This is a genomic window from Pseudanabaena sp. lw0831, from assembly GCF_016584665.1.
GTDB lineage: Bacteria > Cyanobacteriota > Cyanobacteriia > Pseudanabaenales > Pseudanabaenaceae > Pseudanabaena.
This window is the reverse complement of the sequence record NZ_BBJB01000007.1, coordinates 1-42,866: the sequence shown is the minus strand read 5'-3', so window position 1 is coordinate 42,866 and position 42,866 is coordinate 1. Positions and strand designations below refer to the sequence as shown.

General features: G+C 43.3%; 39 protein-coding genes, 1 tRNA gene and 2 pseudogenes. 16 read left to right on the top strand and 26 right to left on the bottom strand.

Annotated elements, in window-relative coordinates; genetic code table 11:
• Positions 1-289 precede the first annotated feature (289 nt).
• The 3 genes from modB to APA_RS01960 all read right to left on the bottom strand — a co-directional run bounded on the left by modB (position 290) and on the right by APA_RS01960 (position 3,210).
• A complete protein-coding gene (gene modB, locus APA_RS01970) occupies positions 290-2,104 on the bottom strand; it encodes a molybdate ABC transporter permease subunit (protein WP_201320650.1) in 1,815 nt (604 codons plus the stop codon).
• On the bottom strand, positions 2,085-2,921 hold the full coding sequence (modA, locus tag APA_RS01965; RefSeq protein ID WP_201320649.1) for a molybdate ABC transporter substrate-binding protein: 837 nt from the start codon (positions 2,919-2,921) through the stop codon (positions 2,085-2,087). Before modA ends, modB begins: the two co-directional genes overlap by 20 nt.
• Positions 2,922-3,000: 79 nt before the next feature.
• Positions 3,001-3,210, bottom strand: a complete 210-nt coding sequence (locus tag APA_RS01960; RefSeq protein WP_201320648.1) for a molybdopterin-binding protein — start codon at positions 3,208-3,210, stop codon at positions 3,001-3,003.
• 896 nt (positions 3,211-4,106) lie between these two features.
• Here APA_RS01960 and APA_RS01955 point away from each other — a divergent pair.
• The 3 genes from APA_RS01955 to APA_RS01945 all read left to right on the top strand — a co-directional run bounded on the left by APA_RS01955 (position 4,107) and on the right by APA_RS01945 (position 12,695).
• The gene (locus APA_RS01955; protein ID WP_201320647.1) at positions 4,107-8,081 is read left to right on the top strand and encodes a filamentous hemagglutinin N-terminal domain-containing protein; all 3,975 of its coding nucleotides are present in this window, start codon (positions 4,107-4,109) and stop codon (positions 8,079-8,081) included.
• Between the two features lie 155 nt (positions 8,082-8,236).
• Entirely contained in the window at positions 8,237-9,904 is a 1,668-nt protein-coding gene (locus APA_RS01950; RefSeq protein ID WP_201320646.1) for a ShlB/FhaC/HecB family hemolysin secretion/activation protein, read from the top strand.
• Positions 9,905-10,070: 166 nt separating this feature from the next.
• Positions 10,071-12,695 (top strand): RNA helicase, encoded by a 2,625-nt coding sequence (locus APA_RS01945; protein ID WP_201320645.1) that lies wholly within the window; start codon positions 10,071-10,073, stop codon positions 12,693-12,695.
• 36 nt (positions 12,696-12,731) lie between these two features.
• Here APA_RS01945 and APA_RS01940 read toward each other — a convergent pair whose 3' ends face one another.
• From APA_RS01940 to APA_RS01900, 9 genes are all read right to left on the bottom strand, one after another.
• Positions 12,732-13,415 (bottom strand): hypothetical protein, encoded by a 684-nt coding sequence (locus tag APA_RS01940; protein ID WP_201320644.1) that lies wholly within the window; start codon positions 13,413-13,415, stop codon positions 12,732-12,734.
• Positions 13,412-13,882: a phycocyanin gene (locus APA_RS01935; protein ID WP_201320643.1), complete on the bottom strand. Its 471-nt coding sequence runs from the start codon at positions 13,880-13,882 to the stop codon at positions 13,412-13,414. Before APA_RS01935 ends, APA_RS01940 begins: the two co-directional genes overlap by 4 nt.
• A gap of 66 nt (positions 13,883-13,948) precedes the next feature.
• Complete coding sequence (locus APA_RS01930) at positions 13,949-14,350, bottom strand: hypothetical protein (protein ID WP_201320642.1); 402 nt, start codon at positions 14,348-14,350, stop codon at positions 13,949-13,951.
• A 1-nt stretch (position 14,351) separates the two neighbouring features.
• Positions 14,352-15,083, bottom strand: a complete 732-nt coding sequence (locus APA_RS01925; RefSeq protein ID WP_201320641.1) for a V4R domain-containing protein — start codon at positions 15,081-15,083, stop codon at positions 14,352-14,354.
• Positions 15,084-15,162: 79 nt separating this feature from the next.
• Positions 15,163-15,678 carry a 2Fe-2S iron-sulfur cluster-binding protein gene (locus tag APA_RS01920; RefSeq protein ID WP_201320640.1) on the bottom strand — a complete coding sequence of 172 codons (516 nt, stop codon included), beginning with the start codon at positions 15,676-15,678 and terminating at the stop codon, positions 15,163-15,165.
• A gap of 7 nt (positions 15,679-15,685) precedes the next feature.
• Complete coding sequence (locus APA_RS01915) at positions 15,686-16,540, bottom strand: hypothetical protein (RefSeq protein ID WP_236579365.1); 855 nt, start codon at positions 16,538-16,540, stop codon at positions 15,686-15,688.
• A 462-nt stretch (positions 16,541-17,002) separates the two neighbouring features.
• Positions 17,003-17,443: a 2Fe-2S iron-sulfur cluster-binding protein gene (locus tag APA_RS01910; RefSeq protein WP_201320638.1), complete on the bottom strand. Its 441-nt coding sequence runs from the start codon at positions 17,441-17,443 to the stop codon at positions 17,003-17,005.
• 112 nt (positions 17,444-17,555) lie between these two features.
• A complete protein-coding gene (locus APA_RS01905; RefSeq protein WP_201320637.1) occupies positions 17,556-20,759 on the bottom strand; it encodes an efflux RND transporter permease subunit in 3,204 nt (1,067 codons plus the stop codon).
• Positions 20,760-20,820: 61 nt separating this feature from the next.
• Positions 20,821-22,158: an efflux RND transporter periplasmic adaptor subunit gene (locus tag APA_RS01900; RefSeq protein WP_201320636.1), complete on the bottom strand. Its 1,338-nt coding sequence runs from the start codon at positions 22,156-22,158 to the stop codon at positions 20,821-20,823.
• 288 nt (positions 22,159-22,446) lie between these two features.
• On the opposite strand from APA_RS01900, the gene APA_RS01895 reads away from it, so the two are divergent.
• Positions 22,447-23,286, top strand: a complete 840-nt coding sequence (locus tag APA_RS01895; protein ID WP_201320635.1) for a zinc-dependent peptidase — start codon at positions 22,447-22,449, stop codon at positions 23,284-23,286.
• A 183-nt stretch (positions 23,287-23,469) separates the two neighbouring features.
• Here APA_RS01895 and APA_RS01890 read toward each other — a convergent pair whose 3' ends face one another.
• Positions 23,470-24,042, bottom strand: coding sequence for a Uma2 family endonuclease (locus APA_RS01890; protein ID WP_201320634.1), 573 nt, complete (start codon positions 24,040-24,042; stop codon positions 23,470-23,472).
• Positions 24,033-24,194 carry a hypothetical protein gene (locus tag APA_RS01885; RefSeq protein WP_201320633.1) on the bottom strand — a complete coding sequence of 54 codons (162 nt, stop codon included), beginning with the start codon at positions 24,192-24,194 and terminating at the stop codon, positions 24,033-24,035. The genes APA_RS01890 and APA_RS01885 overlap by 10 nt, the downstream gene beginning before the upstream one ends.
• Positions 24,195-24,268: 74 nt before the next feature.
• Here APA_RS01885 and APA_RS01880 point away from each other — a divergent pair, with 74 nt between their 5' ends.
• The 5 genes from APA_RS01880 (at position 24,269) to mnmA (ending at position 28,981) form a co-directional block, all read left to right on the top strand.
• On the top strand, positions 24,269-25,369 hold the full coding sequence (locus tag APA_RS01880) for a pentapeptide repeat-containing protein (protein ID WP_201320632.1): 1,101 nt from the start codon (positions 24,269-24,271) through the stop codon (positions 25,367-25,369).
• Entirely contained in the window at positions 25,344-25,742 is a 399-nt protein-coding gene (locus APA_RS01875) for a hypothetical protein (protein WP_201320631.1), read from the top strand. Before APA_RS01880 ends, APA_RS01875 begins: the two co-directional genes overlap by 26 nt.
• Positions 25,743-25,871: 129 nt before the next feature.
• Positions 25,872-26,249, top strand: coding sequence for a hypothetical protein (locus tag APA_RS01870; RefSeq protein ID WP_201320630.1), 378 nt, complete (start codon positions 25,872-25,874; stop codon positions 26,247-26,249).
• 54 nt (positions 26,250-26,303) lie between these two features.
• Positions 26,304-27,713, top strand: coding sequence for a cobyrinate a,c-diamide synthase (locus APA_RS01865; protein WP_201320629.1), 1,410 nt, complete (start codon positions 26,304-26,306; stop codon positions 27,711-27,713).
• A 161-nt stretch (positions 27,714-27,874) separates the two neighbouring features.
• Positions 27,875-28,981 (top strand): tRNA 2-thiouridine(34) synthase MnmA, encoded by a 1,107-nt coding sequence (gene mnmA, locus APA_RS01860; RefSeq protein WP_201320628.1) that lies wholly within the window; start codon positions 27,875-27,877, stop codon positions 28,979-28,981.
• A gap of 27 nt (positions 28,982-29,008) precedes the next feature.
• Here mnmA and APA_RS01855 read toward each other — a convergent pair whose 3' ends face one another.
• A complete protein-coding gene (locus tag APA_RS01855) occupies positions 29,009-29,527 on the bottom strand; it encodes a tetratricopeptide repeat protein (RefSeq protein ID WP_201320627.1) in 519 nt (172 codons plus the stop codon).
• Positions 29,528-29,732: 205 nt separating this feature from the next.
• Here APA_RS01855 and APA_RS01850 point away from each other — a divergent pair.
• Positions 29,733-29,806: transfer RNA gene (locus APA_RS01850), tRNA-Arg, on the top strand.
• A gap of 543 nt (positions 29,807-30,349) precedes the next feature.
• Here APA_RS01850 and APA_RS01845 read toward each other — a convergent pair.
• The 4 genes from APA_RS01845 to APA_RS01830 all read right to left on the bottom strand — a co-directional run bounded on the left by APA_RS01845 (position 30,350) and on the right by APA_RS01830 (position 32,311).
• Entirely contained in the window at positions 30,350-30,730 is a 381-nt protein-coding gene (locus tag APA_RS01845) for a hypothetical protein (RefSeq protein ID WP_201320626.1), read from the bottom strand.
• Positions 30,727-31,548 carry a CPBP family intramembrane glutamic endopeptidase gene (locus tag APA_RS01840; RefSeq protein WP_201320625.1) on the bottom strand — a complete coding sequence of 274 codons (822 nt, stop codon included), beginning with the start codon at positions 31,546-31,548 and terminating at the stop codon, positions 30,727-30,729. Before APA_RS01840 ends, APA_RS01845 begins: the two co-directional genes overlap by 4 nt.
• A gap of 15 nt (positions 31,549-31,563) precedes the next feature.
• On the bottom strand, positions 31,564-31,809 hold the full coding sequence (locus APA_RS01835) for a hypothetical protein (protein WP_201320624.1): 246 nt from the start codon (positions 31,807-31,809) through the stop codon (positions 31,564-31,566).
• A gap of 163 nt (positions 31,810-31,972) precedes the next feature.
• Positions 31,973-32,311: a DUF1016 N-terminal domain-containing protein gene (locus APA_RS01830; RefSeq protein WP_201320623.1), complete on the bottom strand. Its 339-nt coding sequence runs from the start codon at positions 32,309-32,311 to the stop codon at positions 31,973-31,975.
• Positions 32,312-32,413: 102 nt separating this feature from the next.
• Between APA_RS01830 and APA_RS01825 the strand changes: the two genes are divergently transcribed.
• A complete protein-coding gene (locus APA_RS01825; RefSeq protein WP_201320622.1) occupies positions 32,414-32,632 on the top strand; it encodes a hypothetical protein in 219 nt (72 codons plus the stop codon).
• Between the two features lie 79 nt (positions 32,633-32,711).
• On the opposite strand, the gene APA_RS01820 is transcribed toward APA_RS01825, so the two are convergent.
• The 5 genes from APA_RS01820 to APA_RS01800 form a co-directional block, all read right to left on the bottom strand.
• The gene (locus APA_RS01820) at positions 32,712-32,984 is read right to left on the bottom strand and encodes a hypothetical protein (RefSeq protein ID WP_201320621.1); all 273 of its coding nucleotides are present in this window, start codon (positions 32,982-32,984) and stop codon (positions 32,712-32,714) included.
• Between the two features lie 102 nt (positions 32,985-33,086).
• On the bottom strand, positions 33,087-33,683 hold the full coding sequence (locus APA_RS01815) for a hypothetical protein (protein ID WP_201320620.1): 597 nt from the start codon (positions 33,681-33,683) through the stop codon (positions 33,087-33,089).
• Between the two features lie 375 nt (positions 33,684-34,058).
• Positions 34,059-34,547 carry an AAC(3)-I family aminoglycoside N-acetyltransferase gene (locus APA_RS01810; RefSeq protein ID WP_201320619.1) on the bottom strand — a complete coding sequence of 163 codons (489 nt, stop codon included), beginning with the start codon at positions 34,545-34,547 and terminating at the stop codon, positions 34,059-34,061.
• 250 nt (positions 34,548-34,797) lie between these two features.
• Positions 34,798-35,844 (bottom strand): AI-2E family transporter, encoded by a 1,047-nt coding sequence (locus tag APA_RS01805; RefSeq protein WP_201320618.1) that lies wholly within the window; start codon positions 35,842-35,844, stop codon positions 34,798-34,800.
• A 408-nt stretch (positions 35,845-36,252) separates the two neighbouring features.
• Entirely contained in the window at positions 36,253-36,429 is a 177-nt protein-coding gene (locus APA_RS01800) for a hypothetical protein (RefSeq protein WP_201320617.1), read from the bottom strand.
• 177 nt (positions 36,430-36,606) lie between these two features.
• Between APA_RS01800 and APA_RS25645 the strand changes: the two are divergent.
• The 5 genes and pseudogenes from APA_RS25645 to APA_RS01780 form a co-directional block, all read left to right on the top strand.
• Positions 36,607-36,807, top strand: a pseudogene (locus APA_RS25645) (PRC-barrel domain-containing protein); the annotation flags it as partial.
• A 6-nt stretch (positions 36,808-36,813) separates the two neighbouring features.
• Positions 36,814-37,065, top strand: a pseudogene (locus APA_RS25640) (hypothetical protein); the annotation flags it as partial.
• Complete coding sequence (locus tag APA_RS01790) at positions 37,065-38,093, top strand: class I fructose-bisphosphate aldolase (protein ID WP_201320615.1); 1,029 nt, start codon at positions 37,065-37,067, stop codon at positions 38,091-38,093. The pseudogene APA_RS25640 and the gene APA_RS01790, both read left to right, overlap by 1 nt.
• Positions 38,094-38,153: 60 nt before the next feature.
• Complete coding sequence (pgmB, locus tag APA_RS01785; protein WP_201320614.1) at positions 38,154-41,075, top strand: beta-phosphoglucomutase; 2,922 nt, start codon at positions 38,154-38,156, stop codon at positions 41,073-41,075.
• A 79-nt stretch (positions 41,076-41,154) separates the two neighbouring features.
• On the top strand, positions 41,155-42,072 hold the full coding sequence (locus tag APA_RS01780; RefSeq protein ID WP_201320613.1) for a polyphosphate kinase 2 family protein: 918 nt from the start codon (positions 41,155-41,157) through the stop codon (positions 42,070-42,072).
• A 118-nt stretch (positions 42,073-42,190) separates the two neighbouring features.
• Here APA_RS01780 and APA_RS01775 read toward each other — a convergent pair whose 3' ends face one another.
• Both APA_RS01775 and APA_RS01770 read right to left on the bottom strand, forming a co-directional pair.
• Entirely contained in the window at positions 42,191-42,619 is a 429-nt protein-coding gene (locus tag APA_RS01775) for a type II toxin-antitoxin system VapC family toxin (RefSeq protein WP_201320612.1), read from the bottom strand.
• 2 nt (positions 42,620-42,621) lie between these two features.
• Entirely contained in the window at positions 42,622-42,834 is a 213-nt protein-coding gene (locus APA_RS01770) for a transferase hexapeptide repeat containing protein (RefSeq protein ID WP_201320611.1), read from the bottom strand.
• Between the last annotated feature and the right edge of the window lie 32 nt (positions 42,835-42,866).

The following is a 42,866-nucleotide window of genomic DNA, read 5'->3' as shown; positions in this document are numbered from 1 at the left end:
CGCCCGCCACAACATTTTTGGGTTTTGTATGGATCATTTTTTCCTTGGAGTTCCCTAAGAAGAATGAGAAACAATTAATCCGCCAAGCTCTGGAAATATAGATTATACCAAAACACAAAATTGAGTAGCCATTTTGTGTTTTTAAAACCCTTACTGGGTTTGGTTTTTAATTCACAAAAGTGTGACGACACTTTTGTGAATTGGTATTACCGAATCGTTGATTCGCCAAAATGTGACCGATAGGTCTTTTCCACGAACAATATACTAGATCGCAACAGTCTATGAATTCTTAGACCAAAAACAGTTGATCGGGATCGAGATAAACTTGCCACGGCTGAGGATATTGCTTAATAACAGACCACTTCTCTTTAAATACTTCCGCTTGCAGATCGTAATCCCAATCATGTTCTGGCGGATTATTTAACTTGATGTATAAGGTCATACGATGTGGCGTTTCTGTAATGCGGACTAACCAACAAGGGATCGTGTTTGGTGAAGCATTTTTGACTAAATTCTCTAAAAATACAATGTGGTGGGCGCGAATTCCTATATGAGTCTTTAGATTAGATACAGCGAAGTTGACTTGTAGTTTACATTCCCAATCGACAGCCTCGATGATTTCAGTGGTGATCGCCTCAATACGTGAAAAGTTTTTACAGCCCGTAAGCCTTGCTGTCTCGACATTAGCAGGATGATCAAAAACTGCCGACTTCTCGCCATAACTCATTACCTGACCGCGATCTAAAATCAGTAGGTTTTGACAAATGCGATAAGCCTCATCGATATTATGGGTGACAAAGAGAGTAATTCCTTTATAGGTGCTAAGAGCCGAGATTAGTTCGCGTTCCATTTGACTGCGGAGATGAGTATCGAGCGCCGAGAATGGTTCATCTAGTAGCAAAATATCGGGATGACTGACCAATGCTCTTGCAAGGGCGACGCGCTGTTGCTGACCGCCTGAAAGTTGATGAGAATAGCGATCGCCAAAACCTTGAAGTTCAATACTCTGCAATTGCTCAGCAACTTTTTGTCTAACCTGCGATCGCGAAAGTGCTTTTGGTAATCCGAAAGCAATATTTTGAGCAACAGTGAGATGTGGAAAGAGTGCATAATTTTGAAATAGGAAACCAATATTGCGATCGCGACTAGGTAAATTGACTGCTTTGGACCTATCAAATAAAACCTTACCATTAATTACAATCCGCCCACTCGATGGGGTTTCCATACCTGCAATGCACTTGAGCAACATACTTTTCCCCGTGCCTGATGCCCCCAAAATACCAATAGATTTGTCAGCACAGTGCAAAGCAATTTGTAAATCAAACTCAGGTAATTGCTTCTCAATATCGATTACTAAACCCTCTTCGTAATTCGTAATTCGTAATTCGTAATTTGCCTGCAATTTTTCCTTTTTCCTTTTTCCTTTTCCCTTGTTCTGCTCTCTCTTGTTTGACCAAAGATATGCGGTGGCGATCGCTGAAAAAGAAATAGATAGAATTACGGCTGTCCATAGCCATGCTTCTTGAGTTACGCCTGCTTCTACGGCGGCATAAATAGCAAGCGGAATTGTCGTAGTTTGTTTAGGAATATTCCCCGCTAGCATCAATGTTGCGCCAAATTCTCCTAATCCTCTTGCAAAGGCAAGCATCGCTCCTGCTAAAATCCCAGGGAATGCGAGGGGTAAAGCTATCTGCCAAAAAACTTGCACGTCAGAAGCACCAAGAGTTTTCGCAGCTCCTAGTAAATTTCCATCTACTTGCTCGAATGCACCTTGAGCAGTCTTATACATTAAGGGGAAAGTGACCACTATTGATGCAATGACTCCAGCATACCAAGTGAAAATAATATTGAAATGGAATAGTTGTAAAAACTTTCCCATCCAGCCGTATTGTCCAAATAGCTGCAATAGTAGAAACCCAACGACTGTAGGTGGTAATACAAGCGGTGCGAGAAATATACTATCAAATACTGCTTTCCATTTACCGCGATATTCTAGGAGGCTATAGGCTGCCGTAACCCCAAAAAAGAACGTAAAAAAGATGGCAGTGCCAGCCACCTTTATCGATATCCAAAATGGAGAGAAATCAAAGGGTACTGAATCCATATTTCTCGAAAATAGTTTTAGCAGGTTCGCTGGATAGAAATTCTAGATAGGATTTGGAGCTTGGTTGGTTAGCACTTTTTTGCAAAACTGCGATCGGATAGACAATCGGTTTGTGAAGTTTAGCATCTATTATCTCTACAACCTTCACTTTGTTAGAATTTTTGGCATCGGTTGCATAGACAATTCCTGCCTGAGCATTGCCAGATTCCACAAATTGCAGAACTTGACGCACGTTATTGCCTAGGACAAATTTAGATCGCACATCTTCCAATAAAGCGCGCTTCGTCAAGGCTTGTTCGGCATATTGACCTACGGGAACACTGCGCGGATCGCCGATCGCAATTCGTTCGATACTGACACTGGTTAAATCTTTTAATTCTTTAGCATCGCCTTTATCCGCAGGTATAATTAATACTAAGCGATTGCTCAATAAATCACGGCGCGTATCAGCAACGATTAAGTCCTTTTTTTGCAATTCATCCATTTGCTTGGCGGCGGCGGAAATGAAGACATCGACGGGAGCGCCGTTAATGATTTGTTGTTGGAGATCGCCTGAACTTCCAAAGTTATTGCGAATAACGACATTAGTTTTGGCTTTGCTATAAATAGGAGTGATTTCTCCTAATGCTTCTTTGAGACTTGCTGCCGCCGAAATTGTTAATTGGACATTCTCTTGCTTGACTGACGGGACTGCTGATTGGCTGGCTATGGGCTTATTTGTCTGTTCGATTGTTGGCGAGAAAAAACTACATCCTGCGATCGCGCATAGGGTAACTACAATCAAAGAGATGAAAGTGATAACTTTTTTCTTATTCATAGGAAATATTTGTTGGATTTTTTGTCATTACAGCCTTGTTGTATAAAGCTGTAATGTTTGCGAACGTAGATTAATGTAATTAATCGATCACTACGATTACATCTGACGCTTTAATCACGACGTAGGCTTCTTTACTTTCCTCAAGTTCGAGATTTTCAGCAGATGATTTTGTGATGGTCGATATTATATTAATACCAGCCGAAATCTCAATCGATACCTCAGCACTGACCGCCCCAACCTTGACCTTCTTCACTATACCCTTAAAAGAGTTGCGCGCGCTAATTTTCATATCTTTTCGCAAGATTTTGAGAGTATATTTGAGAAGTAGAAATTTAAGCTAAACCTGCTGTCAATTCTTAAATTCTTTCTAAGAAAGCATTTAAGAATTGACAGTAGTAAGATTCCTAAGCATTTTGCGGATCAAAGCTATATAGATAAACGACCCTATTATAGGGTTGGCGCATCTTGATAGGCTGATACTAGACTTCATCAGTATTTATACCTGTTTTGGTGCGCCCTTGCATTCTTAAATGCTGGAACCGCGAATATCATTAACAACTTCTTCTTAAGTGATTTCGCGATTCAAGATGTAGGTGTGATTTATAACGAAAGAGAAGCTAATATCAACAACAGTTTCTTCTTTAGCAATTTCGCAATCCGAAATGGTAACGCAGTTTACGGAAATGGAAGGACAACTATTATCAATCAATAGTTTTTTGTCTTTGATTGATTTGACAACAAATAGTTGAAATATACCTGATAGTCTTGAAAGCTTGCTTTTGGCTATTTTAGTCATGAGATCGCATCTTTGGAATTTTGACATGTGTATCGAGGCAACTAATAGATCCCATTTGCTTGCCTGATCAGATTAAAGACACTAACATCAATAGCTCCATTGCTTAGCTCTCAAATAAATCTGAGAACCATAGTATTGACTATATGACTTGTATCAGTAAAACAATATAACACCATTAAAATCTACTTTTTAAATCTGTAAATTCTTGGATTCTCCAAGCAAATAATTTCTTTGCAGGTATGTGAAAGTTTGAATGACTTTGATATTGGATTTTAAAAGTTATAGGTAAGTTATAGGTAAGTTATAAGGTGTGAAGTTGTGATTAATAGCTGACCCAAAAGCTATGTAATTTATCGTAATATATATCATCAACCTATGAGATTTTTGTTATGTTCATTTTAAAACATGGTTTAAGTTACTTATTACTAACTAGCATAATCGCATCAACAAGCGGAGCCTATGCCCAGAGTATCACCACTGGTGCTAACGGATTAAATACAAACGTCGATCAAGTAGGCAACCAATACAACATCACTGGTGGAACACAGGCAGGTGGTAACTTATTTTATAGTTTGCAAAAATTAGGACTATCTACAGGTGAAATCGCTAATTTTTTAAGCAATCCAAATGTTCAGAATGTCTTAACTCGCGTTACAGGTGGAGAAGCATCGCTGATTAATGGATTGATTCAAGTAACTGGTGGGAACTCTAATCTATTCATCATGAATCCTGCGGGAATTGTGTTTGGAGCAAATGCGAGTTTGAATGTACCCGCCAGTTTTTCGGCTACAACTGCGTCAGGAATCCAAGTTGGGAATGGCTGGTTTGGGATTAATAGCAGCGTTGATGAAGTTCGCAACCTCACGGGTAATGTTACGGGCTATGCATTTACGAGTACTTTGCCCAGTGTGGATACAAATTCATCAGGTGTCATTGTCAATGAAGGGAATCTGAATGTCAGTGCAGGAAAAGGTGTGACCCTCGTTGGTGGCATGGTCGTAAACACAGGGACGATCGCAACACCTTCTGGCAACATCACGATCGCAGCAACACCTGACAATAAATTTATCAAAATCAGCAACGAAGGAAGCTTGATATCTCTCGAACTGCCGATCGCTGATCGGCAATCCGTTGGTAATGCACCTGTATTAAAAGGAGTGGATTTACCTAGTTTGCTGACGGGTAAAACGGCGGGAACTGCGATCGTATCGGGTAATTTAAATGTATCGGGAAACAACGGGGGTAATATTCAAGTTTTGGGCAACAATGTCACCTTAGCAAGTGCCAATATCAATGCAAATGGAATCAACGGCGGCGGTACGGTGTTGATTGGTGGCGATATACAGGGTACTGGCACAACACCTACTGCTCAATCGACGACGGTTGACGCAAACAGCAAGATTATTGCCGATGCATTGACCAACGGCGATGGCGGCAAAGTAATCGTGTGGGCAGACAATACAACGAAATTTGATGGCACCATTACGGCGAAAGCTGGAACCCAAAGTGGTAATGGTGGACTAGTTGAGACTTCTGGCAAAAATACTCTGATTGTGGGCAATACCTCACAGGTTAATACTTCGGCTCCACAAGGTGTATCAGGCAATTGGTTGCTTGATCCTACTTCGATTACGGTGGTGGCGGCAGGTGGGATTGATCCGACTGTAGCAGTGGCTAATGCTAATGCGGGTGCTAGCACTATCGATAGCTCCGTAATTGTGACAGCGCTTGGCGTTGGCAATGTCACCCTCACCGCAACTAATTTTATTACTGTTGATGCAGCGATCAATTCTGCTTCTGGAAATGGCTTAGCGCTTAATGCTCCCACCACTAATCTCAATGCACCAATTACTTTAACAGGTGCTCTCACGGGTAATGCGACTACGATCAATGTGGGTGTTGCAGGTACTGTGCAAAATGGTGTGGATGCAGCGGCTTCTGGCGCGACTGTGAATCTGGCTGCTGCTACTTATACATTAGGCGCAACTGTTCCGATTAATAAAAACATCACAGTAAATGGTGCAGGTGCGAATAATACAATTGTTAGTGGTAACAATGCCGTCCAAGTTTTTAATATTGGCAATAATAGTACTGTCAACATGAATAACTTGACTGTTACAAATGGAAGATCTGCTGGAGATGCTGGGGGTGCATTTATCGATTCAGGATCGACACTGAGCCTGAATGGTACTATTTTCTCTAACAATTTTGCCAGTTCACAAGGGGCAGCTATCCTTAATTCTTCTAATTCAACTCTTAATGTCGCCAATAGTACCTTCTCTAACAATTCGGCATCCGCAGTGAGCGGCATTGCAAACTATGGTACAGCCACAGTCTCCAACAGTACCTTCTCTAACAATAGGGCAAATATAATTGGTGTTTTTTACAACGTGAATGCAACAACCACAATCTCTAACAGTACCTTCTCTGGCAATACATTAGCTAATAGAGCAGGAGCAGCAGTTTTGAATGAGGGTGGCACGACTAATATTTCTAATAGTACCTTCTCTGGCAATTCGACAGGTACAGGTGGTAGAGGAATTATTTTTAACTTCTCGGGTACAACTAACATCTCTAATAGCACTGTTTCTGGCAATACGCCAAATCCACAGGGAGCGATTTTTAATGAGAATGGGACAACCAATATTTCTAACAGCATCATAGTCGGTAATTCGTCAGTCGGGAATCCAGAAATCAACAGAACAGGTGGGACTATCAATTTTTCTGGAGCAAACATTGTTGGCTTAAATGGAACAAGTGGTATTAATGGAACTGTTACGGGCGTAACTCCCATTACTCCGACTGGGGCAGCCAGCACGGTAATTAACACCACCCTCGCCAATAATGGTGGTCCCACGCAAACATTTGCCCTTTCTCCTAACAGTATTGCCCTTGATGCAAGTACCACAGCAGGCGGAGCAATTCCTACCACATCTGACCAACGCGGTATCCTTACAGTTAACACTAATCGCGATATCGGTGCATTTGAGTCGAGAGGATTTACTCTCACTCCCGTAAGCGGAACCACGCCACAAAGTGCCACTGTCAACACATTGTTTGGGAATCTCTTAGGCGTTACTGTCAGCTTTGATGGCGGGGTTGTGGATGGAGAAACAGTTACCTTTACTGCACCAAATACTGCTGCATCAGGTTTGTTTGGTGCGAGCAGCACCACCACAGCAACAATTACGGGAGGCATAGCCACTGCTGGAGCTTTCAGGGCTACTACCACATCGGGAACTTACAATGTCACAGCTACAGCTACAGGCGTATCCAACACTGCCAACTTTGCTTTGACCAACACCCCAGATGCACCAGCCACTATCACCGCCACAGGAGGCACACCACAAAGCACAGTCGTCAACACCGCATTTGCCAATCAATTACAAGTATCAGTAACAGACCAATTTGGCAACGTTGTCCCAAATAGCACTGTCACCTTCACCGCACCCAATGCTGGTGCCTCAACAGCAGTTGCCAGCACAACTACAACCACTAATGCCAGTGGAGTTGCCACAGTTTCCGTTACTGCCAACACAATCACGGGATCCTATACCAACACAGCCACTTCAGGAGCTGCTACACCCGCGAACTTTACTCTGACAAACACCCCAGATGCACCAGCCACTATCACTGCCACAGGAGGTACACCACAAAGCACAGTTGTTAACACCGCATTTGCCAATCAATTACAAGTATTAGTAAGAGACCAATTCGGCAACGTTGTCCCAAATAGCACTGTCACCTTCACCGCACCCAATGCTGGTGCCTCAACAGCAGTTGCCAGCACAACTACAACCACTAATGCCAGTGGAGTTGCCACAGTTTCCGTTACTGCCAACACAATCGCAGGATCCTACACCAACACAGCCACTTCAGGAGCTGCTACACCCGCCAACTTTGCTTTAACCAATAACCCAGTCTTTGTACCACCAGTCGTTGTACCACCAGTTGTCACATCAAAGCCAGCAGATATAGACCCTAATAAAGAGACTCGTTACCATGATGAGAAGAAAGTATTGGTTTTATCATCATTAACTCCGATCGCATTTCTCTCAACCGATGATATTGAATTCCAGCGCCTTGATAGATTCCTGATCATAATCGTTGAACTTATGAATAAAGATGGTGGAACTTTAGAGATCGACGCTAAAGATATTTGGAAAGATGCCAATATCAGTATCATCAATGAATCATCCAATCAAGATGTGATTAAAGTAGCAATCCGTCGCTCAATTGGCAGATTTATTGGTAATGAATATGTCGATCTAGTAGATGTCAACTTTGAGCCTAAAAAAGATAAGAAAAACATTCTACTTAAGGTGCGTAAGTCTCCTAAACCTGCGAAATTTCTCAAGGATTAAATGCCAAAATCCTCGACTTACTTTTTTAGGGGAAGTCGAGGATCGTAGCCTGCACAGACCTAATGGTTGTAATCTTTTAGCGCAAAGTTTATTTCAGTCTATATTACAGACTTGAAGTATACAAACAGTATAATTACAATGGTGTGGGCAGACTAATGACCAAACAAACAAAAGATTTTCTCAAGAGCTTACTGTGGACAATCGTAATTAGCTCAGGATATTTTGTGCTATCCAGCTACGCTGAGACGATCGCATTAAAACCAGAGAATACAAAAACAAACCCCCAAGCCCCCGCCAAGGCAAACGAAACTGCGATTGCCCAAGCCACTACTATTAATCAAGTACAGTTAGTCGGTAATACCGTCCTCCCCCCCGAAGCGATCGCGCTAATCCTGCAACCACTCCAAAGCAAACCCATTACCCCAGAGCAAGTCAAAGCCGTCGCCGAAGCCATCACCCAACTCTATCTCAGTAATGGCTACATCACCTCCCGCGCTCAATTTGACCCAAGCGATCCGCAAAGCGTTGTTAATGGAGTTGCCCAAATCAAAGTGATCGAAGGACAAATTGAACGAGTTGACATCGTAGGTACTGTTCAAACCAATCCTGACTACGTGCGATCGCGAGTGGAATTGGGAATCACCAAACCATTCAATGCCAACGCAGTAGAAGATCAATTGCGACTCCTAAAAGCCGATCCCCTATTCAAAAAAGTCACCTCCACCCTCAAACCTAGCACCGAAGCAGATAAAAGCTTACTAGTTGTCCAAGTAGAAGAATCAAAACAGTTTGGCGGCTCCGTCAGCTTTGACAATTACTCACCTGTCGCCGTTGGTTCTGAACGCATGGGTGTCGGACTAACCTATCGGAACCTTACAGGGCTTGGAGACTTGCTGTCAGCCTTCTACTATCGCAGCACCACAGGCGGCTCCAATCTCTACGACTTTAGCTACAGCATTCCCGTCAACCCGATGAATGGAACAGTAGCAATTCGCTACGCACCAAATAACTATCGAATTACCGATCCAGACTTCGCCGCCTTTAATATTCGTGGTGCGAGCAGTCTCTTTGACATCGTTTACCGCCAACCATTGATTCGCAACCCACGCGAAGAATTTGCTCTATCCTTAGGATTTGCTCATCAGACTGGGCAAACGTTCTTATTTGAGAATCTTGCAGTTCCATTTGGGATTGGACCTGATGCCAATGGGGTCAGCACCACCAGCGTATTTCGTTTTGGGCAAGACTATACTCTGCGTGATACTGAAGGTGCATGGTCATTGCGATCGCAGTTCAATCTTGGCACAGGACTATTTAACGCCACCTATGTCACCATACCTAACGCTGGTTTTTTTAGCTGGATAGGACAGGCTCAACGGGTGCAAGTACTTGGTTCTGACGCGCTCCTGATTGCCTCTTTTGATTCGCAGTTATCGGCAAATCCTTTACTGCCATCACAACAATTCACGATTGGCGGCGGACAATCACTGCGAGGATTTCGTCAAAATGCGCGATCTGGAGACAATGGGATTCGCTTTAGCCTCGAAACTCGTCTAGTTACAATGCGGGATCAAGAAACAACCAGAGCAATTCTCCAAATTGCTCCTTTTATCGATCTTGGTGCAATTTGGAATCATGCTAATAATCCCACACCGTCATCATCGCAAAACTTCCTTGCGGCAGGTGGTCTAGGTCTGATTATTGAGCCAATTGAGCGGTTTCTGATCCGAATTGATGCGGCAATTCCATTTGTGAACTTGCAAGGACGCGGCAACAATCTTCAAGATGCTGCGGTTTATTTCAGTACTAGCTATCAGTTCTAATCTGCGATCGCTATCTTAAAAAAGAGAGCCTGTGCTTAACATAGAACCTTTTTTTGATTGTGGTTATTCTTGCGACCCTCATTAATAAGCTAATATAGGAGATTAAGCAAACTTTTAATCATTGTTGCTAATCAACTTATAAGTATATTTACTCAGGCAGACCTGCGTGCAAGCAATAGACCCACAAGAATTATATCCCTTTGAACTTGACCCGTTTCAATTACAGGCGATCGCCGCATTGCAAGCTGGTAAGTCGGTCGTTGTTTGTGCGCCAACAGGTTCAGGCAAAACCTTAATCGGCGAATATGCGATCCATGCGGCTTTAGCAGGCAATCGCCGCGTTTTTTATACCACCCCCCTCAAGGCGTTATCAAATCAGAAATTGCGAGACTTTCGGCAGCAGTTTGGCGATGATAATGTGGGCTTACTTACGGGTGACACGTCTGTAAATCGCGATGCGCCGATCTTGGTGATGACTACCGAAATTTTTCGGAATATGCTCTATGGTACACCTATCGGTGAAGTAGGTACTTCGTTGACAGACGTGGAGGTAGTGGTACTAGATGAATGTCACTACATGAACGATCGCCAACGGGGAACCGTATGGGAAGAGTCGATTGTATACTGTCCTGCGGGAGTGCAACTAGTTGCGCTCTCGGCAACCGTAGCAAATAGCCAGCAGCTCACCGACTGGATTCACAAAGTACATGGCGACACTGAGTTAATCTATTCTGATTTCCGTCCCGTTCCTCTTGAGCATTCCTTCTGTAATAACAAAGGCTTTTTTCCACTACTGGATAGCTCTAATGAGAAGATTAATCCGCGACTGAAGCCGCTCACTAATAAGCCCCCTTCAAAAGAAGAAAGACATAAAATTGTCCCCCCGATTGGAACCGTAATTTCCCATCTACGCCAGCGCGATATGCTGCCAGCGATTTACTTTATCTTCAGTCGTCGAGGTTGCGATAAGTCGGTCACTGACTTGGGCAATGTCTCTCTCGTTAGTCCCGCCGAAGCCTTGAGATTGAAACCGCAAATTGATGCATTTGTGGCAACAAATCCTGAGATTGGGAAACCTACGCATATTGATGCGCTTTATCGCGGTATTGCCGCTCATCACGCAGGGATTTTGCCTGCATGGAAAGGCTTTGTCGAGGAACTCTTCCAACAGGGGTTGATTAAAGTCGTATTTGCAACGGAAACTCTTGCCGCAGGAATTAATATGCCTGCAAGAACTACGGTGATCTCTAGCATTTCCAAACGTACCGATCGCGGACATCGATTGCTCAATGCTTCGGAGTTTCTGCAAATGGCAGGAAGAGCCGGACGACGTGGCATGGATGAAGTTGGCTATGTTGTGACTGTGCAAACTCCATTTGAAGGGGCAAAAGAAGCTGCTCATCTCGCTACATCTGGAGCCGATCCTCTCGTTAGTCAATTTGCGCCGAGTTACGGAATGGTCATGAACTTGTTACAAACCCATTCCCTTGATCAGGCTAGAGATCTTGTAGAACGTAGCTTTGGGCAGTATCTTGCCGATCTTAATCTCGCGCCACAAATTCAGAATCTTGAATTAGTAATCGAACAAATCGCCAAGCTAGAGCATGATCTTGCCAATATCGATTTGAAGCAATTGGAAGTTTATGATAAATTGCGCGATCGCCTCCGCGAAGAAAAGCGACTCCTAAAAATGCTCGCTCAGCAAGCGGAAGAAATGCGCTTAAATGATTTGGCTTCCTACGCTCCTTATTTGCTATCAGGCTCACCGCTGACGATTCGCACCAATAGGGGCTTGATTGTACATACGGTTCTCGCAGCAAAGGTGCAAGGCTCTGGGCAATTTCCTTGGTTTGTCTGTCTTGGTCGCGATAATCGCTGGTACACAGTCGGTTATAAAGATATTGTCCAAGTTGGAACTGATTTATTGCTCGACGGTGATATCGAATATCCAGCGAAGTTGCCATTGCGTCCAGGACAGTCGATCGATGGGGATGAAGCAAGCTTTGCGATCGCCCAAAAAATTACGCCATTACCCGATCCAGAGTTAGCACCTGAAGTAATCACCCAACAGTCGAGAGTCATTGCGATCGAGTCAGAAATGAATCAACATCCTGTCTCGAAAATGAGCGATCGCGGTGCTGTTTTCAAAAAAGTTAATCGGCTCGAACAATTGCAACGCCAAATCGAGTTCCAGCAAAAGGTGGTCAACGAGCGCCGACAGAGACATTGGCAAGAATTTATGAGCTTAGTCAATATCTTGCAATTCTACGGATGTCTTGAAGATACCCAGCCCACTGATAAAGGTAAGGTCGTGGCGGCGTTGCGTGGTGAAAATGAACTATGGTTAGCCCTATGTCTAATGTCGGGAGAGTTAGACGACCTCGCTCCCCATCACCTCGCCACCGTCTGCGCTGCGATCGTTAGCGAAAACAGTCGCCCTGACAACTGGATCAAGTTTGGTTTGTCCCCAACAGTGGAAGATGCTCTTGATGGGTTACGCGATCGCCGCCGCGAATTGATGCCAGTCCAACGCCGTCACTTAGTTGATATTCCTGCATGGCTAGATTATGAGCTAACAGGATTAGTGGAACAATGGGCGCTGGGAATGGAATGGTCGGAGCTATGCCAAAACACAAATCTTGATGAGGGCGATATTGTCCGTTTGATGCGCCGCACTATCGATTTGCTATATCAAATTCCCCATGTGCCGAATTTGCCCTCTCAAATCTATTCATCAGCCAAGCAAGCCGCCCAAATGATCGATCGCTTTCCTGTTAATGAGGTGATTTAAAATTTAATAAAGAACCAGTTTTAGTGGCGCAATTGTCTATGATTTAGCTGTTAGCTTTTTCAAGATTTCTATGGTTCTCAATCCTTGTTTTACTAAAGGTTCTATCTGTTGAACATTGCTAGTTACTCCAACTAGAAAGCGCGTGTAGCTATCCTGAGAAGTATCACCAATATAATCACGATCAGGTTGAGATGACCAGTCAGTTGCACAGGCGCGGATATCCTTGCCTGCCCAGCGCGAAAACCATGCCGCAATAAATCCTGCTTGTAACTGATGCCAAGGCAGATCGCCTGACAGCAAGCCAATTTCGCTACCCGTTGTCAAAATCGAATTTTCGGTAGTTACCACAATCAACCCATCTTGGCGATGGCTAAAGTCAAGAGTTATCGTCCCCATACCATGCACGGTCCAGAGTTGACGCATCGTAGCGAAAAACTCGATCGCGTTAGTTGCCATGATTGTTGTGCCTCTGTAGGACTCGATTTCGCTGCGAATATGATCGTAAAAGGAACCACCCCAACCAAAGCCAAAGGTGTAGAGAGCCAAAGCCCCAGCCTGTCCAGCTTCAGACTGAAGCGCCCGATGGATACTTCGTAATAAAAAATCTGGCACAGCGACAAGACGTTCGCCTTGTCGCGTAGACAGTAATCCTGTTGCAGGATCAGCCTTGACATAAAAACGCGGCGAAAAGTAATTGCTAGGAATTGAATTGGGAATCATTGGCTTAACCATTGGTGTGCGATCGCAATGTAGGGCAGGAGCAAATCAGCATTCTCTTTAGGGAGATTTTCCCGTACAGAGTTCTGTAAGGAGCGATAGACAAAATCATTAATCCGCTGATTTTTCAGCGCCAACATAATGTTCTGCATCCAGTACAGCAATCGATCTTTAAGTATCTCTTCATCTTGCAACAGCATCGCCGTGGCACAGTAGCGCAGTACTAGAGCCATATCTCGATTGCATTTGTTGCCGCCATCGACAGTCAACTTTGCCGCCACATCTGGAGCCTTAGTTTGAATCTGTTGCATCACCTGCTCAAGAATGATATTTTCCTTGGACTGAATCAAATCATAGGTTTGACGACGCTGTTGCCAAGAAGAGATCGATCGATCTAAAGTCCGTAAATCTTCGGGCGTGATGTAGGAGCCGTCGGCACGGTCTAAAACATTTTCTAATAGAGTAAGCATTTTTTTAAAGTTGTGATTAAATAATGGTTTAGAAATAGATATGCCTTGCACATCTCTGAGTCTGGGTTAGGTTTCAGGGAAATTAACGAGCAAATCCTCTAGCAAGGTCAAATCTTCTTCCTTCGCAGTCAAAATTTCCTGACTCTCGGCATTCCATTCGATTTGCTCAATCAACTCTTTGGTCGTTAAAAATTCCAAATTGTCAATATTTTCTAAACCTAATAAAAAAGGTGCTGGACGCGAATTCAAGATCGCTGGTTCGCCGTCCTGATGTAATTGATCATTAAGTTCTTCATAGCGTTGCGATCGCCGTGAAGAACTTAATTGCTGCGATTTGGGCGATCGCCTAGAATTGAATCCACTCAAATCCTTAGTAAAAAAGTTGATCAATGACTTCCATAGTTTTTTGAGCCAATGCAGCCAATTTTTTAAAAAATGATTGTCCCGATGGTTATTTCTTTTTCTCAACTTAAATACCTCCTGTATCCATTGACTTGGTTAGCCCAGCAGTATTAGCAGCATCCTGCTCCAACAGCCTTTTCTCAATTTCTTGAGCATTAGCTCCAGAGCTTAGCCAAAATTCGGCCGCTTTAATACGAGTTTCTGAACCAATCAAAAAACGACAGAAATCATTACCCATTGAATAGCATTGGATTTCGGTACTACTCAGACCCCGATTGAGCATCACCGAAAAGAAGCCCGCTAATAATCCTGCATAGAGAAAACACACAGGCTTACCGATATTCCCCATCGACTTCGCGACCGCCGAATCAAATAGATCAATAAAAATGAAGCCTTCACGAATTGAACTGAGATCAACATTCCATTTCCCCCAGCCCTGCGCTGTCAATGGCCACCACCAAGTTTCTAGAGCAAAACTAAGATTAGATTTACTAACGCTAAATTGATAATCTCTCTCAAACCAGATTTTAAAATTTTTGGCATCCTCAGTCCCCCAATCTTTGCCAATTAAATACATCAGCCAGCCAGATGCTTCGCCGACTTCATGGTCTAGTCCTTTGAGCAGTGACACAATAAAATCATCGCTAGCCAATATGTATTGATGTTGGTTCCAGTCCCTAATTTGACCTTTAGATTGATCAAATTCAAAAAAAGTATTGCGACTATAATGACAAACTTGAGATAAAGGTGTTAATGGAAGAATTGCTTCTTCATTAGATCGAAAGGTTGATTTGGTCATTTGCAATCCTCAGATTGATTCAATTTAATTGATGTAAATATAAATTTGCGATCGCCAGTTTCAGTCATTTATTAAGATTCTATTCATGCGATCTTTCCGAAACTATGAGTTTTTCTGTTGGCAATAAAATTTGACTTAAACCACTGCTGAAGGAGGAATCAATCTCAGCCATCTTTTCTAAAGCCGATCGCAAAATCAGCTTGCCTTCTTCAACTAAAACTTCACCAGTTAAAGGATGGATCAGATTTTGTTGGGCACGTTTTCCGATTAAGGTCTTTAATTCCCCAATTGAACCGATATACATACCTTGTGGAACTTCAATCACTAAGCCATCTTGCCAAATCTTTGCCTGACAAGCCAAGCGAGAATTTGCTTGAGATGAAGCGATAAAACTAAGGGTTAATATCTCCTGTTCACTTTTGGGACTTAGGGCTTCTGCACCAGTTTGAACATACACATGACAAGTTGCGCATCGCCCCTGACCTCCACAGGCTTGAAGTACATTCATCTCCTGTTTCAGCAGGACACTAAGTAAAGTACTGTCGGTTGAAACCTCCACATCTTGATTTAAAGGCTGTAATTTTATTTGTTTCACTGCAATCTCATTCGACGGAGGAAATTAGCATGGAAACATCGGCAGATAGAGACTTCGATAGCAGTATCTGCGAGAAGTCTACAATGACTCGCTCACATTCTTTCAAGAAAGCTCTTACCCATGTTTGCACATCCTGTAATTGCTCAGAAGTTAGGGAGTCAATCTGCTCAGAGATAAAAGGACAACTGATGTGCCCTTGATAGTCAATTTTCCAATATTCTAGAGATGGATGGAGTGTGACTAGACTGGCATGGCTTTTTTTCCAGTAGTTGGCGATCGCCAGTGGTCCCAAATAGCTGGAACTGTACTTGGTCAAACGGTTTAGGGCTACTAGAGTTGCCTCCCAAGTCAAAGTGTCAGGCTTTTTCGCAACTGTATAGGATTCAAAATTATCTTTTTTGCGAGAGTCTTGAATTGCAATTTGGAGAGAGTTGCGAATTAAGGCTGTCTGAAATTGATGCACATTTTGAGGATGAACGCTGATCACATCATGCACCCCGCGATCAATCGCCCAATTCCGAAAGAAATCACTAATTTCTATTTGTTCGACTAGTAGAATGATTGGCAAATTCTGCCATAGTTTGTGGCAACGGCGGCAAGCCTCCAGCCAATTTAAATCTTCCAATTTACCTAATAAAATCAGATCGGAAGATTGGCTAGTTACAGTCTGAACCAATTGTTGATAATTGGAGCAGAGTTCAGGAACCCAGCGGTTATCCTTTTTGATTTCTTGAAGAATGACTTGCGATACGGTTGGTATTGACTCAGCTAAAGCTAAGTGAATAAGCTGCTTTTGTCGGGGCCGCTTATCCACCAATTCTTCAAAAAAAGAATCTGAGTTATTCATTGTTAATGTCTGCATTTTATGGTTTTTTATAATGTTTTATTAAATTTTTTTATAAGGTTTAAAGCCTAAATTCAGATTAATGATTAAAAAATGATTAAAAAATTAGAATAGCAAATTTATAAAATTCCCCAATCCGAAACATACTGGTTTTCAAGTCTGTGATTAACAGAAATGTGCAATCCTACGGGGGAATGTAGGACAAAACTCAGTGAATTCATAAATTATGAAAGATGCTCCTGTTAGAGATAATAATTTTGTTAACCAGTCTATAACCTCTTAAAAGATAAGTAGCTAAAAGTTTAAAAAAATATGTAATTTTTAACACTAAGTACCTCAGCATAATTAAAAAAACAGAGCCAAAATCTGTACCGCTCGCTATGCGGGCGGTACAGATTTTGGGGTTTTATATTTAATTGTGCCTAGCTACTTAACTAAACTAGTGAATAAAAAAGGAGCGCACTGCGCTCCTTTTTTTATTCAGCAATCACTTAGTAAACGCTCTAAAATCTCTTGCGTGATCAAGTTTCCTTCTTGGACTAGCAATGCTCCTGTGATGGGGTGATAGATATTGCGCGGAGCAAGTCGATTTTTTAGACGTGCAAAAATTTGGGCTAGTTTTTTATCGGCTTTGTTATCTAAATAAAAAATGACTCCATCTTCTAAAACTGAAGCTTGACAGGTCAGACGATAAAGAGAAAGATCGCGGCGTGTATTTTTGAGAGTGATTTGCTCTAGGGTTTCCATGGGGCTAAGGCTACTTGCGCCATCAAATACACGTAGGGCGCAAGTCCCACAGGTTCCTTGTCCATTACAGGTTGCAGCTAGTTCGACCTTGGCATGTTTAAGCGATCGCCACAATCTATCTTTGGCAGAGACATTGATCGTAATTCCTAGAGGTTCGAGTTTAATACGAGGCATAAAGCTTAGATTTTACAGAAAATATCTGACATCAAAAAAAAGAAGAGATAGTATTTTGTACTACCTCTTCTTTTTGATTTTAGAGTGCAAAGCGCTACGAAATTCTATTGAATTAATTTCTCGTAAATACTCTAACTGGTACTAGTTGTCTCACCTTAGCCCAATTAAACTCATGAAAAAGTACATAGGAGCAGGGAATTAGGAATAGGGTTAGAAGGGTCGCAAGAGCCAATCCAGAAAAAGTGACAATTCCAAGAGGCTGTAAGAACTCGCCGCCTTCACCACCACCCAACGCTAGAGGGAAAGCACCAATTACAGTAGTAATTGTGGTCATTAAAATCGGACGTAACCGGATTGGTGCAGCTTGCAAAATAGCCTGAATACGACTGCATTTTTGCTCCTCTCGTAATTGGTTGGCGAACTCCACCATCACGATCGCATTGTTTACGACAATACCAACTAGCAAAATTGCCCCGATTACAACAATCACGTTAATAGAGCTACTGGTCACATATAGACCAAAAATACCACCAGCAAGGGCAAGAGGAATCGTCAGCATAATTACTAATGGATCGAGTAGTGAATTGTACTGCACCGCCATCACCACAAACACTAAGAAGGAAGCCAGTAAACCCAATACTAAAAAAGATTTTGAGAGATTATCGTTAGCTGTCTTGGCAGTACTAGGCAGTACCGTTACTCCATCTGGCAACTTAACCTCGGCGATCGCCTGTTCAGTTTGTTGGAGCGCACCACTGAGACTTGCACCACGCTCCATGCTACCGAGAATTAGATAAACTTGACGTTGGTTAATTCGTTGAATTTCCCCTGGGGCGCGACCTTCGCGCAGAGTTGCCACATCCGCAAGGCGGACAGGGCGATTATTGCTGACAAATAGAGGGACTTGCTGCAATTGCGAAGAATTTTTGCGTAGGCTAGGATCAAGCTGAACGCGCACATCGATCAGGCGATCGCCGCGTTGTAATTGCGTGGGGACTGAACCTGTAATCGCGGTTTGCAGAGTTGAGCCGATCGCTTGCGTGGATAGCCCTAAAGCTTGCAGACGCTCCCAATCAGGAATAATTTGGACTTCAGGCTGGCGAGCATCGGTGTCGGGACGGAAGTTCGCGCCTTTGACTGACTTCTCTAAGGCTCCAAGAACTTCTAAACCTGCTTGCGTCAAGAGGTCTGGATTATTACCTTGCAAAACGACATCAATATCCGTTCTGGGTACAGGGGAATTATTTACAATAATCCCGCGCACTTGCCCAGGGTTAACCCGAATTCGGATGCCTGCCAAATTTAGCTTGGCAATTTCCCGATTCACGCGACTCACAAAACCAGTAAGATCCGCATTTGGCTTGAGCGTGATTGTACTACCACTGCGTAAGGGATTAGAAGTAACGTTATTACCAAAGGAACCACCGCCAATAGTGGAGAAAGCATAGGCAGTTTCAGGCTGCTTAATCAGAATTTCATCGACGATTTCCATCACCCTACGGTTTTCGGCAAGGGTTGTACCTGCTGGGAACTGAGCATTGACGCTGACATCACCTGTTTTAACTTGAGGAATGATTTCTTGCGGCAGTTGTCTTGCCATAAGAAAGCCACCACCACCAAGCACAGCAAACAGTCCAATTACTACCAATAGACGATAATGGATGATCCTTGCTAAAAAACCCGCATAGCCCAAGGTGGCAGCTTCAAATCGTTGCTGAAATCCACGCATAAACCATGTTTCACTTAATCGACTCGACCAAGGAATGGATAATAAACGTGAGGCTAGCATTGGTACTACAGTGATGGCGATCGCGATCGCGGCGATGTTGCCAAAGCTAATCGTGAGAATCAGTTGATTGAATAGCAGCGACAGGAATCCACCCAATAATAAAAACGGAAAAATTACGACGAGGTTTGTACTTGTGGAAGCAACTAGTGCTGATTCTATTTCGGCACTGCTGGCTTGGGACTGAGCGATCGTATCTTGAACTCCATTACTTTTTCGCATTTTCTCAATGCCGATGATGATGTTATCTAACATCACGATCGAGCAGTCTACGACACCCCCTACGCACAGCGCCAGACCACCTAAGCTAAACAGATTAAGTGAAAATCCAAAAATGCCCATACAAATAATGGAGGCAAGGGTAGCCAGAGGAATCGCAAGGGTGATAATCAGGGTCTGTCGCACTGAGCCAAGAAATAGCAGTACAGCACCACCCGCGAGGAAGGCTCCCATAATGCCAGAGGATGTAACATTGGCAACGGAAGCTCTGATTAGTTTTGACTCGTCAATGGTCGCCGTTATCTCAGCATCACTGGGAATTAAGCCGTTTTCCTGAAGATTGGCAATCTTTTCTTTTACGCGATCAACTACCTCAATGGTGTTTGCATCGGGCTGCTTAGTTACTAACAACCGCACTGCTTCCTGTCCATTTAAAGTAGTAAAAACCCGTTGTTCTTCAGTGCTATCAATAACCTCAGCAAAGTCTCGCAAATAGACTTGTCTAGACGGAGTTGTAGCCGATGGATTACCAACAACAAAGGATAAATTTTCTAGCTCTTGAGCATTTTTAAACTTGCCGATCGCTCGAGTCAGTGGCTCAACCGTGCCATTGCGGAGCCTCCCACCAGAAATATCGATATTGCGATCGCGCAGCGCATTCAAAACCTCATTAACACTTACACCTGCGGACTGTAAGCGGGGCAAGTCAAGATTAACCTGTACTTCTTCCTTTACGCCACCAACTACATCAACACCTGCAACCCCTGGCACGATCGCTAGTTCACGTCCCAACTCTTCATCCGCAAATATTCGTAATTCTGGCAATGACAAAGAAGGAGATGTGAGAGCAAACTCATAGATTGGAAATTGGGACGGATCAAATTTAAAAATTCTTTCATTTTCAACGACATCGGGTAAACGACTACGACCACGGTTGAAACTAGCCACAGTGTCATTAAGAGCTTGATCAACATCACTACCCGCTTCAAAAAACAAATCAACTCGCACCTGCCCTTCGCGAGTACGCGAAAAAAGCTGATTCACACCTTCAGTAATTGCTAAAGCTTCTTCTAGAGGTTTGGTGACTTCGGTAATTGCTACCTCTGGAGACACCCCTGGAACATCAATTTGAACGCCGATACGAGGATAAACAATTGATGGCAGCAAATCCACTTGTAAGCGAGTTATATAAAATGCGCCCATCACAAAAATGGCGATCGTCAACATCAGCGTACCGATGTGGCGGCGAATCGCTGTGGCGCTAATGCTAAATCCTGTCGGTTTCGGATTGGAAGAGTTTTGGTTGCTCATAGTTACCTCTTAAAAATAATTAAAAAAAATAATGATGTAAGACGCAAAGCGTCTTGCATCATTATTTAGAAGATTCCGATAACACACTGATCTTGACAGAATCACCATCCTGTAACTTGCCACCACTCCTAACCACAATGCGATCGCCTTCCTTTAAACCAGAGAGAATTATGGCTTTACCATCACGGCGATCGCCAAGGGTAACTTTCCGCGCCATCACTTTTGGCTCTTTTTGATCACCCGTAAGTACAAAAACTGTTCCAGTTTTGGGCTTGCCTTTGTCGCTAGCGTTAGCACTAGACTTAGTATCAGTTTTCGGAGTTGCTTGGGTATTTGTATTTACATCTTTAGGCGATTGAGTCGGTCGTCCTGCTACCTCTAGAGCTGTCTCTGCGATCGCGATTTGGCGTTCCTGTCTTCCCGAAAACTGTACTCTCGCTAATTGCCCACTGCCAAGCTTATTGTCACGATTGGGAACTACTACTTCCACAGGAATCAATCGCGCCACAGGATCAGCTACTGGCGAAATCCGCCTTACTGTTCCCGTAAACTTTTGATTTGGGAATGTATCAAACCGCACATCAACCGATTGATTTAAACGAACCTTGCTAATTTCCAATTCTGAAATCAACACAATTACTTTAACTTGACTAAAATCACCTAATTTTAAAACATCATTTCCAGCAAATAGAAGATTGCCAGTTTCACTAACTCGCTCTAGTACAACACCACTAATCGGGGCAGTAATAGTAGTGTAGGATTGACGCTCTTGTTCTCTCAATCTAATTGCTTCTTGCGCTAAAACCCTTTGCGAACTTGCTCCCACAGTTTGTTGCTGTAGACTGACTTGTTGCTCAGCCGATCGCAATGATTGTTCGGCAGTTCGCGCACGAGTAATTGCAGTCTCCGCAGTTTGAGAAGATACAGCTCCATCTTTAGCCAATTGGGTGAAGCGATTCGCGTCAGCTTGTGATTGTTGATATTCCAGTCTGGCACGTTCAACTTGGGCGCGGGCATTCCCCACTGCTGCGCTTGCTTGTGATACCTCCGCTTCCCTTGCGGCAACCTCTGCTTCCGCCTGTAGCACAGTTGCAGACAGAACTGCATCATCCAATTGGGCGATTGCTTGCCCAACTTCCACGCGATCGCCAACATCCACATTCAAATCTAGCAACCGACCTTCTAGACGCGATTTCACCGACACTTCCCTGATAGGGGCTGTTGTGCCAGTGTACTCTGTCAAACCTTGGAGAGAATCAAATTTAGCGATCGCCACATCTACGGGTATAGATGGTTTTTGGCTTTGGGTCTGGGCTTGAGTGGCCTCTTTAGCTGCACCACAGCTAATAATTCCAACTGATAAGCCTGTGATCGCTGCTAACATCCAAATAGCTTTCATAGGTGTGAGGGCAAATGTTGAGTTTTCTAAAGTTATTCTAAGCGATGTTACTCTGTTTTGAGCGATATTCTCACGATAAATCTTTTGATTAATAAACTACTGTCGTCGTCAACACATATGCCAATATAGATTTGGGCATTGTCAGAACTTCTCATAGGTAGCTATGCACAATTAAATATAAAAGCCCAAAACCTGTACCGCCCGCGTAGCGGGCGGTACAGGTTTTGGCTCTGTTTTTATAATTATGCCAAGTTACTTAGTTCTCTAATTTCAATCGGTTTAATCTGTGTGACTTCTATCAACGTTTTCGCGATCATCTTTTCTATTGCAGTCAGTGCGATCGCAATAGGAATATTCTGCTATCCATTTTTCGTGAAATGGCAACGCGATCGCCTCATGGCTGAGCAATTCCCAAAGTCATGGCTCAGCATTATTGAAAGTAATCTTTATGTTTATAGTAATCTGACTTCTGAGCAGCAAAAAGAATTGCAAGGCTATATACAAGTATTTCTGAAAGAGAAGCAATTTATTGGCTGTCTAGGATTACAGATTACGGAAGATGTTAAAGTCACGATTGCCGCGATCGCTTGTTTGTTATTATTTGGCGATCGCAGGACTTACTTTCCTAATCTGCGATCGATTCTGGTTTATCCCCATGCTTACATCGTCAATGAGTTGGTGATGAACGATCGTTATGTAGTGGAAGAGCGTCGCGTCGCTAGATTGGGAGAGTCATGGACAAAGGATCAACTAATTCTGTCTTGGGAGCAGGTGCAGCAAGATATTCGCAATTGGCAAGATGGACATAATGTGGTGCTGCATGAGTTCGCGCATCAACTCGATCAAGAAGATGGACAAGCAGAAGGTGTGCCAATTTTACCAAGAGCAATGGATTATGCAGTATGGTCAAAGGTAATGACAGCAGAATATTTGCAACTATGCGATCGGGTTGAAAATGGCAAAAAGACGGTTCTAGATGGTTATGGAGCCACAAATCCTGCGGAGTTTTTTGCGGTGGCAACTGAGACATTCTTTGAGAAGCCAAAACAGTTAAACCAAAAGCATCAAGATCTCTACGAAATCTTACAAAGATACTATCGCCTCGATCCTCAGCAATGGCAGAATTAGAGCAAGAATTATAACCATATACATACTAGGATCGCAAATTAAATAAAACCCAATATTATTGCTGCGAGCGAAGCCCGCTGCAATAATATTGGGTTTTTAATAACGTAGCGTCCTATAGTTGTTACTAATTCCAAACAGCCATTTCCAATTCTCGAAAATACCGATCGCTTAAATCCGTGCCGATCAATCAAATTTCACACGCTTATATAAATCTTTCAAACTGATTTCTAGCTGCATTGAGGCAAGTTTAATCACAGCCTTTTCTTCCTTATAGGTTGTCAATACCCATCTATCCTCCGACTCCTTGACATAGTGATCAACTTCATAGCCATTTTGATAAACCAAAATATATTCTTGAAAACTAGGAATAGAGCGATATTGGCGAAATTTACTATCATGATCATTTGCTTGGGTAGAACTAGATAGAATTTCTACAATCAAGCATGGATTAGTAACTTCCATCTGTTTTTGATCAACAAAAACTGGCTCACCCGCCACCACCATCACATCAGGATAGGTATAACGCTTATATTCGGGTAACCACAGCCGCATATCACTCATGAAGACTGAATATTCTAGATCTTCCAAAGCTAACAAAAGCAGAGCGTGAAACTTTCCTGTCAGAATATTGTGATTTGCGGAAGCGCCTGCCATCGGGATAATTTCTCCGTTAATAAATTCACTCTTAAATTCTGCTTTTTCTTCTAAGGTTAGATATTCTGATGCGGTATATCGCTTAGTAGTTGCTAAAACCATGTGCGATCGCCTCCTAAAAATTGACCATTGAGATGATTATAACTAATCAATATTGCTTCGCAAAAAACATTGATTTGGCTAATTGGCGTGGCGATCGCTGCTACAGATGCTAACAAACTGTCATGCATTAAGCCAATTAACCCAAATTGCAAGAATATTGTTAAGATTATCGAGGCGAATACAGCCTTTATCGTGATTTTTAGCAAATCCAACAGAATTAACTAGATTGGCTCTACCAAATTCTCGAATTAAAGTACTTTTCTTAGTCGTAGCCACGATCGCATCCTTCGTGGCACTTGCGGCGATGTATCTAGACCACGATGAACTGGTTTATATCAGTCTCGGCGTGATCTTCGCAATCATTCTGCCAATACTCGTACCTCCATTTCTAACTGCGATCGCTGAGTCTCCCCTTGGTAAGCATTGGGATGTTACTCTGTCTAGCATTTTAGGTGGTGTTGCTGTATTCATGACCGCCCATGTCACTGAGCTTGATCTTGCCTTTGCGCGATGGTTTGACACCATCAAGTGGGAAGCTTTAGGCGCAGTAGGACAGATTTTAATAGCGATTTTAGCGGTGTGGGTGGCTTGGCGACAAAATCAGATCTCAGAAAGCTTGACGGGACAGCAAAATGTCATTACCCAACAGCAAACTATTGATTCATATTTTCAAGGGATTTCTGACTTAGTACTTGATCCACAAGGACAATTGGAAGACTGGCCGTTAGAAAGAGCGATCGCCCAAGCCAGAACCGCAGCATTGCTAGGTGGATGTGATGGTGATGGACGCGCCAAAATTATTCGATTTCTATCTAGCGCCAATCTTTTAACACCACTGAAACGTGATGGGTTGTTAGGTCGCCCGATTCTTGATGGAACAGGTGGATATGTGGTCGATCTTGCCAATGGAGTACGGGTGGTTAATTTGGGAATGATGTTAGCAAATCGGGATGTTTGCAATACGGATCTGCGCAATGCGGATTTGAGTGGCGCGAACTTGATTAAGACAAATTTTGTTAATTGCGATCTCACAGGAGCAAACCTTGTGGGCGCAATCTTGGCTAAGGCAAATTTGCGCGGCACAGATCTTAGTCGGGTGAAGCTGTTTTATGGCAAGCTAGAAACTGCTTCGCCGCGCGATCGCCAAAATCCACCCAATTTCGAGACAGGGGAATATACGGGCGCAGTGGTCGAAGATGCTGACTTTAGCAAGGCGATCGATCTATCTGAAGAAACGCGCCAATATCTCTGTGCATGGTCTGGCAAAAAATCTCGTAAAACTATTCCTGGAGGCTGTGAAGATGTACCAAATAGATTGGGGCGCTAAAAGTTGCAAGGCTTTGCAGCGCAAAGCTTTACCCAAAGTGAAAAATCGTAATTTGGCGATCGCTTCTTTCTTCAGTTTACAGATCTCCACATTGGCGATCGTGCCGATGATTAGTTTTGCGGAAACTCCGTCAATGTCATCTTCTCAGGAAGATATACCTGAGGAAGTTTTACGCGCGGAAATCTATACTGATGCGCGATCGCCCATCGATGGCAAACAACTCACTGCTGCTGAATATACAGAACTCATGGAAAAGCTGCGATCGCTAGACAGTATTCCGCCCGAAGATTTTGTTTCTCCAAAAGTACGCGAAGTTATTGGTCTATTGAAACTGCGTAAATTTTTGCGGCAATTTATCCCATTTATCCCTTAACAAAAATGGTTAACCCTAGACAGGTACGGCGGCGCTTTTCGTCGCCTTACCTGTCTAATGGGAACATTTTATGATTTAGCATTGTCTTTTTGCTGTGTATTGTTCATAAATAAATCAAGAAATTAAATCATGAAAATTCAAGCCACTATAATTGGAGTAATTTCCGCGATCGCATCATTAGGAGTTATATCACCAAGCCATGCGAGTATTCAGACTCGCAATGCATTTTGTATGTACTTCGTAAATGGCTCCGTCACTCCTCAAGCCGCGATGCCCTGCACTGTCTCTTCTGATGTTGAAGTTTTCGATGCTGAGATAGTATGGAAAGATGGAGTGCGTCAATCTTTCAAAAACTATGATGGAGTGCCATTTACTTATAGAGACGATCGCGGTGGCAAAGTTTATAAAAAACTTGGACTTTACGATCCGAGTGAAAGATTTGAGACTGTGAGCGATCGGGCTTATCAAATGGAAAATGGCACGATTTACATTTGGTGGAGAAGATAAATTCTAGCGACAGTTTATTTCATAATCAGAATTAAAGAGCACTATCTATAAATAATGGCAATTATTATCGCGGGTGAACGTAGCGGTGTAGGCAAAACCACAGTAACTTTGGCACTATTAGCCGCAATGAAAGCGCGATCGCCATCTACTAAATCTCCAGTGCAATCTTTTAAAGTGGGACCCGATTACATCGATCCCATGTTCCATTCCTACATCACAGGGCTACCTTGTCGCAATCTCGATCCTGTTTTAACTTCCGAACCCTATGTAAAGTCCTGTTTTGCGAAACATAGTCAGAATGCTGAATATGCGCTCATTGAAGGGGTAATGGGGCTATTCGATGGTGCGACTGGCAAAGATGATACTGCTAGCACTGCTCACGTTGCGCGATTGCTAAATGTTCCCGTGGTCTTGATTCTCAACTGTGCTAGTACTTCTCGATCTATTGCAGCGATCGCACATGGATATCGCACCTTTGATCCTCGTATTCACATTGCAGGAGTTGTGCTTAATCGCGTTGGTAGCGATCGCCATTTAGAATTATTGACTCAAGCTCTAGAGCCATTGAATTTACCAATTCTAGGAGTTCTGCACCGCCAAGATGATATCTCAATTCCCGATCGCCATTTAGGATTAGTCCCCACTGCGGAAATGTCCGATCTTGATGGAATTATTGATCGCTTGGCGTACTTAGGTGAGACTTGCTTTGATTGGGAGAAGTTATTGCCATTAATGGAAAGCCCTCACCCCCCAGCCCCCTCTCCCATGGGGAGAGGGGGAGAAGAAATATGGCTCCCCTCTCCCCATGGGAGAGGGGCTGGGGGTGAGGGTCTTCGTATTGCGATCGCTCAAGATCGCGCCTTCAGTTTTTACTATGCTGATAACCTCGATCTGTTTCGAGAAATGGGTGCAGAATTAATTCCTTGGAGTCCAATTAGCGATCGCGCTTTACCTGAAAATATCCAAGGCTTATATTTTGGCGGGGGCTTTCCTGAAGTGTTCGCCCATGAATTAACCGAAAATAAAACTGCTAGAGAATCCGTTCATAATGCGATCAAATCAGGAATTCCCACCTATGCTGAATGTGGTGGCTTGATGTATTTATGCGATCGCATTGTTGATTTTCAGGATCAATCTTTCCCAATGGTAAATATTTTCCCGACGGCAGCAAAAATGGGAAAGCGCCTAACTCTCGGATATCGTCAGGCGATCGCTTTACAAGATAGTCCGCTCATGAAAAAAGGCGATCGGATTTGGGGACATGAGTTTCATCGCTCATCCTTAACCGAAATCTGCGATCGCCCCTTATATTCTCTACAAGGCTATGACTCACATTTGCAATATCCCGCCGAAGGATGGCAACGTTATCAAGTTCATGCCGCCTATACTCATCTGCACTTTGGGGCGCAAACACATTTGTTAGAACAATTTCTCACTAACTGCGATCGATTCTCTCGACTGTAATCCTCAAAGATGAATGCTGTGCAAAGCACAGCATTCATCTTTGAGGCGATTGGGATTTCTATACTCGGTTTCGCAATGTGAATTGCATTCATCTTTGGGGTTTTGAGCGGCGACCGCGATAGTTAAGATACAATTTAGTTTGAGTGGTTCGATCGCAGCAAATGTCAAACGTAGAAATCATCGAAAGAAAACTAGATACTAAGCCTGAGACAGCAGAGAAGGTAGTTGTCGGCTTGTCGGGCGGAGTAGATAGCTCTGTGGCGGCTGCACTATTGCATCGCGCAGGATATGATGTCACAGGTCTAACGTTGTGGTTAATGCGTGGCAAGGGACAATGCTGCTCCGAGGGAATGGTCGATGCAGCACGACTATGCGAAGAATTAGGCATTCACCACGAAATTGTTGATAGTCGTGAAGTCTTTGAACAAAGCATTATCAATTATCTCGTTACTGGCTATGCAGCAGGTTATACGCCTCTGCCCTGTTCACGTTGCAACAAAGCCGTAAAGTTTGCCCCGATGATGACCTATGCTCGCGAAAAGTTGGGGATCAATAAAATTGCGACGGGACATTATGCCAAGCTCAACTTCAATCCTGAATCGGGACGCTATGAATTGCGCCGTGCCGTTGACGATACTAAGGATCAGTCCTATTTTCTCTACGAAGTCGGACAAGAAGAATTAAGCTGCTGCATTTTCCCCTTGGGTAATACCACTAAAGTCGAAACCCGCAAAATCGCCGCCGAGTTTGGATTAGCCACCGCTGAAAAGCCTGAAAGCATGGATCTATGCCTAGTCGAAGCCAATGGCTCAATGAAAGCATTTCTCGATAAATATCTCACGCCCGTCCAAGGCAAAATTGTTGATACACAGGGAAATGTCTTGGGTGAGCATGATGGCACTTATCACTACACCATCGGTCAGCGCAAAGGCTTGGGCGTTGCTGCCGCTACCCCTTTGTATGTGGTTGCTCTCGATCCTGTTAAAAATGAAGTTGTCCTAGGCGATCGCTCGGAAGCCCACGACAAAGAATGCACGATCAATCAAGTTAACTGGGTATCACTTGCCCCCACAGATCTGCCATTTCACGCTGAAGTGCAAGTACGCTATCGGACTGTGCCAGCTCCTGCGACCATAATTCCCCTCAAAGGCGATCGGGCAAGAATTGTTTTTGATGAACCACAATTTAGCATTGCCCCAGGTCAAGCGGCGGTGTTTTATCGCGATGACTTGTTACTTGGCGGCGGACTGATCGAATCCAAGCAATAAAAAAAGGGACGCTAAGCGTCCCTTTTTTTATGCAGTTGGTACTACTTGTTTTCTTAAAGAAGTTAAGCGTCGCTTGGCGGTTTCATTTTTTTCATCCAGCTTCAACACTTGCTCATACATCTCGATCGCTTGAGGTAGCAGCTTTTTCTTCTCATAGGCATGACCAAGATTATTAACGGCAGTCACATATCCATCTTGTAAGGCGATCGCCTCCTTATAATTTTTAATCGCCAAATCATACTGCTCTTGAGAGAAATAGGAAAATCCTAATGCATTGTAAACTTCGGGAATATTCTCTCCGCCTTCTTTCAGAGCCTTGTTAAACAAGGTAATTGCTTGAGCGTAGAGCTTTTTACGCAAATAAACACTACCAAGTTGGTAATAGTCCTCAGGCGTGCCTTTTTCCTTTTGTAGCTTAGGCTGTAGGTCAGAAATTACATTTTCTAAACTACGTGCTTTCAAAATCTGGCGGATAACTAACCAGCTAACCCCAGCTAGCAGGACAACTAAAGCCCCAAGGTATGCGATCGCTAATGTACTATCCATAGGTATTTACTAAACTTTAATTAATTTTATTAATTGAGCTTTTACATCATTACACCTCAGCAATTTGTTTAGGCAGTTTAAAAAGTAATTTTTAACAAAAGCTAAAAATGAGAGTCTCGCTAAGCGAGGATCTCCTTTTTAGCTTTTGTTAAAAATTGCCAAAACCATAACTTTTGTTGTACTATAATAAATTGTGAAATTGTTTGGGCTAGTAGCTCAGTTGTATAGAGCAATCGCCTTCTAAGCGATCGGTCGATGGTTAGAGTCCATCCTAGCCTGTTTTTCAAAACCCATATACAGAAAGCATTCTAGAAATAGAGTGCTTTTTTATTATGAAGTTTATTATGAAAAAATAAAGTCAAATTACCTTTGAAACTGTACAAAACCTGTAGGTAACCCATGTACAGTAATTTCGTACAGGAAATGGAAACCCACATAAACTAAATGGCTAAAACATAGCAACAGCTAGAGTTACCGCTGAAAATCGGGAGAATAGCCATTACTCAATGTAATTACAACTTACAACTTAGGTTTTAGCTAAACGGTAACCAGCTCAGTATCGGTAAACTCGGCAAGGATACACTGAAAAACATCAAACTAGCGATCGCAATAGCTAACCATCAAAACTAAGCCGGAACCTAACGCATTCCCTCAAGAAGAAAGCGAGAAGCGTATACAGCTATATCGTATTCACCCACGGTGAAGCGTTATCGCTTAGATTATTACCGCTTCAACGATATATTTTCTATAGATTTGCTGAAGGCGATCGCTATTACCGTGAGTCATGAGTTTTAGGCGATCGCAAAGGATTGAACTGCCTCCTTATGATTTTGCGTCACGGACATATGCCTTCCACGTTATCAAAGAACCAATTGCAAATAGGATACATTCGACAATCATGAAGAAGAGTGAACTCGTGTTGCCAGTTGCTTGTCGATAGATACTAGCTGCGAACATTCGGAACAGTCCGAGAGCCAGCAAGAACCAGCCACAGAGTGTAATCAACAGAGTCCAGTCACGTTGCCATAGGTTATGCGATCGCGCGATCGCTAAACCCGCGACAAACATGAGAACTCCAGAGAGGTAGACGACTGGTGGGATCTGTTCGTCGTAGAGATGCGGTTGAATAAGCGGAAACTCCGAAGCAACCATTACCATCAGGGTTGGTCCCAGTAGCCCTCCTATACGCTTTGAGTTCGTCATGTCTCACCTCTCACTGATTGGACTAAAAAACGATATTTACCAAGAGTTTCTGTTCCCCATAGCCAAGTTATGGCGATCGCGGTAATCGCTAACAAAATAGCAAAGACAAATGGATCGTAATGCGAACCATTACTTGGGAATAGATACGGGCTTATATTAATCGTGGTATGAAAGAGAATTAGCGCGAAAACACTTTTATTAGCATTGTTGAAAATCCAAACCATAATTATTCGCAAAAAGACTGTACCAAGACATTGCCAAAATATCCATATTGGCGTTTGATGGGCTTGGCTGTAGGGAATGATATGCCATACTGCCCAAATAGAACCGATGATGATACTAGCTTTAAAGGCTCCATACTGGTTTTGCAATGGGTCAGTAACATAACCGCTCCAACCCACTTCTTCGCCGATCGCACCAATAAAATACACAAAGAAAAAGATGATAACAGATAGAAAAGGGATTGGAGGTTCGGGTAGTATCGCTCCTGTTATCTTCAAGTACAAATAAGAAAGTGCCGCTATGGTGGGCATGAGAAGAACAATGGGTATGTACCATTTTTTGTCTTTGATTTTTTGAAAGTCGAAAGATAGTTTTAACAGTTCTTTAATACCCTGAACCTCCTGTTCTTTATAAACAAGAATTGCTGCTGCTAATAAAGGACAGAAAGTCATTAATGCGCTTATTGGCAGCTTTATAGGAATTATTTCAGTCAAATCCCTAGTCACAGCGCCCAGTATCCAAAAAGGAATTGACAGCAATAAAACTAACAGAAAGAATTTGAATGGTGATTTATTTTCTGATACGTTGTTTTTCATATTAATCTTCTATTTTTAAATTGTTTGAGTACTTACTTCAGAACCCTTCTTGAACATGATCGCAAGTAGCAACATTGACAAGGGCGCTGTAATTGCCCAAGGCATTCCAATCAGAAGTAGCTTCTCCGAAAAGTTGGGATAGAAACAAACAAATACTATCAACGGCGTAACCAGACTATGAGCCAAGAAAGAATATCTGACCCATCTTTGAAATCCCTGCTTCTCAAATATCGGAACTGCAAATAAGGTTGCGAATCCCATAAATATATAGCCGATCGCATCAAAGTCCCAAAAGAGAGAGTGGGGAGTTTGGCTTAAGCTTTAAGTGTGATAGGTGATCGCTTGATTTCGTGAATGAGTTGATTGAATACTCTACAAAATGTAACTGAATGGCTCTGAAATTAAATACTTCGTTAATTTGTTCTTAATTGGAGCGTAATACTTTACGTTGAGTCCAGCTTAATTGTGTCAGCAGTGACGACACAATTTCGGGATTTGGATAGGTTTCGTAAAATTGGCGCATTCTGTAAAGGTTGTGCTTTTCAAATCCTTTGAGACTGGGTTCTTGACTTTGGATAAAGGTTGCCAGTTGTTTGATCGCTTTTTGTCCCCATTCGCTAGTTGATAGGCGATCGCTGATGTACTTACCGACGCTCCAGTACAGTTTGATGAGTTCTTGGTTAGCAGTGGCGATGACCTTTTGCTGGGCAGTTTTGATGAGGGTAAGAACTTCAGCAAATTGAGGTTGCAAAGGGTCTGACATTGAGTGATTTTACTGAAAACTTTAATGTTTAATATATCGCAATCTACACTGATCGCTTATGATAAATACATTATCATAGGTATATGTTTGGGAGTTTAAACTATGTCTCTTGCGGAATTACTTCCCTTAGTGGACAATCTGAGTCAGCTAGACAAATTATCACTCTTCAAACTTCTAGCCGCACAAGTCCCAGATGCTGAGTTACAAGTTATCTTTTCTGCATCAGAGTATCCAGTTTCCTCGCCATACGACTCAATAGAAGCTGCAAATATTCTAATGCAGATGATTCGGGATGACCAAAAGGAAGCTACTCATGCTTAGTATGAACTCATGGGGTGCGATCGCTATTACTGTGAGTCGTGAGTTCTAGGCGATCAGAGCGAAACCCAATCTACATTTCTCATGGGGCTTCATCTGGATTATATAAGCCCTCACTGATAGCAAATGCTTTTAGTTCTCGGTAGGCAGCAAGAAAAGATGATCTATTAGCCCAGTTATCCCCTTTTCCTCCAGTATAGTGTTCACCAGGGAAAGGATCTAGAAATGTTCCATGAATATCAATCAGATATTCATCTACAATCGAATTCTTTGTGTAATCCCAATCAATATCAAATACCAGTTCAAAGCAACTAATAAATTCTTGGAGACGCTCTTTTAGTTCTTCATTTTCCATAAATAACCCTAGTTAAAGTTGGTGTCTAACGGCAAAATGCATCGGCAGCAGGTAACTTAGACTCCGTACTAAGAGTTATCATCTGTCCGATGCCGTGAAGTGTTAGGCGGTGGATTCCCAGATCGTTCTACCTGGACTAGCAGAGCCAGGAAACTGCCAACCCATTTGGGTAACAGAGTTGATAACTGCACATATCAGATTGACCGTATGTTTCTGCACCTGCACAATGAATTGTCGATCCATTGCGGTGTCAACAATCAGTTTCTGACGATTTACGAAAAATGGAACCGAAGCACCATCTGTATCTGGTAGTCTCCATGATCCGTGACAAAGAATATTCCGAATTTGTGATGCCTTTCTTAGGTCGCTTAGAAGCTCATCAAGATTTTCTTTTGCAGCATTCGGATTGTCTCTTACCGCCCTTCCATAGGTATCGATCAAATTTCCTAAAGGATCAATGAGAGCACGTTCTAGCTTAGGCAACCACTCGGCATAAGCTTGCTCAATCTCCTCCTCTTCGTATGCTCGCGTTGCTGTGAAGGCGAAGATCGCCTTCCCCAAGACTTCTTCTAGAAATCCGAATGTGGCAACGGCACGCCCTAGGCTTTCCCAGAAGGCAGACTCATGCCCGTGGGTGGGGAACTTATCAGGCAAGCCATGCTGATTTACTTGATATTGTGCTGGCTTTTCGTCGTTCATATCATTTGTTTCATAAGCTGACAGCCCAACTATGTATTATACGGAAAAATTCTGCCTAATCTGACTATAAGGCATATAGGCTGAAAATCAAGTTTCAACCTATATGCTATTACCGCGAGTCGAGATTTCTAGGCGATCGCTTCAAAGATATATTTTCTGTGGGTTTGCTGAAGGCGATCGCTATTACTGTGAGTCGTAATTTTTAGGTGATCGCTTCAACGATATATATTCTATGGGTTTGTTGTAGGCGATCGCTACTGTGAGTCGTGTTTTTTGGGCGATCGCTTTAACGATATATTTTCTGTGGGTTTGCTGAAGGCGATCGCTATTACTGTGAGTCGTGATTTTTAGGCGATCGCACCAACAATCTATCTCCTAAAGGCGATCGCTATTATCGTCAATAGCAATGTCAAAATGAAGCACGTCTTCACGCACACCAAGCTTTGTATAAAGTGCGATCGCAGGGTCATCTTCGATGTCTGCCTGTACGAAAATAACGTAGGATCCTCGCGCTACAGCAATCTTCTTTAATTCTTGGATTAGTGCAGTGGCAATTCCTTCACGTCGATGCTCTGCCGCAACAGCTAGATCGTAAATATAAATTTCACTCCGTTCTTGCTCAAACTTCTGGAGTTCGTAAGCGGCGATACCTCCAACTACCGATCCATTTTTCAACGCTGCAAGTGCGATGAAATAATCGCTACTTAGTAAACGCCTGAGATAGGCATCGCTTGGACGAGACGAGCTATACCTATCAACTTCCTCGAAAGCTTCACCGAAGACAGCCAATAATTCTTCCATAAGTGCTAGGTCTTTGGCGGAAAGCTGGCAAATACTAAATGTAAATGGTTCAGAAGATGTCATTTGGGAAATTACTCCAGATTTTGTGTTAAGTCAATCCTGATCGCATCAACAATCTATCTCCTAAAGGCGATCGCTATTGCTGTGAGTCGGGATTTCTGGGCGATCGCTTCAAAGATATATTTTCTGTGGGTTTGCTGAAGGCGATCGCTATTACTGTGAGTCGTAATTTTTAGGCGATCGCTTCAACGATATATTTTCTATAGGCGATCGCTATTACTGTGAGTCTTGATTCTTAGGCGTAATGATTTTGCTATTGTTCGACAATTTTCTCTGGAACTTCTTCCAAAACTGGATTTGGTTCTGCTTTGGCTGATCTCATCCAGGCGGCAATCATACCAGCGATCGGAATGGCAAGAAAAACGCCCAATAATCCAGCCATTCGTTCGCCAATAAACAGCGATAGAAATAGCAGCACAGGATTTAACTCTAGGACATTGCCCATTACTTTCGGTTGCACTACGTTATCTTGGATTTGACCTAACACGATGCAGGTAATCAACACTCTTAAGGCGATCTCACCTCCTTGGGAGGCTAAAACTAAAAGGGTAACTAGCGTAATTCCCAAGGTGGCCCCAATGCCAGGGATCAAATCGATTAAGCCAAGAACGATCGCCAAAAACAGGGCATAGTTCACCCCCAAAAATGGAAAAATTAGCAAGGTGGAGCCAGAGAGAAACAGCATCAACAGCAGTTGTCCGCGTAAAAATCCGAGAAAACTTTGCTGAAAGGTTTTAGCAAAGCGATCGCGGTAGGCGACTGGCAATAGCCGCAGCGATAATTTCCACAGCTTTTCACCGTCAATCAGCATATACAAGCTGATAACCGCCCAAAAAACCCCGATCAAGACGCTAGAAAAGATACTTTTAACGACTCCTAAACCAGATGCTAAATTCGTTTGGAGCGTTTCTATTACTTGTATAATATCCAAATGCTTGAGGGAATCCAAAAATGGTAAAAGATCTGGCTGGTTCAACGTATTTCTAACCTGGGTTAGCAAACTCTGTCCCTGATTCAGCACTTCCAGACCAATCAGCATGGCCAAACCAAGCAATAAAGTAACTGCCCCGATAAAGGTGACTGTAATTGCCAATTTTCTGGGCATATAAAGCGATAGCCAGACCACAGGATAATTTAGTAGCACCGCAAAGACACTGGCCGCGGTGAAGAGGGCGATCGTAGTGTAGAAATAATTAATCAGCAACACTGTAGCCCAACTACAGCCAAACAGCAGCAGAAAGCGTAGAAGGGCTGAGTTACTAAGGATTTGCCACGGGTTGGAAGATGACTTCTGGCTCATAGTATATGATGTGTGAATAGATTTAAATATCTAAGACTTACCTTCTAGGTTCCCAAAACATCAAATTTCCAAACAATATCTGACCCACCTTTGAAATCCCTTTCATATAAAAACAACAAACCTTCGCAGTTATTTTGTTGCAACTTATAGCTGTCAGCAGTTCGCCATTGTTCGATTAAAGGGGAGAAGTTAATATTTTTCACTCATACCAAAGCTTTAAGTGTGACAGGCGATCGCTTGATTTCGTGAATGAATTGATTGAATACGCTACAAAACGTAACTGAATGAATAGAATCAAACTTAAATAACTCGTTGAGAGAATTTATATTTACCCAAAGTTTCTGCACCCCCATAGCAAAGTTATCGAGATCGCATCAACAATCTATCTCCTAAAGGCGATCGCTATTACTATGAGTCGTGATTTTTAGGCGATCGCTTTAACGATATATTTTCTATAGGTTTGCTGTAGGCGATCGCTACCGTGAGCCGTGTTTTTTGGGCGATCGCACTGGTCAACAGGGAAAATATGGATATAGGTTCGTAAAGCTTTAAGACATTGCGATACAACTCATTCAACCTACACATTACATATACATGATTTCAAACATCCTCATAGCATAATCGTAAAAAGTAGAAAAATGTTTGGCTCATCTAATCGTATTTAATTAGAACTCTAAAAAATGACTGAATATTACTTGCCTGTTTAACGACTAAATTTCTATTCTAAAAAAATCTACAATACTTAGCGATTAGGAATCAAAGATGTTAAATAAAGCCAAAACACTTAATGGATATAGTTTAAATAGCCTCGATGGTGAAATTGGGAAAGTCAAAGAATTCTACTTCGATGATCAGTATTGGACAATTCGTTATTTAGTCGCTGACACAGGAAACTGGCTTACAGGGCGGCAGGTGTTGATCTCTCCCTATGCGCTGGTCGCAGTGATTAAGGAACAACGTGACATCAAGATCACGGCCGACTTTGATATGCGGGTTCAAAACGACTTAGACCGCTTTCATCTGGTGCAAGATGTAGTCGATCGCCTACCGCATTTGGGTAGTAAGGGAGCCTATCTCAAACAGATGATGCAGGACAAGTTGATCGAGCATAAGCATTACATCGACATACATGGCGAAGACTTGCCAGAAATCCGCAACTGGAAGTGGAGTTTGGATGCAACACCAATAGAGAAACAGCTCGCCGTCTTGGGAGGAAAATAATGAATGTCCAAAAACTGATAGAAACCACGAAGATACTTGTTGCTGACAACAAGGGTCTGCTGGCAATGGATGAGAGCAATCCAACCTGTAACAAACGATTCGCAAAGTTAAGCATTCCCCAGACTGAGGAATCCCGACGAGCCTATCGAGAATTGATTATCACCACACCCAGTCTCAATGAATACATTAGTGGCGCGATCCTTTACGATGAAACGATTCGCCAACACAAGAAAGATGGCACTCCCTTTGTTAAAGCCATTACTGATACGGGAATTATTCTCGGTATTAAAGTTGACATTGGGGCTAAGGAGATGGCAGGTCATTCTGGAGAAAAAATTACCGAAGGTCTAGACGGATTGCGCGATCGCCTCAAGGAATATTTTCAAATGGGTGCTCGTTTTGCCAAGTGGCGTGCGGTGATTACTATAGACGATCGCTTTCCCAGCCGAGATTGTATCGAAGCCAACTCGCAAGCATTGGCTCGCTATGCTGCTTTGTGCCAAGAAGTTGGACTAGTTCCCATTGTTGAGCCTGAAGTACTGATGGATGGCGAGCATACTATAGAACGATGCTACAAAGTAACGGAAGAAGTCTTGCATACAGTTTTTAACCACCTTTATACACAACGGGTGATATTGGAAGGAATAATTCTGAAGCCCAACATGATACTTTCGGGATTGAACTGTTCTGCACAAGCATCGGTGGATGAGGTAGCCAATGACACGGTGAACTGTCTTTTGCGAAACGTCCCTGCTGCTGTATCGGGAATTGCATTCTTGTCAGGCGGACAATCCTCTGAGCTAGCCTCGGCTCGTTTGAATGCCATGAATCTAAGATTCAAATCGCGATCGCCTTGGGCTTTGACCTTTTCCTTTGGTCGCGCCATCCAGCAACCAGCGTTAGATATTTGGCAAGGCAAAGAGGCAAATGTAGCAAAGGCTCAACAGGCTCTTTTGCATCGAGCTAAGTGCAATTGGGCAGCGCGTCAGGGCGAATACAAGACTGCGATGGAAGTGTATGACCGATAAACATAGTCACGATGAGATTCATCGAAGATTTAATTCTATCTTTAATTCTGTGGGAAAAATATGTTAGACCTCGATAAAATTGCAGAAATAAATCTGCCTGCCCCTCATGCTTTGATTTACACAGACTGGACAGTGATCGAACCTCACTTCGAGCCAGCACAGTTGCGTGCCAGAGAAACCGTCTTTACGATCGGCAACGGTTATTTAGGGACTCGGGGCAGCTTTGAAGAAGGTTATCCTAAGGCCTTGCCAACTACCTTAATCAGTGGGTTGTATGATGATATACCCTTGGTCTATACCGAGTTAGCCAATTGTCCAGACTGGCTATCAATGGTGGTCACAATCGATGGCGAACGGTTTGGACTAGATAGCGGCGAAATTCTTCAGTACGAAAGACAGTTGGATTTACGACATGGAGTTCTGAGGCGATCGCTACGCTGGCGGAGTCCGATTGGAAATACGGTGGACATAAAGTTTGAACGCTTTGCGAGTTTAGCGGATCAGCAGGTACTAGCATCAATTTGCCATGTTACGCCTGTTGATTTTAGTGGCAAGATCGAAGTGAATTCCAGTATTAATGACTATCCCGACAATCAAGGCTTCGATCACTGGGAGCATCTCGATCGCGGCGATACAGAGCATGGAGTTTGGCTGCAAGTTCGCACCCGCAGTACTGAGATTGAACTCAGCATGGCGGCTAAAATGACAGCGATCGGTATTGCGGCTTCATCGCAAATCAATAGTCCCGACCGTCCTTCCATTAGATTTACCTTTCTGGCTAGACAGGGAGATACCATCACCGTAGAAAAGTTAGTAGCGGTATTTACATCTCAGGAGGTAAAGCAACCAGTTCAATCGGCTCAAGCCAAGTTAGCCGACCTGCCATCCTATGGGGTTCTACTTGCCGCGCATCAGCAGGCTTGGGATAAAGTTTGGGCGCAAAGTGATATCGAGATTGAGGGAGATCTTAAGGCTCAACTGGCGGTGCGCTACAGCATGTTTCAACTTTTTATTGGAGCGTGTGCTGAAGATGCCCCAGTAGCTGACCCAGCATCTCCAAATAACATTCCTGATAGCATTGCTGCTAAAACGTTATCGGGATTAGGTTATCGAGGACATATCTTTTGGGATACAGAAATATTTATTCTGCCCTTCTTTACTTTGACTCAGCCCACGATCGCTCGAAGTTTATTGAGCTACCGTCACGACACCCTCGCTGGAGCAAGGCGCAAAGCCTTTCATAGTGGATATAACGGCGCGATGTTTGCTTGGGAAAGTGCAGCTACAGGAGATGAGATGACTCCCAAATGGTCGATTCAGAGCGATCCCTACGCTGAACCAGTGCGAATCTGGTGCCGAGATCGCGAAATTCATATCAGTGCTGATATCGCTTATGCCGTCTGGCAATACTGGCAAGCAACGGGTGATGATATTTGGATGCGCGACTGTGGTGCCGAAGTTGTAATCGATACTGCGATTTTCTGGCTCAGTCGGGTGGAGTGGAACGATCGGCAAAAACGGTATGAATTATGCAACGCGATCGGAGCCGATGAATACCACGAGCAGGTGAATAATAATGCGTTTACCAATCGGATGGTGCAGTGGCATTTGGAAAAGGCGATCGCTGTTTATGAATGGCTACAGCATAAGTTTCCCGATCGGGCGATCGCACTGGCCCAAGAGCTAAAACTCACACCAGAGCGACTGGCAAGTTTGCACACAACGATGTCTCAGATATACATTCCTTCTACTGCTAATCCAGAACTGATCGAGCAGTTTGATGGATTTTTTCAACTTAAGGATATCAATTTGAGTGACTATGAACCGCGAACGCGATCGATTCAAGCGATTCTAGGCATGGAAGAAACCAATCACACACAGGTACTCAAGCAGCCTGATGTGTTGATGCTCCTCTACCTAATGCGCGATACGCCAGAGTTCTCCTTTGACTCGCTCCAAAAAAACTGGAACTACTACGCTCCCCGCACCGATATCATCTATGGTTCATCCCTTGGGGCCTCTGTTCACTCCATCCTTGCCGCTAACCTAGGTGAAGACAATGCCTATAAATATTTTATGCAGGCAGCCCTAATCGATCTCCAAGATACTTTTGGTAACACAGCCGATGGCATTCATGCGGCTTCGGCAGGCGGTGTTTGGCAATCAGTGGTGTTTGGCTTTGGTGGGATTCAACTTAAGGACGATGGTCCCGTCGCAAAGCCTCACCTCCCCGCCAACTGGACTCGCCTCAAATTCAAACTACACTGGCGCGGCACTTGGCACAATTTTGATTTAACGCCTGACGCTCGCGCACCTGAAATCAAAGGCTTTATCTTCGACTTGGATGGGGTGCTGACAGACACTGCCGAATGGCACTACCGAGCGTGGCAGCGGCTGGCGGATGAGGAAGGACTGCCCTTTGATCGCAATGCAAATGAAGCGTTGCGGGGTGTCTCTCGAAAAGAATCGCTACTGCTCATTGTGGGCAAAAAGCATTATTCAGAATCCGCGCTTCAGGAAATGATGGAGCGCAAAAACCGTTATTATTTGGCATCGCTCCAATCCATTACACCAAAAGATCTGCTACCTGGAAGCGTTGAGCTACTCACTAAAATCAGGAAGGCGGGCCTCAAAATCGCGATTGGCTCTGCCAGCAAAAATGCACGCACTGTAATCGAAAAATTGGGGCTTGCCGATCGTGTGGATGCGATCGCGGATGGTGACAGTGTTGCACCCCCCAAACCCGCTCCTGACCTCTTCCTGTACGCTGCGGCTCAGTTAGGACTCACCCCCGCCCACTGTGTAGTGGTGGAAGATGCTGCCGTTGGCATTGAAGCCGCGATCGCTGCGGGTATGAGGACGATTGGACTTGGTCCTGTTGAACGCTTTGGTGGATCTGCACATCTTGTTCTACCCAATCTAATGGGCGTTCACCTGAGCGATCTCCAAACTCAATTAGGTAAAAGCCTCGCCGAACTCTAGTACAAGGCGGCTGAAGATACAGAAAGCGCGATCGCGATGATGTTTAGGACAAATAGAATTATAAATTTTGGCAAAAAACATGACAGATCGTCAATCTAATAATTTATTCCCAATCGAAAAACTTGACGATTTGATTCGTCCGTTTATTGTGCCACCAGAACGAAAAATTTCTCTTGCCAAAGACTATGACCCTGCTTACAAAGCCGATCGCCTCAAAAAGTCGAACGCTAAAGGTCAATTACAGGAAGGTATTGAGGCGTTAGCAAAATATCAGGATGTTCTCTATGCTCAAAGTACCCATGCGGTGCTAATCATCTTTCAGGCTATGGATGCGGCTGGTAAAGATAGCACGATTAAACATGTGATGTCGGGCATCAATCCTCAAGGATGTCAGGTGCATAGCTTTAAAGCTCCATCTACGGAAGAGTTAAATCATGACTACTTGTGGCGATGTTCTAAGGTTTTACCCGAAAGAGGAAGAATTGGGATTTTTAATCGTTCTTATTACGAAGAAATTTTAGTAACTAGAGTACATCCAGAAATCCTCGAGCAGCGATCGCTCCCTGTTAGTGCGATCGACAATGATATTTGGAAGCGCCGCTTTGAAGAAATCAACAATTATGAGAAGCATCTGGTTAATAACGGGACAATCATCCTCAAGTTTTTCCTTAATGTATCCAAAGAGGAGCAGAAAGAACGTTTTTTAGAACGGATTAATCGCCCTGAAAAGAATTGGAAGTTCTCTGAAAATGATGCAAAAGAGCGTGGCTTTTGGGATGACTATATGAGTGTCTATGAGGATATGTTCAACCACACCAGTACAGAATATGCTCCTTGGTACATTATCCCCGCCGATCGCAAATGGTTTACTCGTCTGGTTGTGGCGGGTATCATTTACACGCAGTTAAAGGAACTGGATCTCAAGTATCCTACGCTCAGTAAAGAGCTACATCAAGAGCTTTTAAATGCGAAGAAAATTCTGGAGAGCCAGAGATAATGATGAGAATTGGTTGGTTTTAGCGATCGCTACTACTATGAGTCGTGATTTCTAGGCGATCGCTTAAAAATTATTGGTCTTTGCGGCGGGACACATTCTGAAGGGAATCCTTTCTACGCTACACCGTCCAATCTTCGGTTATTAAACTCGGAACTTTACTGAAATCCCCAGTATTTCGGGTAAGTAATACCAAGTTGTTAGAAATGGCGATCGCTGCAATTCGCAAGTCCATTGTAGACACACGAACTTTCTGATTTCGCATCTCATCAAATATGGCGATCGCCTTAGCATCAAATGGTAGAACTGGAGCCTTTGCAAAACTGTTGAGAGTTTCTAACAACAGCGCATATCCACGAGCCATATCTGTATTTGTTTGGGCGCGATTGATGAAGCTATGAGCGCCAATTACTTGCTCATGAAAACTAATAACTGATAAAGCAAAGTCAGAGAGCGAATGTTGTGACATCCGCAAAGTTAATCGAATAAACTCTGAACTGGAACGGCGCTGAAGAAAACTGATGTGGTCGGTATCGAGCAAATATTTCACGATTATTTGTCAGTGTCATCAATAGGTTTGTCAGACTGCCGAAAAGCACGTCCATATTCTAGAGATTCAAGAAAAGCTGAGTCGTCAGAGATTGAGCCTACGAGACTATCGAGCCAATTGTCAGAGTTAGGATTACTTTCAAATTTATGTTGAAGATCGAATACTACTTGTTCAAGGTTTATCAAGCGTTGCTCAAATGTTGCTGTGTCTAGCATGGCTGCTCCTAGATTGAAAGTTATTACTCAGT

What these genes read in the sequence shown, in the direction of transcription:
- APA_RS01935 (WP_201320643.1), bottom strand. Translation starts at nt 13,882, where the DNA reads ATGCTTACTCTATTAGAAAATGTTTTAGACCGTGCCGACGGCTCCTAC.
- APA_RS01870 (WP_201320630.1), top strand. Translation starts at nt 25,872, where the DNA reads ATGAAAATTCAAGCCACTATAATTGGAGTAATTTCCGCGATCGCATCA.
- APA_RS01910 (WP_201320638.1), bottom strand. Translation starts at nt 17,443, where the DNA reads ATGCCTCGTATTAAACTCGAACCTCTAGGAATTACGATCAATGTCTCT.
- APA_RS01770 (WP_201320611.1), bottom strand. Translation starts at nt 42,834, where the DNA reads ATGCTAGACACAGCAACATTTGAGCAACGCTTGATAAACCTTGAACAA.
- pgmB (WP_201320614.1), top strand. Translation starts at nt 38,154, where the DNA reads ATGTTAGACCTCGATAAAATTGCAGAAATAAATCTGCCTGCCCCTCAT.
- APA_RS01915 (WP_236579365.1), bottom strand. Translation starts at nt 16,540, where the DNA reads ATGCAGACATTAACAATGAATAACTCAGATTCTTTTTTTGAAGAATTG.
- APA_RS01820 (WP_201320621.1), bottom strand. Translation starts at nt 32,984, where the DNA reads ATGGAAAATGAAGAACTAAAAGAGCGTCTCCAAGAATTTATTAGTTGC.
- APA_RS01815 (WP_201320620.1), bottom strand. Translation starts at nt 33,683, where the DNA reads ATGAACGACGAAAAGCCAGCACAATATCAAGTAAATCAGCATGGCTTG.
- APA_RS01835 (WP_201320624.1), bottom strand. Translation starts at nt 31,809, where the DNA reads ATGGGATTCGCAACCTTATTTGCAGTTCCGATATTTGAGAAGCAGGGA.
- APA_RS01840 (WP_201320625.1), bottom strand. Translation starts at nt 31,548, where the DNA reads ATGAAAAACAACGTATCAGAAAATAAATCACCATTCAAATTCTTTCTG.
- APA_RS01960 (WP_201320648.1), bottom strand. Translation starts at nt 3,210, where the DNA reads ATGAAAATTAGCGCGCGCAACTCTTTTAAGGGTATAGTGAAGAAGGTC.
- APA_RS01900 (WP_201320636.1), bottom strand. Translation starts at nt 22,158, where the DNA reads ATGAAAGCTATTTGGATGTTAGCAGCGATCACAGGCTTATCAGTTGGA.
- mnmA (WP_201320628.1), top strand. Translation starts at nt 27,875, where the DNA reads ATGTCAAACGTAGAAATCATCGAAAGAAAACTAGATACTAAGCCTGAG.
- APA_RS01940 (WP_201320644.1), bottom strand. Translation starts at nt 13,415, where the DNA reads ATGATTCCCAATTCAATTCCTAGCAATTACTTTTCGCCGCGTTTTTAT.
- APA_RS01800 (WP_201320617.1), bottom strand. Translation starts at nt 36,429, where the DNA reads ATGTGTAGGTTGAATGAGTTGTATCGCAATGTCTTAAAGCTTTACGAA.
- modA (WP_201320649.1), bottom strand. Translation starts at nt 2,921, where the DNA reads ATGAATAAGAAAAAAGTTATCACTTTCATCTCTTTGATTGTAGTTACC.
- APA_RS01865 (WP_201320629.1), top strand. Translation starts at nt 26,304, where the DNA reads ATGGCAATTATTATCGCGGGTGAACGTAGCGGTGTAGGCAAAACCACA.
- APA_RS01955 (WP_201320647.1), top strand. Translation starts at nt 4,107, where the DNA reads ATGTTCATTTTAAAACATGGTTTAAGTTACTTATTACTAACTAGCATA.
- APA_RS01950 (WP_201320646.1), top strand. Translation starts at nt 8,237, where the DNA reads ATGACCAAACAAACAAAAGATTTTCTCAAGAGCTTACTGTGGACAATC.
- APA_RS01890 (WP_201320634.1), bottom strand. Translation starts at nt 24,042, where the DNA reads ATGGTTTTAGCAACTACTAAGCGATATACCGCATCAGAATATCTAACC.
- modB (WP_201320650.1), bottom strand. Translation starts at nt 2,104, where the DNA reads ATGGATTCAGTACCCTTTGATTTCTCTCCATTTTGGATATCGATAAAG.
- APA_RS01780 (WP_201320613.1), top strand. Translation starts at nt 41,155, where the DNA reads ATGACAGATCGTCAATCTAATAATTTATTCCCAATCGAAAAACTTGAC.
- APA_RS01830 (WP_201320623.1), bottom strand. Translation starts at nt 32,311, where the DNA reads ATGTCAGACCCTTTGCAACCTCAATTTGCTGAAGTTCTTACCCTCATC.
- APA_RS01810 (WP_201320619.1), bottom strand. Translation starts at nt 34,547, where the DNA reads ATGACATCTTCTGAACCATTTACATTTAGTATTTGCCAGCTTTCCGCC.
- APA_RS01925 (WP_201320641.1), bottom strand. Translation starts at nt 15,083, where the DNA reads ATGACCAAATCAACCTTTCGATCTAATGAAGAAGCAATTCTTCCATTA.
- APA_RS01845 (WP_201320626.1), bottom strand. Translation starts at nt 30,730, where the DNA reads ATGACGAACTCAAAGCGTATAGGAGGGCTACTGGGACCAACCCTGATG.
- APA_RS01805 (WP_201320618.1), bottom strand. Translation starts at nt 35,844, where the DNA reads ATGAGCCAGAAGTCATCTTCCAACCCGTGGCAAATCCTTAGTAACTCA.
- APA_RS01875 (WP_201320631.1), top strand. Translation starts at nt 25,344, where the DNA reads ATGTACCAAATAGATTGGGGCGCTAAAAGTTGCAAGGCTTTGCAGCGC.
- APA_RS01825 (WP_201320622.1), top strand. Translation starts at nt 32,414, where the DNA reads ATGTCTCTTGCGGAATTACTTCCCTTAGTGGACAATCTGAGTCAGCTA.
- APA_RS01905 (WP_201320637.1), bottom strand. Translation starts at nt 20,759, where the DNA reads ATGAGCAACCAAAACTCTTCCAATCCGAAACCGACAGGATTTAGCATT.
- APA_RS01855 (WP_201320627.1), bottom strand. Translation starts at nt 29,527, where the DNA reads ATGGATAGTACATTAGCGATCGCATACCTTGGGGCTTTAGTTGTCCTG.
- APA_RS01790 (WP_201320615.1), top strand. Translation starts at nt 37,065, where the DNA reads ATGAATGTCCAAAAACTGATAGAAACCACGAAGATACTTGTTGCTGAC.